Source organism: Roseomonas sp. KE0001 (assembly GCF_016107285.1).
In the GTDB taxonomy this organism is placed as follows: Bacteria; Pseudomonadota; Alphaproteobacteria; order Acetobacterales; family Acetobacteraceae; genus Pseudoroseomonas.
This window is the reverse complement of sequence record NZ_RCVQ01000007.1, coordinates 1-56,365: the sequence shown is the minus strand read 5'-3', so window position 1 is coordinate 56,365 and position 56,365 is coordinate 1. Positions and strand designations below refer to the sequence as shown.

At 71.4% G+C, this 56,365-nt stretch carries 49 protein-coding genes and 1 CRISPR repeat array (1 of these 50 cut by a window edge); of the genes, 27 read left to right on the top strand and 22 right to left on the bottom strand.

Going from position 1 to position 56,365, the window contains the following annotated elements; genetic code table 11:
- From cas5c to D9598_RS14630, 8 genes are all read left to right on the top strand, one after another.
- Nucleotides 1-190 carry the end of a type I-C CRISPR-associated protein Cas5c gene (cas5c, locus tag D9598_RS14665; protein ID WP_198367286.1) on the top strand. The gene continues 488 nt to the left of window position 1, outside the view, so only the last 190 of its 678 coding nucleotides appear in the window; its start codon lies beyond the left edge, outside the window; it ends in the stop codon at nt 188-190.
- The gene (cas8c, locus tag D9598_RS14660; RefSeq protein WP_198367285.1) at nt 187-2,022 is read left to right on the top strand and encodes a type I-C CRISPR-associated protein Cas8c/Csd1; all 1,836 of its coding nucleotides are present in this window, start codon (nt 187-189) and stop codon (nt 2,020-2,022) included. The genes cas5c and cas8c overlap by 4 nt, the downstream gene beginning before the upstream one ends.
- Nucleotides 2,015-2,953, top strand: coding sequence for a type I-C CRISPR-associated protein Cas7/Csd2 (gene cas7c / locus D9598_RS14655; RefSeq protein WP_370592039.1), 939 nt, complete (start codon nt 2,015-2,017; stop codon nt 2,951-2,953). Before cas8c ends, cas7c begins: the two co-directional genes overlap by 8 nt.
- Before the next feature lie 4 nt (nt 2,954-2,957).
- Entirely contained in the window at nt 2,958-3,536 is a 579-nt protein-coding gene (gene cas4, locus D9598_RS14650; protein WP_198367283.1) for a CRISPR-associated protein Cas4, read from the top strand.
- Nucleotides 3,537-3,601: 65 nt separating this feature from the next.
- Nucleotides 3,602-4,642 (top strand): type I-C CRISPR-associated endonuclease Cas1c, encoded by a 1,041-nt coding sequence (cas1c, locus tag D9598_RS14645; RefSeq protein ID WP_198367282.1) that lies wholly within the window; start codon nt 3,602-3,604, stop codon nt 4,640-4,642.
- Nucleotides 4,643-4,652: 10 nt separating this feature from the next.
- Nucleotides 4,653-4,943, top strand: coding sequence for a CRISPR-associated endonuclease Cas2 (cas2, locus tag D9598_RS14640; RefSeq protein WP_198367281.1), 291 nt, complete (start codon nt 4,653-4,655; stop codon nt 4,941-4,943).
- A 229-nt stretch (nt 4,944-5,172) separates the two neighbouring features.
- Nucleotides 5,173-5,668: direct repeats of the CRISPR family, unit length 32 nt; unit sequence GTCGCTCCCCGTGCGGGAGCGTGGATCGAAAC.
- Between the two features lie 114 nt (nt 5,669-5,782).
- Complete coding sequence (locus tag D9598_RS14635; RefSeq protein ID WP_370592038.1) at nt 5,783-8,056, top strand: CRISPR-associated endonuclease Cas3''; 2,274 nt, start codon at nt 5,783-5,785, stop codon at nt 8,054-8,056.
- 340 nt (nt 8,057-8,396) lie between these two features.
- A complete protein-coding gene (locus tag D9598_RS14630; RefSeq protein WP_198367280.1) occupies nt 8,397-8,756 on the top strand; it encodes a DUF4440 domain-containing protein in 360 nt (119 codons plus the stop codon).
- A gap of 210 nt (nt 8,757-8,966) precedes the next feature.
- Here the strand turns inward: D9598_RS14630 and D9598_RS14625 are convergent, their stop codons facing one another.
- Nucleotides 8,967-9,938, bottom strand: a complete 972-nt coding sequence (locus D9598_RS14625) for a LysR family transcriptional regulator (RefSeq protein ID WP_198367279.1) — start codon at nt 9,936-9,938, stop codon at nt 8,967-8,969.
- A gap of 60 nt (nt 9,939-9,998) precedes the next feature.
- Between D9598_RS14625 and D9598_RS14620 the strand changes: the two genes are divergently transcribed.
- Complete coding sequence (locus D9598_RS14620) at nt 9,999-11,645, top strand: thiamine pyrophosphate-binding protein (RefSeq protein WP_198367278.1); 1,647 nt, start codon at nt 9,999-10,001, stop codon at nt 11,643-11,645.
- Between the two features lie 45 nt (nt 11,646-11,690).
- Nucleotides 11,691-12,665 carry a tripartite tricarboxylate transporter substrate binding protein gene (locus D9598_RS14615; RefSeq protein ID WP_198367277.1) on the top strand — a complete coding sequence of 325 codons (975 nt, stop codon included), beginning with the start codon at nt 11,691-11,693 and terminating at the stop codon, nt 12,663-12,665.
- 18 nt (nt 12,666-12,683) lie between these two features.
- Here the strand turns inward: D9598_RS14615 and D9598_RS14610 are convergent, their stop codons facing one another.
- The 8 genes from D9598_RS14610 to D9598_RS14575 form a co-directional block, all read right to left on the bottom strand.
- Nucleotides 12,684-12,875, bottom strand: coding sequence for a hypothetical protein (locus D9598_RS14610; protein ID WP_198367276.1), 192 nt, complete (start codon nt 12,873-12,875; stop codon nt 12,684-12,686).
- A 90-nt stretch (nt 12,876-12,965) separates the two neighbouring features.
- Nucleotides 12,966-13,427: a hypothetical protein gene (locus D9598_RS14605; protein WP_232477261.1), complete on the bottom strand. Its 462-nt coding sequence runs from the start codon at nt 13,425-13,427 to the stop codon at nt 12,966-12,968.
- Between the two features lie 40 nt (nt 13,428-13,467).
- The gene (fabI, locus tag D9598_RS14600; protein WP_198367274.1) at nt 13,468-14,259 is read right to left on the bottom strand and encodes an enoyl-ACP reductase FabI; all 792 of its coding nucleotides are present in this window, start codon (nt 14,257-14,259) and stop codon (nt 13,468-13,470) included.
- Nucleotides 14,256-15,452: an acetate/propionate family kinase gene (locus D9598_RS14595; protein ID WP_198367273.1), complete on the bottom strand. Its 1,197-nt coding sequence runs from the start codon at nt 15,450-15,452 to the stop codon at nt 14,256-14,258. The genes fabI and D9598_RS14595 overlap by 4 nt, the downstream gene beginning before the upstream one ends.
- The gene (locus D9598_RS14590; protein ID WP_370592037.1) at nt 15,449-16,417 is read right to left on the bottom strand and encodes a phosphate acetyltransferase; all 969 of its coding nucleotides are present in this window, start codon (nt 16,415-16,417) and stop codon (nt 15,449-15,451) included. The genes D9598_RS14595 and D9598_RS14590 overlap by 4 nt, the downstream gene beginning before the upstream one ends.
- Nucleotides 16,414-18,639, bottom strand: coding sequence for a DUF3141 domain-containing protein (locus D9598_RS14585; RefSeq protein ID WP_198367272.1), 2,226 nt, complete (start codon nt 18,637-18,639; stop codon nt 16,414-16,416). Before D9598_RS14585 ends, D9598_RS14590 begins: the two co-directional genes overlap by 4 nt.
- Before the next feature lie 197 nt (nt 18,640-18,836).
- Nucleotides 18,837-19,199, bottom strand: a complete 363-nt coding sequence (locus tag D9598_RS14580) for a hypothetical protein (protein WP_198367271.1) — start codon at nt 19,197-19,199, stop codon at nt 18,837-18,839.
- 98 nt (nt 19,200-19,297) lie between these two features.
- Nucleotides 19,298-19,483, bottom strand: a complete 186-nt coding sequence (locus tag D9598_RS14575; protein ID WP_198367270.1) for a hypothetical protein — start codon at nt 19,481-19,483, stop codon at nt 19,298-19,300.
- Nucleotides 19,484-19,680: 197 nt separating this feature from the next.
- Here D9598_RS14575 and D9598_RS14570 point away from each other — a divergent pair, with 197 nt between their 5' ends.
- Nucleotides 19,681-19,818, top strand: a complete 138-nt coding sequence (locus D9598_RS14570; protein ID WP_198367269.1) for a hypothetical protein — start codon at nt 19,681-19,683, stop codon at nt 19,816-19,818.
- Nucleotides 19,819-19,845: 27 nt separating this feature from the next.
- Here D9598_RS14570 and D9598_RS14565 read toward each other — a convergent pair whose 3' ends face one another.
- Both D9598_RS14565 and D9598_RS14560 read right to left on the bottom strand, forming a co-directional pair.
- On the bottom strand, nt 19,846-20,241 hold the full coding sequence (locus D9598_RS14565) for a hypothetical protein (RefSeq protein ID WP_198367268.1): 396 nt from the start codon (nt 20,239-20,241) through the stop codon (nt 19,846-19,848).
- Between the two features lie 119 nt (nt 20,242-20,360).
- Nucleotides 20,361-21,362: a 2-hydroxyacid dehydrogenase gene (locus D9598_RS14560; RefSeq protein ID WP_198367267.1), complete on the bottom strand. Its 1,002-nt coding sequence runs from the start codon at nt 21,360-21,362 to the stop codon at nt 20,361-20,363.
- Nucleotides 21,363-21,478: 116 nt separating this feature from the next.
- On the opposite strand from D9598_RS14560, the gene D9598_RS14555 reads away from it, so the two are divergent.
- Entirely contained in the window at nt 21,479-22,252 is a 774-nt protein-coding gene (locus D9598_RS14555; protein WP_198367266.1) for a helix-turn-helix domain-containing protein, read from the top strand.
- Here the strand turns inward: D9598_RS14555 and cydC are convergent.
- Entirely contained in the window at nt 22,213-23,877 is a 1,665-nt protein-coding gene (gene cydC / locus D9598_RS14550) for a thiol reductant ABC exporter subunit CydC (RefSeq protein WP_198367265.1), read from the bottom strand. The two genes, D9598_RS14555 and cydC, sit on opposite strands and share 40 nt — an antisense overlap.
- The gene (cydD, locus tag D9598_RS14545; RefSeq protein ID WP_198367264.1) at nt 23,874-25,658 is read right to left on the bottom strand and encodes a thiol reductant ABC exporter subunit CydD; all 1,785 of its coding nucleotides are present in this window, start codon (nt 25,656-25,658) and stop codon (nt 23,874-23,876) included. The genes cydC and cydD overlap by 4 nt, the downstream gene beginning before the upstream one ends.
- 142 nt (nt 25,659-25,800) lie before the next feature.
- Here cydD and D9598_RS14540 point away from each other — a divergent pair, with 142 nt between their 5' ends.
- From D9598_RS14540 to D9598_RS14510, 7 genes are all read left to right on the top strand, one after another.
- Entirely contained in the window at nt 25,801-27,384 is a 1,584-nt protein-coding gene (locus D9598_RS14540; protein WP_198367263.1) for a cytochrome ubiquinol oxidase subunit I, read from the top strand.
- 25 nt (nt 27,385-27,409) lie between these two features.
- Nucleotides 27,410-28,558, top strand: coding sequence for a cytochrome d ubiquinol oxidase subunit II (gene cydB, locus D9598_RS14535; RefSeq protein ID WP_198367262.1), 1,149 nt, complete (start codon nt 27,410-27,412; stop codon nt 28,556-28,558).
- Nucleotides 28,559-28,570: 12 nt separating this feature from the next.
- Nucleotides 28,571-28,702 (top strand): cytochrome bd-I oxidase subunit CydX, encoded by a 132-nt coding sequence (cydX, locus tag D9598_RS14530; RefSeq protein WP_198367261.1) that lies wholly within the window; start codon nt 28,571-28,573, stop codon nt 28,700-28,702.
- Nucleotides 28,699-30,036, top strand: a complete 1,338-nt coding sequence (hemN, locus tag D9598_RS14525) for an oxygen-independent coproporphyrinogen III oxidase (protein ID WP_198367260.1) — start codon at nt 28,699-28,701, stop codon at nt 30,034-30,036. The genes cydX and hemN overlap by 4 nt, the downstream gene beginning before the upstream one ends.
- 149 nt (nt 30,037-30,185) lie before the next feature.
- Nucleotides 30,186-30,587 (top strand): hypothetical protein, encoded by a 402-nt coding sequence (locus D9598_RS14520; protein WP_198367259.1) that lies wholly within the window; start codon nt 30,186-30,188, stop codon nt 30,585-30,587.
- Between the two features lie 23 nt (nt 30,588-30,610).
- Complete coding sequence (locus D9598_RS14515; protein ID WP_198367258.1) at nt 30,611-31,561, top strand: 2-dehydro-3-deoxygalactonokinase; 951 nt, start codon at nt 30,611-30,613, stop codon at nt 31,559-31,561.
- 10 nt (nt 31,562-31,571) lie between these two features.
- Nucleotides 31,572-32,186 carry a 2-dehydro-3-deoxy-6-phosphogalactonate aldolase gene (locus tag D9598_RS14510; RefSeq protein ID WP_198367257.1) on the top strand — a complete coding sequence of 205 codons (615 nt, stop codon included), beginning with the start codon at nt 31,572-31,574 and terminating at the stop codon, nt 32,184-32,186.
- Between the two features lie 35 nt (nt 32,187-32,221).
- On the opposite strand, the gene D9598_RS14505 is transcribed toward D9598_RS14510, so the two are convergent.
- The gene (locus D9598_RS14505) at nt 32,222-35,446 is read right to left on the bottom strand and encodes an efflux RND transporter permease subunit (protein ID WP_198367256.1); all 3,225 of its coding nucleotides are present in this window, start codon (nt 35,444-35,446) and stop codon (nt 32,222-32,224) included.
- 3 nt (nt 35,447-35,449) lie between these two features.
- A complete protein-coding gene (locus D9598_RS14500; protein WP_198367255.1) occupies nt 35,450-36,619 on the bottom strand; it encodes an efflux RND transporter periplasmic adaptor subunit in 1,170 nt (389 codons plus the stop codon).
- Between the two features lie 77 nt (nt 36,620-36,696).
- On the opposite strand from D9598_RS14500, the gene D9598_RS14495 reads away from it, so the two are divergent.
- Nucleotides 36,697-37,338, top strand: a complete 642-nt coding sequence (locus tag D9598_RS14495) for a TetR/AcrR family transcriptional regulator (RefSeq protein ID WP_198367254.1) — start codon at nt 36,697-36,699, stop codon at nt 37,336-37,338.
- Between the two features lie 28 nt (nt 37,339-37,366).
- On the opposite strand, the gene D9598_RS14490 is transcribed toward D9598_RS14495, so the two are convergent.
- Entirely contained in the window at nt 37,367-38,140 is a 774-nt protein-coding gene (locus D9598_RS14490) for an SH3 domain-containing protein (RefSeq protein WP_198367253.1), read from the bottom strand.
- A gap of 924 nt (nt 38,141-39,064) precedes the next feature.
- Here D9598_RS14490 and D9598_RS14485 point away from each other — a divergent pair.
- The 3 genes from D9598_RS14485 to D9598_RS14475 all read left to right on the top strand — a co-directional run bounded on the left by D9598_RS14485 (nt 39,065) and on the right by D9598_RS14475 (nt 42,402).
- A complete protein-coding gene (locus D9598_RS14485) occupies nt 39,065-40,645 on the top strand; it encodes a glycosyl hydrolase (protein ID WP_198367252.1) in 1,581 nt (526 codons plus the stop codon).
- Between the two features lie 169 nt (nt 40,646-40,814).
- The gene (locus tag D9598_RS14480; RefSeq protein WP_198367251.1) at nt 40,815-41,477 is read left to right on the top strand and encodes a DedA family protein; all 663 of its coding nucleotides are present in this window, start codon (nt 40,815-40,817) and stop codon (nt 41,475-41,477) included.
- A 124-nt stretch (nt 41,478-41,601) separates the two neighbouring features.
- Entirely contained in the window at nt 41,602-42,402 is an 801-nt protein-coding gene (locus D9598_RS14475; protein WP_232477260.1) for a DUF2272 domain-containing protein, read from the top strand.
- Between the two features lie 18 nt (nt 42,403-42,420).
- On the opposite strand, the gene eutC is transcribed toward D9598_RS14475, so the two are convergent.
- Nucleotides 42,421-43,182, bottom strand: a complete 762-nt coding sequence (gene eutC, locus D9598_RS14470) for an ethanolamine ammonia-lyase subunit EutC (RefSeq protein ID WP_198367249.1) — start codon at nt 43,180-43,182, stop codon at nt 42,421-42,423.
- The gene (locus D9598_RS14465; protein WP_198367248.1) at nt 43,179-44,573 is read right to left on the bottom strand and encodes an ethanolamine ammonia-lyase subunit EutB; all 1,395 of its coding nucleotides are present in this window, start codon (nt 44,571-44,573) and stop codon (nt 43,179-43,181) included. Before D9598_RS14465 ends, eutC begins: the two co-directional genes overlap by 4 nt.
- A gap of 386 nt (nt 44,574-44,959) precedes the next feature.
- Here D9598_RS14465 and D9598_RS21660 point away from each other — a divergent pair, with 386 nt between their 5' ends.
- Nucleotides 44,960-47,290 carry a mechanosensitive ion channel domain-containing protein gene (locus D9598_RS21660; RefSeq protein WP_198367247.1) on the top strand — a complete coding sequence of 777 codons (2,331 nt, stop codon included), beginning with the start codon at nt 44,960-44,962 and terminating at the stop codon, nt 47,288-47,290.
- Between the two features lie 9 nt (nt 47,291-47,299).
- On the opposite strand, the gene D9598_RS14455 is transcribed toward D9598_RS21660, so the two are convergent.
- Nucleotides 47,300-48,544: an NAD(P)/FAD-dependent oxidoreductase gene (locus tag D9598_RS14455; RefSeq protein ID WP_370592036.1), complete on the bottom strand. Its 1,245-nt coding sequence runs from the start codon at nt 48,542-48,544 to the stop codon at nt 47,300-47,302.
- 124 nt (nt 48,545-48,668) lie between these two features.
- On the opposite strand from D9598_RS14455, the gene purU reads away from it, so the two are divergent.
- On the top strand, nt 48,669-49,553 hold the full coding sequence (purU, locus tag D9598_RS14450; RefSeq protein ID WP_198367245.1) for a formyltetrahydrofolate deformylase: 885 nt from the start codon (nt 48,669-48,671) through the stop codon (nt 49,551-49,553).
- A 27-nt stretch (nt 49,554-49,580) separates the two neighbouring features.
- Here the strand turns inward: purU and D9598_RS14445 are convergent, their stop codons facing one another.
- The 3 genes from D9598_RS14445 to D9598_RS14435 all read right to left on the bottom strand — a co-directional run bounded on the left by D9598_RS14445 (nt 49,581) and on the right by D9598_RS14435 (nt 55,372).
- Entirely contained in the window at nt 49,581-50,924 is a 1,344-nt protein-coding gene (locus D9598_RS14445) for an NAD(P)/FAD-dependent oxidoreductase (RefSeq protein ID WP_198367244.1), read from the bottom strand.
- Between the two features lie 125 nt (nt 50,925-51,049).
- Nucleotides 51,050-54,223 (bottom strand): multidrug efflux RND transporter permease subunit, encoded by a 3,174-nt coding sequence (locus tag D9598_RS14440; protein ID WP_198367243.1) that lies wholly within the window; start codon nt 54,221-54,223, stop codon nt 51,050-51,052.
- A 3-nt stretch (nt 54,224-54,226) separates the two neighbouring features.
- Complete coding sequence (locus D9598_RS14435) at nt 54,227-55,372, bottom strand: efflux RND transporter periplasmic adaptor subunit (RefSeq protein WP_198367242.1); 1,146 nt, start codon at nt 55,370-55,372, stop codon at nt 54,227-54,229.
- A 99-nt stretch (nt 55,373-55,471) separates the two neighbouring features.
- Between D9598_RS14435 and D9598_RS14430 the strand changes: the two genes are divergently transcribed.
- Together D9598_RS14430 and D9598_RS14425 are read left to right on the top strand one after the other, a co-directional pair.
- Complete coding sequence (locus D9598_RS14430; RefSeq protein ID WP_198367241.1) at nt 55,472-56,098, top strand: TetR family transcriptional regulator; 627 nt, start codon at nt 55,472-55,474, stop codon at nt 56,096-56,098.
- Between the two features lie 11 nt (nt 56,099-56,109).
- Nucleotides 56,110-56,310 (top strand): hypothetical protein, encoded by a 201-nt coding sequence (locus D9598_RS14425; RefSeq protein ID WP_198367240.1) that lies wholly within the window; start codon nt 56,110-56,112, stop codon nt 56,308-56,310.
- Nucleotides 56,311-56,365: the final 55 nt, after the last annotated feature.

Here is a 56,365-nt window from a genome sequence, read left to right as displayed (position 1 = left end):
CGCCCTGATCCCGGAGGGCGCGCCCTTGCCGGAGAGCAAACTGCTGCCCGGCCAGCGCGACCAGGATCTCGGCTGGATGCTGTACGACATCGACCATGATGCCGGCGCCGCCTCCCGCTTCTTCCGGGCCAGGCTGGAGAATGGGGTGGTGGATGTGCGGGCCTGTCTGGCGCAGGGCAGCACGGCATGACGATCCTGCAGTCGCTGGACCGTTATTACGGGCGGATGGCGGCGCGGGGGGAGGCGGAGGCACCGGGTTTCTCGCGCGAGAAGATCGGCTTCGCCATCGTGCTGTCCCCAGCCGGGGAGCCGGTGGCTGTGCTCGACCTGCGGGTGGCATCGGGCAAGAAGCTTGTGCCGCGGCTGGAGGAAGTGCCGGCGGCGGTCAAGCGCACCGTGGGCATCCTACCCAACCTGCTATGGGACAAATCGGCCTATGCGCTCGGTCGCACGGCGGGTGAGGGCAAACGGACGGCCGCCGAGCACGCCGCCTTCCAGGCCTCGCACACGCAGTTGCTGACCGGCACCGATGACGAGGGCCTCCTGGCGCTTCGGCGCTTCCTGGAGGACTGGAAGCCGGAGCGCTTCGATGCGCCGCCTTTTCTGCCGGACATGCTGGACGCCAATATCGTGTTCCGCCTGGATGGCGAGGCCGGCTTCATCCATCAGCGCGCGGCGGCGCGGGCTCTGGTGGAACAGCGGGCTGGCGGCGATGCGCCCACGATACTCTGCCTGGTAACCGGCCAGCCGGGCCCGGCACGGCGCCTGCACCCGGTCATCAAGGGTGTGGAGGGTGCGCAATCCTCCGGCGCCGCGCTGGTGTCCTTCAACCTTGATGCCTTCACCTCCTATGGCAAGGCGCAGGGCGACAACGCGCCGACCTCGGAGGCCGCCGCCTTCCGCTACGGCGCCGCGCTGAACCGGCTGCTGGATCGCGGCAGCGCCAACCGCCTGCGCCGCCCGCTGGGCGACGCCACCGTGGTGTTCTGGGCCGATGCGCGTGATGCCAGCCCGGCCGCGGAGGCGGCGGCGCGGGCGGCCGAGGACATCTTCGCCCTGCTGGGCGACCCGCCGGCCCCTGCCGTCGCTGGCGCCGAGGCCGGGCTGGACAAGGATGCCGCCGCCACACGCCGCGTACAGGAGGTGCTGGCCGCGCTGTCGGAGGGCAGGCCGCTGCGGGAGATGGACCCGCGGCTGGATGAGGACGTGCGCTTCCATGTGCTGGGCCTCTCGCCCAATGCCGCGCGGCTGTCGGTGCGCTTCTGGCTGAGCGATTCCTTCGGGGCCTTCGCGCGCTGCCTGGCGCGGCACTACCAGGACCTCGCGATCGAGCCTCTGCCCTGGCGCGCGCCGCCCTCCGTCAACTGGCTGCTGATGCGCACCACCGCGCTGCAGGGCAAGTTCGAGAACATCCCACCCCTGCTGGCGGGCGAGGTGACGCGCGCTGTTCTCTCCGGCGCCCCCTATCCACGCACCCTGCTCTCGGCCGCGATCCTGCGGCTGCGGGCGGGGGACGATCCCGCCACCGGCTGGCACGCCGCCGCCATCCGCGCCGTTCTGGCCCGCGAGCATCGCCTCAGGCGCCGCCAAGAAGATCGAAAGGAGGACCCGCCCGTGAGCCTCGACCGCGAGGAACCGAATGCCGCCTACCAGCTGGGCCGCATGTTCGCCATGGCGGAGATCGCCCAGCGCATGGCGCTCGGCACGGTGAACGCGACCATCCGCGATCGCTATTTCGGCGCGGCCTCCGCCACGCCGGCCAGTGTCTTCCCGCTGCTGCTGCGCGGGATGCAGAACCATCTCTCCAAGCTGCGCAAGGACCGCAAGGGCGGCTTCGTGGAGCGCGAGATGGACCAGATCGCGGCCATGCTGCCACCGGCCCTACCGCGCGCCCTGCGGCTGGAGGAGCAGGGCCGCTTCGTGATCGGCTACTACCACCAGCGGCAGGCAAGGGTCGCCGGCAAGGCGATCGTGCAGATCGCGGACGAGGAAGCACCCGAGGGGGATGACGCCAGTGAGTGAGACCGCCGCGCTGACGCGCCGCCACGATTTCGTGCTGTTCTTCGACGTCACCAATGGCAACCCGAACGGCGACCCGGATGCCGGCAACCTGCCACGGCTGGACCCGGAGACCAATCACGGCCTCGTCTCCGACGTCGCCATCAAGCGCAAGATCCGCAACTACGTCGCGCTGGCGCGCCCGGAGGCACCGGGGCACGAGATCTACATGCGCGATGGCGCCACGCTGAATCTCGAGCACAAGCGCGCCTGGACGGCGGTGCTGCCGGAGGTGACGAAGGACGAGGACCGCAAGCGCCTGCCGAGGGACGCTGAAAAGTCCCGTGAGCTGACGCGCTGGATGTGCGCCAATTTCTGGGACATCCGGGCCTTCGGCGCGGTGATGACCACGGGCGTCAATGCAGGGCAGGTGCGCGGGCCGGTGCAGATCACCTTCGCGACCTCGGTTGAGCCGGTGCTGCCGCTGGAAGTCTCCATCACCCGCCTCGCCGCGACCACGGAAAAGGACGCGGAGGAGAAGGGCGGTCGCACCATGGGCCGCAAGCATATCGTGCCCTACGGTCTGTACCGTACCCATGGCTTCGTCTCGGCGCCGCTGGCCAGCCACCCGGCCAAGGGCACCGGCTTCTCCGAGGCGGATCTGGAACTGCTCTTCGAGGCGCTGGGCAGCATGTTCGAGCACGACCGCTCCGCCGCCCGTGGCGAGATGGCAACCCGCAAGCTGGTGGTGTTCCGCCATGCCGGCGCGCTGGGCAATGCTCAGGCCCATACGCTGTTCGACCGCGTGACGGCGCGCCGGCACCACCAGGGAGAGACGCATCCGATCGGCGACCCCCGCACCGACAACTGGCCTGCCGCCCGTCGCTTCCAGGACTACGCCATCGCTGTGGATCGGGGCGGATTGCCGGATGGTGTCGAGGTGATCGAGCGCTGAGCCGATGCCGCCGGCGCCCCCGGACACGGCGGCCGAGGACGAGCTGATCCCGATTTCCGCTCTCCAGCACCATCTGTTCTGCCCGCGCCAGTCCGCCCTGATCCATGTGGAAGGACTCTGGGCGGAGGATGGCGCGACCGCCGAGGGGCGGCTGCTGCATGAGCGGGTGGATGCGGGCCGCCCGGAAACGCGGCCCGGGGTGCGGGTCGCGCGCGGCATCGCGCTGCGTTCCCTCACGCTCGGCGTTGCAGGCAAGGCGGATGCGGTGGAGTTTCGCGGCCGCCCACCGCAGCCCTTTCCCGTGGAGTACAAGCGCGGCAAGCCCAAGGCGCACCGGGCCGACGAGGTACAGCTCTGCGCCCAGGCGATCTGCCTGGAGGAGGCCTTCGGTGTGCCGGTGCCGCAAGGGGCGCTGTTCTACGGCACCACGCGCCGCCGCCTGCCCGTGCTGTTTGACGAGACGCTCCGCGCGCTGACGGTGCGAACCGCGGAGGAGGCGCGGGGCAACATCCTGGCCCGGCACACGCCGCCGCCAAGACTGTTCCCGGGCTGCCGCGCCTGCTCCCTGCACGACCTTTGCTAGCCGGAGCGGTTGCAGGCGCCACCTTCGGTCACGGGCTGGCTGGCCGAGCAGTTGCGGGGCTGATCATGCGGCGGATGCTCAACACCATCTACGTCACCAGCGAAGGTGCCTGGCTCCGCAAGGATGGCGCCAACCTCGTGGTGGAGGTGGAGGGGTCCGAGGTCGGCCGCGTGCCGTTGCACATGCTGGAAGGAGTGGTGGGGTTTGGCCGCCCCGGCTGTTCCCCAGCCCTGATGGCCGCCTGTGCCCAGGCGGGAATCGCCCTGTCCCTGTTGGAGCCGAACGGCCGCTTCCTGGCGCGGGTGGAGGGCGCGCGCAGCGGCAACGTGCTGCTGCGACGTATCCAGCACCGGGTGGCGGATGACGAGGCGCGGCATGGTCCGATCGTGCGCGGCGTCGTGGCCGGCAAGGCGGCGAACCAGCGCCAGGTTCTGCTGCGGGCCCTGCGCGACCACGGCGCGGCGATGGAGCCCGCGACTCGCTTGGCCCTCGAGGAGGTGGAACGGCGGATCGGCCATGCGGCGCGGCGAACGCTTACGGTCTCGGATGTGGCGGGGCTGCGCGGAATAGAAGGGGAGATCGCCGCCCTGTACTTCGGCGTCTTTGATAGCCTGATCCGCCGCCCGGACCCGGCATTGCGCTTTGGCGGACGATCCCGCCGCCCGCCGCTGGACCGGGTGAACGCGCTGCTGTCCTTTCTCTACGCCATGCTGGGCCATGACTGCCGCGCGGCGCTGGAGGCGCACGGGCTCGATCCGCAAGTCGGATTCCTCCACGCCGACCGTCCCGGTCGCGCCGGTCTCGCACTCGATCTGATGGAAGAGCTACGTCCCGTCCTGGCCGATCGTCTCGCGCTGAGCCTGCTCAACCGTGGACAGCTCGGTGCCGATGACTTCATCGTCGAGGAGGCCGGTGGCGTGCGACTGACCGACGAGGCCCGCCGCAGCGTGCTGGTGGCGTGGCAGGAACGCAAGCGGGACGAACTGCGCCATCCCTTCCTGGGCGAGGCCATGCCGCTTGGCTTGGTGGCCTATATACAGGCCCAGTTGCTGGCCCGGCACCTGCGTGGCGAACTGGACGGGTACCCACCCTTCATATGGCGATAAGGCAACGTCGATGCTGGTCCTGGTGACCTATGATGTTAATGTCGAAACAGCAGAGGGACGCCGCCGCCTGCGGCGCGTTGCTCGCGCCTGCCTGGACTGGGGCCAGCGCGTCCAGAACTCAGTCTTCGAATGCGAGGTCGACCCGGCGCAGTGGACGCAGTTGCGGGCGAGGCTGATTGAGGAAGTTGACCCTCTAACCGACAGCTTGCGTTTCTACCGACTGGGCGCAGACGGGCGGCGCAAGGTCGAACATGTGGGCGCGAAGCCTGCATTGGATCTGGACAAGCCGCTGGTGTTCTAACGACTGTCGACCGTCTCATCAGGTCCGGTTCTTTCTGTTATCGTCAGCACTGCGCGACCCTGAAGCACTCATCGCAACCGGGCAAGGTTCGCGCGTCAGCAATTGGCTATGATTTCAGGGACTTGGGGACTATGCCTCTGCACGGCCTCCACATACGGAGGCTGGTTCCAGAATGTTCGCGATCACAGCCTACTTCAGAGCGCTCCTTTCGTGAGTTAGACCATAAGGCGTCGCTCCCCGTGCGGGAGCGTGGATCGAAACAGGGAGACCGGGCTCTCCTGGGACAGGATGTGGCGGTCGCTCCCCGTGCGGGAACGTGGATCGAAACTCGTTGAACTCACCCTTGACGTAGACGCCGACATGTCGCTCCCCGTGCGGGAGCGTGGATCGAAACATATGGCGAATCTCCACTATATCGAGAGGCGCTCGTCGCTCCCCGTGCGGGAGCGTGGATCGAAACGGAAACGACACGTCCCAGCCGCGCCGGCTGAATTGTCGCTCCCCGTGCGGGAGCGTGGATCGAAACGAGCAGCAGATGCAGGCCATCGCTGCAACCTTCGGTCGCTCCCCGTGCGGGAGCGTGGATCGAAACCGCGATGTGCCCAGGGACACCGCCAGCATCCCTGGTCGCTCCCCGTGCGGGAGCGTGGATCGAAACCAGCTCGGTGCGCGCCAGATGCTGGCGCTCGCGCAGTCGCTCCCCGTGCGGGAGCGTGGATCGAAACCCCACGGGTTGGCTAACAGCGCTCCCGGATGCAAGGTCGCTCCCCGTGCGGGAGCGTGGCATGTCTGCCATCCGTCTTGTCGCCGCCATTCTCTTCTGGATCAATGCATTCTGAATGTATTCAATGCAGACCATGCCAGTCTTCGCGCATTCGCTGCCTTCGAAGCCCCCTGCCAACTGGGAGCTTTTGACGGATCACTTGGTGGCTGTCGGTCAGCGCGCGGCAGAGTTTGCCGCATGGTTCGGCTGGGCCGAGGCTGCACGTGCTCTGGGCCGTCTGCACGACATTGGCAAGGTGTCCGTTCCCTTCCAGACCTACATCGCCACGCCGCGCGGTGAAGGTGCCGCCAAGGGGCCGGACCATTCCACCGCCGGGGCCCGCATGGCCTACCGCCTGTCCCCAGGACCCTTTGGCTTGCTCCTCGCCAACATCGTGGCCGGGCACCATGGCGGATTGTCTGATGCGGAGGACCTGGAACGACGGCTCTCGCCGGAACACCACCCGATCTTCCCCTATGATGGTTGGGAAGCCCATGCCGGGCCTTTGCCGCAGACGCGCGGCCTTCTGCCGTCTCCGCCCTGGCCGGGCGGCGCTCCGCCATCCGGCTTCGGCAAGGCCTTTCTCGGCCGCATGCTGTTCTCTTGCCTGGTCGACGCGGATTTCCTGGAGACCGAGGCGTTCCATCGTCGCGCCGAAGGGCAGCCTGAAACGCGGGGCGGTCACAGCACGATCCCGGACCTGCGCGATCGGCTGCGCGTGCATATGGCCGGGATCGACGGACGCAGCGACAGCACCGTCTCCCATGCCCGCTCCCAGGTGCTGGCGGCGGCACGGGATAAGGCGGCGATGCCGCCCGGCCTGTTCACGCTGACCGTGCCGACGGGCGGCGGCAAGACCCTGGCCTCCCTGTCCTTCGCGTTGGAGCATGCGGCGCGGCACGGCCTGCGTCGTGTGATCCATGTCGCACCCTTCAGCGCCATCATCGAGCAAACCGCCGCCGTGTTCCGTACCGCGCTGGAAACGCAGGAGGATGTGCTGGAGCACCACGCCCAGGCCGCCTGGCGCGAGACCGACGACGAGGAAGGACCAGGGGGCGAGCGTAAGTTGCGGCAGGCCGCGGAGAACTGGGATGTGCCGGTGGTGGTGACCACCGCCGTGCAGTTCTTCGAAAGCCTCTTCGCCAACCGTCCGTCCCGCTGCCGCAAGCTGCACAACCTGGCGCGCTCCGTGATCGTGCTGGACGAGGCGCAGGCCCTGCCGGTGGGGCTGCTGCGCCCCTGCCTGGCGGCAGTGGCCGAGCTGGCGCGGGCCTATGGTGCCACGGTGGTGCTCTGCACCGCCACGCAGCCGGCGATCCGTGTGCAGGACGGGCTGGATGGCGGGCTCGACATTCCGCCGGAACGCGAGATCGCGCCCGACCCGCCGGCCCTCTACGCCGCCCTGCGGCGGGTGCGGGTGGAGGTGAGGCCGGACAAGGTGACGGATGCCGAGGTGGCGGCACGCTTCGCCGAGGTGCCGCGCATGTTGTGCATCGTCAACAGCCGTGCTCATGCGCGGGATCTCCATGGCGCCATCCGGGAGCAGGAAGGTGCCGTGCATCTCAGCACGCTGATGGTGCCGCGCCACCGCCGCCGGGTGTTGGAAGAGGTCCGCCGCCGGGTGAAGGCCGGGGAGCCGGTGCGCGTGGTCAGCACGTCCCTGATCGAAGCCGGTGTGGATCTGGATCTGCCGGAAGTGTGGCGCGCGGTGTCCGGGGTTGATTCCATTGCCCAGGCAGCGGGGCGCTGCAACCGCAATGGTCTCCTGCCCATGGGGCGCACGGTGGTGTTCGAGCCGGCGGAGGCGTCGGTGCCGCGCTTCGCGCGGGAGTTCCATCAGGCCACACGGGAAGTGCTGCGGCGGCATGACGACCTGCTGGGGCTGGAGGCCGTGCGGGACTACTTCCGCACCCTGTACTGGCAGAAAGGGCAGGGCGCGCTGGATGCCCTTGCGCTGGAGGGCTTCAGGCCAGGCGCGCTGCCGGCGCTGGAGACGCATAAGGATGACAGCCGCTTTCCCTTCCGCAGCCTGGCCGACGCCTTCCGCCTGATCGACGAGACGATGGAGCCGGTGGTCGTGCCGTGGGACGACGCGGCGCGGGCGGCGCTGCAACTCGTGGCACGGGTCGACAAGCCTTCAGGGCGGATGCTGCGGGCATTGCAGCCTTATACCATCAGCATTCCGGCCCAGGCGCGGCGGGACTGGCTGGGGCGAGGGGCGCTGCGGCCGGTAAGCCGGGCACTGGGCGACGCGCTGCTCGCCTTCGAGAATACCGAGCACTATGACGCGGAGACGGGGCTGGATCTGGCCAGGCCGGAGTACCGGCAGGTGGAGAGCAACCTGTTCTGAGAGCCCGCTTCACAACGGGTGAGACTGCGCAGGCGACCGAGGTTCTGCGCGTTTCGGGAGTGTCCAAAGCTTCCGAGGCCGCCTATGTGGACCCCCGCCGCCCACGCGTGGCGAGCCGCGTGACGTGGGGAGCCGGTATGGGCAGGGAGGGGCGTACCGGCGCGCACGGGGCTGCGGGAGGCCTTGGTCGAGGCGTCGCGGCGGTGGGATCCGGATCGCGCGCTTCGGTTCGGCGGAGCAGACCGGAGCCATCGCCTTCTGCGCGTGCCAATGCCGAAAACGTCATCCTAGGCAGCCGCCCAGGCCGCACCACCTGATCTCGGCAACCAGGGAGGCACCGATGGAAGACAATCGCGTCTGGGCGTTCGAGGAAAGCCTGTGGACCGGAGACGCCGAGCACTACCGATCCTCGATCGATGATGCGTGCCTGATGGTGCTGCCGCAGCCGCCCTTCGTGATGAGCGGCCAGGACGCCATTGCCGCCGTCGCGGACACGCCGCGCTGGACGAAAGTGGAGATCTCCGAGCGGCAGATCGCCCGGCCGCAGGAGGGGCTGATCGTGGTCGCCTACCATGCCCGCGCGGAGCGGGATGGCACGGCGCCCTACGAGGCGCACTGTACCTCGACCTATCGCCGCCTGGCGCACGAGGAGTGGCGCGTGGTGCAGCACCAGCAGACGCCGCCGCTGGTGAAGAGCTGACAGGGCGGCGGTGGAGGGTCTGGAGCGGTCACGCAAGGCCGGTCACACGCCTTCATCCCGCCGAGGCGGTCACGACCGTCACGGCAGAGTGGCGGCGATCCTTCCAGCCGCCTCGCTCATCCTCCCGGCTCACCTCGGCAATGGAGATGTCCGCCGGCATAGGACAGGCCTGCTGGCCGAGAGTGGGACGCCGGTTGCCCAGGGCGGCGATCAGGGTGCCTTCTGCGTGGCGGACCCGTGGGCGGATGAGGCCGGACCTCGGCCGTCGACTGGCAGGGGGGACATGATCCCGCTCTGCTGAAGCCTGGCGACCGTCGCGTGGAGATGAGCCAGCACCGCCCGCAGGGCCGGGGTCGCGGGGCGCGTCGGGCTCATCGCCACCATCAGGCGCGCGCGGAGTGGCGGATCGGCGATGCCCCTCAGGATGTATCGGCGGTCCAGCGCCTCGCGCGTCAGAGCCGCGCGGGGCAGCACGCTCCAGCCGATGTCCAGTTCGACCAGCCTGCGGATGGCCGCCAGACTGTCCACCTCCAGCAGGCGGGCCGGATCGGGATGCGCCCCGGCGCGGTGCAGGGCGCGCCGCAAGCCGTGCTGCGGATCGGGCAGGACCAGATCGAGCCGCGACAGGCATGATACCGGAACGGGACCCTCGCCGGGCAGGTCCCGGGCGCGGCGGCGGCGCGCGAAGAGCAGCAGCTCCTCCTGGGCCAGCAGCTCCGCGGCGATGGCCCGGCTGCGCCGGCTGTCATAGAGGATGGCGATGTCGAGGCGCCCCTCGGTCAGCCACTGGTTCACGAAGCCGCTGAAGCCGTCGACCAGCCGGATCCGCAGGAAGGGGTGGCGCTGGCGCAGCTCGCCGAACAGCGAGGCCGCCAGATGCGCCGACATGAAGGTCGGCACGCCCAGCACCACCTGGCCGCGCGGAACCGGGTCATCCAGGCTGGCCGGGAGGTTGTCGAGCGCGGCGAGCAGGGGCCGGGCGGCCTCGACCAGGCGCCGGCCGTCCTCGGTGAGGCGCGCGCCGCGGCCATGGCGGTAGAGGAGGGGGCGCCCGACCTCCTGCTCCAGCAGCGCGATCTGCCGGGACAGGCTGGGCTGCGCCAGGCCCAGGACCGAGGCCGCGCGGCTGAAGGCGCCTTGCTCGGCGATCGCCACGAGGGAGCGCAGCCGCGTCGGATCCATAGCCTGCGACTATAGCTGCTAATGGGAGGCGGGACATGCCCGGCGGGCTATGGGGCGGAGATGGAAAACGCCAAGACCGCCGCCGAGACCCTCCTCGCCGCCCTGGCCGCGCGCGGCACCGACCGGGCCTTCTGCGTCCCGGGCGAATCCTACATCGCCCTGCTCGATGCCCTGCACGCGCATCCCTCCATCGATCTGGTCACCTGCCGCCAAGAGGGCGGCGCCGGCTTCATGGCGGTGGCCGACGCGAAGCTGACCGGCCGGCCGGGCGTGGTCCTGGTCTCGCGCGGCCCGGGCGCCTGCAACGCCGCCATCGCGCTGCACACCGCCGAGCAGGACGCCGTGCCGCTGATCCTGCTGATCGGCCAGGTCGAGCAGAGGGATCTGCGCCGCCGCGCCTTCCAGGAGATCGACTACGCCGCCATGTTCGGCGGCATCGCCAAATGGGTCGGCGAGGCGACCCATCCGGACCAGGTGCCCGAGCTAATCGCCCGGGCCTGGAGCATGGCGGTGCAGGGGGTGCCGGGGCCGGTCGTGCTCTCCCTGCCGGAGGATGTGCTGGCGGCGCCCTGCGCGGCTTCCGCCCCGGCCATCACGGCCGCGGTGCCGGCCGCGCTGGCGGCGCCGGAGGCGGAGCGCCTGGCGGAGATGCTCCGCCGCGCCGAGCGCCCGATCCTGCTGGCCGGGCACGGGCTGGACGTTCCGGGCGGGCGCGAGGCCCTGCTGGCCTTCGCGGAGGACTGGCGGCTCCCCGTCGCGGTGTCCTTCCGCCGCCAGGACCTGTTCCCGAACCGGCATCCGCTCTATGCGGGCGACCTCGGCCTGCGCAATCCGGACGCGCAGCGCCAGGCCTTCGCCGAGGCGGATCTGGTCCTCGCCCTGGGGACGCGGCTCACCGACATCACCACCCAGGGCTACAGCTGGCCGGCGCCGGGGCAGACGTTGGTGCATGTCTGCGCCGACCCGCGCTTCCTGGGCTGGCAGTTCCCGGCCGGGATGGCCATTGCCGCCGATGCGCTGGCCGTGCTGGGTGCGATGCCACGCCAGGGCAGGGCGGTGCCGGAGGGACGGGCGGCGTGGAACCGGCGCCTGCGCCGGCTGCAGGAGGCGGACAGCCAGCCCGTGACGTCCGATGCCGCGGATGGCCTCGCCTTCGCCAGGGTGGCGCAGCTGGTCGGCGAGGTCGCGCCGGCCGATGCGATCGTGACGCTCGATGCCGGCACCTTCGCCGCCCCCTTCTACCGCAAGCTTCCCTGGACGCTGCCGCAGCGCCTGCTGGCGCCGATCTCGGGCGCCATGGGCTTCGGCGTGCCGGCCGCCGTCGCCGCCGCCCTGCGGCACCCGGAGCGAAGCGTGATCTGCGCCGTGGGGGATGGCGGTGCCCTGATGACCGGCAATGAACTGGCCGTGGGCATGGCGCGCGGCCTGCCCATCAAGCTCCTGCTGTCCGACAATGGCAGCTACGCCTCCATCCGCATCCATCAGGAGCAGCGGCATCCCGGCCGGGTCTCGGGCACGGATCTCGTCAATCCCGATCTCGGCCTCTGGTGCGCCTCCTTCGGCGCGCCGCTGCTCCGGGTGAGGGAGGAGGCCGATCTGCCCGCCCTGGCGGCGGCGCTGCGCGCCCCCGGGCCCATGGTCGCCGTGGTCCGCACCTCGCTTCAGGCGGTCCTGCCCGTGCACGCCACGGTGCCGGAGGCGGGCTGAGCCCCTCAGGGGGCGCCAAGAACCCATCAGGGAAGGGAACGTCCGATGCTGAAGATTCCGCGCCGCCTGGCGGCGCCCGCCGTGGTGGGCCTCGCCGCGCGGCCGCTCCGGGCCGAGACCGGCTGGCCGAACCGCCCGATCACGCTGGTCGTGCCCAATCCGCCGGGCGGCGGCACGGACTTCGCGGCGCGGCTGTTCCAGGACCCGCTGAGCCGGGCGCTGGGGCAGCAGGTCGTGATCGAGAACCGTTCCGGCGGCAACGGCAATGTCGGCATCCTGGCGGTGACCCGCGCCGAGGCGAACGGCTATACGCTGCTGCTGCAGTATTCCGGCTATCATGGCGCTAATCCGGCGCTGACGCCGGATCTCGGCTGGGATCCGAACCGGGATCTCGCCGCCGTGGGCATGGCCACCATCGCGCCGCATGTCATCTTCAGCGGTCCCGCCGTGAGGGCCGCAACGCTGGCCGAGCTGGTGGCGCACATCCGGGAGAATCCCGGCCGCGTCACCTACGCCTCGGCCGGGACCGGCTCGATCCAGAACATCGCCGGGCTGCAACTCGCGCGGCGGGTCGGGGCGCCGATGCTGCACGTGCCCTATCGCGGCGCCGCGCCGGCACTGCAGGACGTGGTCGGCGGCCGGGTGGACATCTTCATCACCACCCCGTCCTCCGCCCTGTCGCTCTTGCAGGGCGGTGGGCTCAGGGCCCTCGCCGTTGCCAGCGACACGCGCCTGCCGGCGCTGCCGGAGGTGCCGACCACGGCCGAGGCCGGCCTGCCGGGCTACATGGTGGATGCCTGGTTCGCCGTCTTCGCGCCGTCGGGCGTGCCGCTGGCCATCCGGGAGAGGATCAATGCCGCCCTGCGCGAGGCGGCCGCGATGCCCCGGCTGCGGGACGTCGCCGCCGCCTCGGGGGTCGTGCTGAAGCCGCTCACGGTGGCGGAGATGGAGGCCCTGGCGCGGCGGGATGTCGAGGAACTGGGCCGTGTGGTGCGCGAGGCGGGGCTGCGGATCGAGTAGGCGGGCCGCCGCCCGGGCTCAGCCCTCCAGGCCCAGCAGCTCGGACAGCGCCATGGCCGCCTCGATCTGCTCGAAGGTCTGGCGGATCTGGCCCAGGATGACCACACGCTGGTCGTCGTCCGCCTCCGCATGCTCGCGCATCAGCGCGATCAGCCTCTCATGGGCCAGGGCGAGGAACTCGGGAAGCCTGCGGATGGCACAGTCCTGCATGGCGGAAACCTCCGTTACGCTTCCCGGATACGGCAGAAGCGGGGCGGTTTCTGTGACCGAAGTCACACAGGCGACGGGAAGGGGGCGTCCTCAGCCCGCCCCCGCCTCCTTCCAGCTCAGGAAAATACCGACATCTCCCGGCATTCCGTCGGTGTAGTCCAGGATCGCCACGCGCAGGTCGAAGCCGCGCGGCTCCAGCTCCCGCCGGTAGAAGGCATGGGCCTTGGCGGCGAAGCCATCGAGATACAGCGCCCAGTCATCCTGGCCGCTGGTGATGGAGCGGCCACTGTCCTTCATCCAGGCGGAGGGAAAGTGCAGCACCATCACCTCGTTCTCGCCATCAGCGGCGGCGCGGCGCACCATGAGCATCAGGCGCTCCAGCGCATCGGGCGGGATGTCGCGGTCCTGGAAGGCGCGGCGCAGCGCCTCGCGCTCGTCCCGCTGGCGCTCCCGCTCCCGCCCCTCCTCGTCCAGCTTGGCCTCACGTTGGCGCTGCATCCAGGCGCGAATCTCAGGCGCGCTGAAGCGGCTGAGGAATCCCTGCTCCGCCATGGCGATCTCGCTCCTCTTTCCGGCCGCCGGCTGCGGCGCCTCAGTCGACGATATGATAGCCGCCGTCGATGTAAAGCGTCTGGCCGGTGATCAAACGGGCGGCATCCGTGGCCAGATAGGCGGTGGCCATGCCGACATCCTCGATGCTCACCAGGCTGCGGGCCGGGGCCTTGGACTGGGCGCGGGCCAGCAAGGCGTCGAAGTCCGGCAGACCGGAGGCGGCGCGGGTCTTCAGCGGCCCGGGCGAGATGGCGTGCACGCGGATGCCCTGCGGCCCGAGTTCCGTCGCGAGGTAGCGCGTGGCGCTCTCCAGCGCCGCCTTGACCGGCCCCATCATGTTGTAGTGCTCGACCACCATGCTGGCGCCGTAATAGCTCATGCAGAACAGCGCGCCGCCGGGATGCTCGCCTTTGGCCAGCAGCGGCTCGGCCAGCTTGGCCATGCGGATGAAGGACCAGCAGGAGATGTCCATCGCCTGCAGGAAGCCCTCGCGCGAGCAGTCGGTGACGCGGCCCTGGAGATCCTCGCGCGGGGCGAAGGCGATGGAATGCAGCAGGAAGTCGAGTTGCCCCCATTCCGCGGCGATGCGCTCGAAGACAGCCTCCAGCTCACCCTCGTTCCGCAGGTCGAGCGGCATCAGGATGGGCGCCTGCACCGCCTCGGCCAGCGGCCGCACATGCGGCAGGGCCTTCTCGTTCAGGTAGGTCACGGCCAGCTCGGCGCCGAGGTCGCGGAAGGCGCGGGCGCAGCCCCAGGCGATCGACTGGTCGTTGGCGATGCCCGTCACCAGGCCGCGGCGGCCCTGCAGGCTGGGGAGGGGACGGGGGCTCACCAGACCGTCCTGTAGCCGCGCAGCAGGTCGAGGGTATGGCGCGCGATCATGCGTTCCTCGTTGGTCGGCAGGACATGGGCGGCGATGCGGCTGCCATCGGCGGAGATGCGCGGGCCATGGGCGGCGTTGCACGCGGCGTCCATGACGAGGCCGAGCCAGGCGCAGCGGGCGCCGATCGCCGCCCGCACCGGCGCCGCGTTCTCGCCGACGCCGGCGGTGAAGACGATGGCGTCGAGCCCGCCCATCTTGCTGGCCAGCGCGGCGATGGCGCCGGCGGCGTGATAGGCGAGGTGGTCCAGCGCCAGCCGCGCCGAGGGGCTGTCGCTGGCGAGCAGGTCGCGCACGTCGCCGCTGAGGCCGGACAGGCCCTTCAGCCCGCATTCATGGTAGAGCAGATGCTCGATGGCGGCGGGCGTCATGCCCTGCTCCTGGAGGTAGAGCACCACGCCGGGGTCGAGCTGGCCCGGCCGCGTGCTCATGGGCAGGCCGTCCAGCGCGGTGAAGCCCATGGTGCTGTCGATGCTGCGGCCCGCCCGGAGGGCGCAGGCCGACATGCCGGAGCCCAGGTGCAGCGCCACCACGCGCCGCTCCGGCAGCAGGGGATCGAGATCCTTCAGGTGGCCGGCGATGTATTCGTAGGACAGGCCATGGAAGCCGTAGCGGCGGACGCCCTGGCGGTAGAGAGCCTCGGGGATGGCGAAGCGCTCGGCGAGGGGGCCATGGCCGCGATGGAAGGCGGTGTCGAAGCAGGCGACCTGCGGCAGCTCCGGCCGGCGCGCGCGAATCGAGCGGATCGGCGCCAGGTTGTTGGGCTGGTGCAGCGGCGCCAGGGGCACCAGCGCGTCCAGCCGCGCCAGCACCTCGTCATCGATCAGCACCGGCTCCGCGAAGTCCGGTCCGCCATGCACGACGCGGTGGCCGACCGCCAGCGGCGGCGTGCCGATATGCCCGAGGAACCAGGCACCCAGCACCTCCTGCGCGGCGGCGACATCCTGCATCCGCGCGGGCTCGGGGCGCTCGTCGGCGATCACGGCATCGCCCGCGTCCCAGACCTGCAGCCGGGCGTGGGCGGTGCCGATGCCGCCCAGCAGGCCCTTGAAGCGCCGGGTCAGGCTGTCATCCCCGCCCACGGCATAGAGCTGGAACTTGATGCTGGAACTGCCGGCGTTGAGGACCAGGATGCCTTCGCTCATGCGGACACCGGCCTCCGCTCGGCCAGGTAGCGCGCGTAGAGCGCGGCGACGGCGCAGGAGGCGAGGCGGGTACGGGTGCTGTCGGCGCGGCTGGTCAGCACGATCGGCACCCGCGCGCCGAGCACGATGCCGGCGGCGTCGGCGCCCGACAGGAAGGTCAGGTTCTTCGCCAGCATGTTGCCCGCCTCGAGATCCGGCACCACGAGGATCTGCGCGCGGCCCGCCACCTCGGAGCGGATGCCCTTGATGCGCGCCGCCTCCGGGCTCACCGCGTTGTCGAGCGCCAGCGGTCCGTCGAGGATGCCGCCCTGGATCTGCCCGCGCTCGGCCATCTTGCACAGCGCCGCCGCCTCGATGGTGCCGGGCAGCTTCGGGCTCACCGTCTCCATCGCGGAGAGGATGGCGACGCGCGGGATGCCCAGGCCGAGGCCGTGATGCAGGTCGATGGCGTTGCTGATGATATCGGCCTTGGCGGCGAGATCGGGCGCGATGTTGATGGCGGCGTCGGTGATGAAAAGCGGGCGGATGTAGTTGGGCACGTCCATGATGAAGACGTGGCTGATGCGCCGCTCAGTGCGCAGCCCGCCCTCGCGCGCCACCACGGCCGACATCAGCTCGTCGGTGTGCAGGCTGCCCTTCATCAGCAGCTCTGCGCGGTTCTCGTGCACCAGCGCGACGGCGCGTTTGGCGGCGGCGTGGCTGTGCGGTGCGTCGATGACCTCGATCCCCGCGAGATCGAGCCCCGCCGCCGCGGCGGCGGTTGCGATCTTCCGCGCGGGACCCACCAGGATGGGCGCAATGATGCCATGGCGCATGGCATCGGCGATGCCCTCCATCGCCGATGCGTCGCAGGGATGCGCGACGGCGCAGGGCACCGCCGCCATCCCGGCCGTGCGCTCGATCAGCGCATCGTAGTGCGGATGGCGCGGCGCGGCAGGCGGCGCGCCGAGGCTGTCGGCCGTCACCGGCCGGATCCCTTGCGGTCGCGCGCCCGGAGCCGGGCATGGCGGCGCGGTGGCGCTGCCGGCTCGCCGCGCGCCGGCTGCGCCTCCGCGGGGGGTTCGGGCTCCCCGGCGCGCGGTGCGCCGGCCAGGACCTGCTGGAGTATCGCCTCGATCTCGGCGTGGCGCTGCCGAGCGGCCTCACTCAGCGGCGCGGCCTCCTCGACACGATGGATCTCGGCGATGAGCGCCTCGATCTCCGCCGCCGTCGAGGTCCGCAGCAGTCGGGGCAGGGCGGCCAGCGCCGCCGCCTGGTCCAGGCGCAGCATGAAGAACTGCTCGCGCAGCGCCGCCTTGAACGCAGCGAGGCTCATCTCCTGCCCCTCCTCCCGCCGCAGGTTGCGCAGCATGGCGAAGCTGCGCGCATCGGCGACGCGGTCGGCCAGGCCGATATAGATCAGCGCCCTCAGGCAGGCCTCGTAGGCGCCCCCCTCGGCGATGCCGGCGCGCAGCTCCGCCATGCGCCGCTCGAGGAAATCGCGCAGCTCCGGCTCGGCGCCCGGCTGGCGGCGCGGCGGCATGTCGCGCGCCATCAGCCCGGCCAGGGATTGCAGCAGCGGATGGCTGTAGAGCGCCAGGAAGGCGGCTTCGTAGCCGGCGTCGCGCCAGTCGCCGTAGCGGTCCAGCGCGGCGACGATCTGTGCCGAGGCCAGGTGTTCCAGGCGACGGAAGAGATTGTCCTCGGCGGCGGGGCGGCGCTCCTGCCGCACCGGCCCGGCGAGCGCCGTGATGGGCGCCAGCCAGGGATTGCGGCTGGAGAAGCTGTTGTACTGCAGGCGCAGCGGCTGCAGGCCGCGGATCGTCTCGGCCAGCTGCGGCGTGACCAGGGCCCGCACCAGCGGCTGCAGGAGGTGGCGGTAGAGGCCGAGATTGGCTTCCGACAGCCAGGCGACGGTGGCGAAGCGGCGGTCGTCCTCCGGGCGGGGCTGCACGATGGCGCGGATATCGTCGAGCGACCGGCCGGCGAAGCGCAGCACGTACTCGCCGCCCTCGGCGCCCTCCGCGTCCAGGATCTCCGCCTCGTAGAGGCCCGGAGGCAGCACGTCGATGAAGTCGATGTTGGAGGCGAACTCCTCGTGCTCCCTCCGCGCCACCTTGCCGGAGACGAAGATGCCGAGATGGCCGATGCTCTCGTGCACGGTGTAGACGATGGTCTGGCCGTGCGCGCGGATGTCGTCGACGCTGTCGTAGAGGTCGAGGATCCAGCCCAGGGCCTGCGGCGGCGGGGTGATGTTGTCGCCGCGCGAGCAGAAGACGACGATCGGGGACCGGATCTCGCGAAGATCGATGCGGATCTTGTCCGAGGTGGTCAGCTCGGCGGTCGAGAGCTTGTTGCCGACGAAGAGATTGTCGGTGATGTACTGCATCTCGCCGGCATTGGTCAGGATATGGCCGTTCCACCACTTCTCGAAGGCGAGGTAGCGTGGCGGCTCGGTGTCGATGCGGTCGTAGACGGTGTACTGCTTGGTCCACCAGGTGTTGGCGAGGTCCAGGTTCTCGAAGTTCTGCACCAGCCAGGCGCCGTCGAAGAGCCCGTCGCCCAGATCGCCCGCCAGGGCCGTCATCCAGGTGCCGCCGAGCAGGCCGCCGGTGTAGCGCATCGGGTTCATCCCGCGCCATCCCGCCCAGTAGGAGAGCGGCGCGCCGGCGACGATCAGCGGGCCGAAGACCTCGGGCCGGGTCGCCGCGCCCATCATCACCTGCCAGCCCGCCTGGCAATTGCCGATCACCACCGGCTTGCCTTCCGCCTCCGGATGCGCCGCGGCGGCATGGGCGACGAAGGCCTGCTCGGCCCGCATCACGTCCTCCACCGTCTGGTCCGGCTCCGGCCGGGGCAGGAAGCCGACGAAGTAGCAGGGATGGCCGGCCCGCAACGCCACGCCGATCTCGCTGTCGGCCTTGAAGCCGGCGATGCCGGGGCCGTGCCCCGCCCGCGGATCGACGATGACGAAGGGGCGCTTGCGGGGATTGGTCTCCAGCCCCTCGGGCGGGCGGATGCGGATCAGCCGGTAGTTGACCGGTCGCGGCAGGTCACGCCCGCTGAGCACCACATCGCCCTCGAAGCTGAGGACATTGGGCGCCGCCAGCCGCTGCTGCTCGTGGTACTGGTCGCCACGCTGCCGCAGCACGTCCAGGAAGAGGATGCCGCGCTGCCAGCTGTCGAGCGCGTAATCCGCAGCCTCCATGCAGAGCGTGGCCCATGGGGATGACCACGGAGACAACCAGGGAGAGGCCCGAAGCCAGGGCGAGGCACCCGGAAGGCCGGTGGTCCATGACATTGGGCAATCCCTCCAGTCAGGTCCGTCAACGATATGCTGCGCTGCAACCTAGGCCGGATGGCCACCATGCTCAATCCACGGCGACGCGCCCCACGGAAGCCTGATCAGCCGACGGTCCGGGCCACGGCCGGGCTGGCGGCGGCCGGGCGGGGCCGCGGCGCCGGCCAGGCCTCGCCGCGCACCGGATGGACGCGCCGCCTGCCCTCCGCGCGGCCGACGAAGGCCAGGCGGGCCGATGTCTCACCGCAGTGGCTGCAGCGGAGCCGTCGGGCCACCTCGCGAACGGTCAGGCCGCCATGCCGGGGCAGCAGCTCGGCCACGGGGCGCAGGCTGTGGGACGCGCAATCCGGATTGCCGCACCGCACGCGCAGCCGCCATTCGCGCCAGAAGGACAGCGGGCTGTCGAGTGTCCGGTTGGCCGTGGGGCCGTTGAACGGAAGGGAGGTGTTCAGGATACGGGCGGGCATGGCGCGCACTCCTGGCGGGATCCCGCGAGGGGGTGCGGGCGTCAGGAACATAAGAAGAACGTTGGAGATCTTCAAGAGAATGGCGGCAGGCGCCCGCATCAGCGGAGGGGAAGGGGCCGGCAACCGGCGAGGCGCAGCAGCGCGAGACCCTGGGCCAGCCGGGCCGGGTCCGCCGCGCGGACGCTGAGCGTATCGAGGCTCAGATAACGCAGGGCGACGTCCGGCACCTCCAGCATCGCCGCGTCGAAGTCCCCCCGGGGCACGCGCACCATCGCCTCAGGCATCACCGTCCTCCCCCTTGTCAGGTCGCCGGGACGACCCTGACCTGCCGTGGTGCCTCAACGGCCCCGGCCCCCTTTCCGTTGCCCCAATGATACGTCAGGGCAGCCATCCTCAGTTTGGAGGATGACGGCCCGCGCCATCGGGCATAGAGCGTTCTTCCAGGAGAACGAACCTGAGCACGTCCCGTCTGATCCTGCTGATGCTGGTGACCTTCGGCCTCCTCCTCGCCGCCTTTCACCAGGAATGCCTGTACTTTTCGGGCCAGGCTGGCCCGCGCGCCCCCTTCCATCCGGCGGAGGACTGGCGAGAGGCGAAAAAGGGCTTCGATGGGCTCTAGGGGCGGCAGGCAGGCCGCATCTGCCCCTCAGCCGGCGCGGAAGCTGGCCGGATCGTCGATGCCGAGCTCGCGGCCCCGGGCATCGAAGGCCTGTTCGTAGATCACCGCCAGCCGGGACTTCGGCGAGCCATCGGCATAGGCGGCCTCGCTCTCGGCCACCGCCGCTTCCGGCCCCATCGCCAGGAGATGCGTGGCCTGCGCCGCCAACCCGGCGGCGTGCATGGCCTCCACGGCCCAGCGCCCCTGCGCCTCCGCGATTTCCTGCCGCAGCGCATCGGCCTGCTGGCGCTGCGCCACGCGCTCGGCCTGCAGGGCGGAGAGCCGGAGGGAGAGCCGCTCCGCCAGGGCCTCGAGCTGCTCCAGCCGGCTCTCCAGCGCGGAGGGCTCGGAGGCGGGGTGAGGGATCTCGGTCTGTTCAGCCATCCGCGTCTCGCAGTCCAGGGGAGTTGCCGCCATCCGCCGGCCTTAGCAGATCAGCCCCCCGCGTCCCAGGCCCCCCTCCCGGGCCCCCCTCCCGGGGCCCTAAGCGACCAGCGCCCGGCTCAGGCGAGCTTCTCGACCGAGAGGGCGTCCGGTGCCACGCCATGACGGGCGAACTCCGTGATGTTGCGCAGCGTCGTCTCCGCGATGGCCGACATCGCCTCGACGGTGAAGAAGGCCTGGTGGCCGGTGACCAGCACGTTCGGAAATGTCAGGAGCCGGGCGAAGACATCGTCGCGGATGACGGTGGAGGAGAGGTCGCGGAAGAAGAGATCGCCCTCCTCCTCGTAGACATCGAGCGCGAGGCTGCCGATGGCGCCGGACTTCAGCCCCTCGATGGCGGCGCGCGTGTCGATCACCGCGCCGCGGCTGGTGTTCACCAGCATCGCGCCCCGCTTCAGGGCGGCGATGGCTCCGGCATCGATGAAATGATGCGTCTCCGGCGTCAGCGGGCAATGCAGCGTGACGATGTCGGACCCGGCCAGCAGCGTCGCCTTGTCCACGTAGCGCCCGCCCAGGGCGGTGATGTCGGCATGCGGATAAGGGTCGAGGGCGAGGATGCGGCAGCCGAAGCCGGCCAGCAGGCGCGCCGTGCAGCGGCCGATCTGGCCGGTGCCGATGACGCCCGCCGTGCGGCCCTGCAGGTTGAAGCCGAGCAGGCCGTCGAGCGCGAAGTTCCCCTCGCGCACGCGGTTGTAGGCGCGGTGGATCTTGCGGTTCAGCGCCAGGATCAGCGCCAGGGCGTGCTCGGCCACCGCCTCGGGCGAATAGGCGGGGACGCGGCTGACGGTGAGGCCGAGGCGCCGCGCCGCCTCCAGGTCGACGCGGTTGAAGCCGGCGCAGCGCAGCGCGACGAGGCGGATGCCGGCCTGCCGCAGCAGTTCCAGCACCGCTGCGCCGAGATCGTCGTTGACGAAGGCGCAGACGGCATCGGCGCCGGCCGCGAGCGGCGCGGTGGCGGGCGTCAGGCCCGGCTCCAGGAACAACAGCTCGTGTCGCCCCGCATTGGCGGCATCCAGGAACCGCCGGTCATAGGGTTTGGTCGAGAAGACGGCGACACGCATCGGCGGTTCCCGCTGGCTGCGGCCCTGGTATCGGGCCGTTGGTTTGGAAAGCGGATGGCTCTCGGCTAGGATCCGTGGGACATCCCTTGTGACACAACAGGGCAGGCCTGCCGATCATGTCCAGAAGTGCCACCGTGGTCGCCATTCGTCCGCATCGCAAGGCCTGCGGCGCCTGCGCCGACTGCGAGGTGCGCCGCACCGCGGTCTGTGCCGCTCTCGAGGATGACGAGGTCGTGGCGCTGGAGCGCATCATGGGCTCCGTCCGGCTCGAGGCCAATGCCATGCTGGTGGAGGAGGGCGCGCCACGGCGCCGCGTCTTCAGCCTCACCTCCGGCATGTTGCGGCTGCTCACGGCCCTGCCGGACGGCCGCCGGCAGATCACCGGCTTCCTGCTGCCGGGCGACTATCTCGGGCTGCTGGACGAGGCGACGCATACCCTGACCGCCGAGGCCGTGGTGCCCTCCGTGCTCTGCGGCTTCCCCGTGCCGCAGATGCAGGACCTGATGGAGCGCTATCCCCGCCTGAGGGACCGTCTGCACCAGATGACCAAGGCGGCCCTGCGCCAGGCCTGGGACAACCAGCTCGTGCTGGGCCGCCTCGCCCCGGTCGAGAAGGTGTCGAGCTTTCTGCTGGTGCTCTCGGCCCGGCAGGCCTCCGGCAGGCCGGTCTCGGACACCGTGCCCCTGGCCATGACGCGCGCCGACATCGCGGATTACCTCGGATTGACGGTGGAGACCGTGAGCCGCAGCTTCACCAAGCTGCGGCAGCAGGGGCTGATCCGCCTGCCCGACGCTCACCGCGTCGAGATCGTCGACCGCGGCGCGCTGGCCGCCGTCGCCGGGATGGAGCCTCAGTCCAGCGGCTCCAGCACGCCTTCCACCAGGCGGTAGCGGCGGTCCACCGCGCCGGGCGGCAGCATGGCATGGGTGGCGATGACGATGCTGCGCCCGCGCGCCGCCCGCGACAGATCGGCCAGGAAGGCATGCTCGGTCTCGGGATCCAGGCCGCTGGTGGGCTCATCCAGCACCAGGATGGCGGCCCGGCTGAGCAGGGCGCGGGCCAGGCAGAGGCGCCGCGCCTGTCCGGCCGAGAGGCTGCGGCCCGCTTCGCCCAGCGGGGTTTCCAACCCCTGCGGCAGGCTGCGCGCGAAATCGGCCAGCCGCGCCTCCTCCAGCGCCTGCCAGAGGTCGGCGTCGGTGGCGTCGGGACGGCCGATCAACAGGTTCTGACGCAGCGTGTCGAGGAAGACCGGCGCGTCCTGGGACAGCAGGGCGATGCGGGCGTGCAGCTCGGCCAGGGGCACGGCACGCAGGTCGGTCCCCGCCAGCCGGACCACGCCGCGCTGGGGGTCGGCCAGGCGCAGCAGCAGGGCCAGCAGGGTGGACTTGCCGCTGCCGCTCGGTCCCAGGATGGCGATGCGCGTGCCGGCGGGCACCACGAGGTCGAGGCCGCGCAGCACCGGCCGGGCCGGGTCGTGGCCATAGGTCACGCCGTCCAGCCGCAGCTCCGCGCCGGGGGGAAGCGGGATGGGGCGTGCCGGTTCCGCCACGGCGGGGGGCGCGGTGCCGATGGCGCGCAACCGGCCCGCCGCCGCCGTGGCGGAGCCCAGCCGCGCCACGTTGCGCAGCAGGGCGGCATGCGCCTCGAAGCTGCCGAGGGTCGCCAGCAGCAGGCCGGCCAGCAGCGGGCCGCCGATCTCGCCGGCCTGTAGCGCCCGCAGCCCGAACCAGAGCACGGACAGCAGGGCCAGCCCGCCGCAGAGCTGGGCGCCGGCGGCGGCGATGGCGGCATGGCGCGCCAGCCGGCGCCGCGCCGCCGCCAGCCGCCGCGCCGCGCCCGCCAGGGCCGCCTCGGCGCGGCCAGTGGCGCTGAAGGCGATCAGCTCCGCATGGCCCTCGATGCCATCGAGCACCGCGCTGCGCAGAACTCCGGAGGCCTCGACCACCACGCCGCCCTCGCGGCGCGAGCGCAGGGCCAGGGCGGCCGGCAGCAGCCCCGCCGAGAGCAGCAGGGCGGCGCCATAGGCGGGCGCGGCGGCGGGCAGCAGCCAGCCCAGCAGGGCCGCGGTGGCGCCACCCAGGGCCCAGGCGCCCGCCAGGGGGATCACCGCGGTCAGGAAGGCGGTGTCCAGGGCTTCGACATCGGCGGTGAGGCGGCTGACCAGCTCGCCCCGCCGCGGCGCGCCCGCACCGGCGAAGGGGATGCGTGGGAACAGGCTGGCGAAGAGCCATGCCCGGATCTCGGCCAGCAGCCGCAGCGTCGCGTCGTGGCCGACCAGCCGCTCGGCGTAGCGCGAGAGGATGCGGGCGAGGGAGAGGCCGCGCACCAGGGAGGAGGGGCCGAAGAGGTTGAACCCGGCTGCGGCCGTGGTCAGGAAGGCCGCGGTCAGGAACCAGCCCGAGACGCCGAGCAGCAGCGCGCCGAAGGCGAGGGTGGCAATGGCCAGCAGCAGCGCCAGGCCGAGACGGCCGGCCTGGCGGCGGAACAGCGGCGCGAAGAACAGCAGGTTGCTCATGCGGCGGACCCCGGGGCGAAGCGCCGGACCGGATGGGGTGCCGGCAGCAGGTCGCCGCCGGCCAGGCGCAGGACGCGCTCCAGCCGGGCGGCGACGGCGGTGGAATGGGTGGCGACGATCAGGGTGCGCCCGGCGGAGAAGCGCAGGATGCCATCCAGCACCCGGGCCTCGGTCACCGCGTCGAGGTGCGCGGTGGGCTCGTCCAGCAGCAGGATGTCGGGGTTGCGCAGGAAGATCCGCGCCAGGGCGACGCGCTGCGCCTCGCCGCCCGAGAGGCCCAGCCCGCCGTCGCCGACCGGCGTGTCCAGCCCCTGCGGCAGCGCGTCGGCGAAGCCGAGCACATCGGCCAGGCCCGCGGCGAGGCGGAGCTCGGCCATCGAGGCGCCGGGCCGGGCCAGGCGGAGATTGTCGGCGATGCTGCCCTGGAAGATGCGGGGCCGCTGGCCGAGGATCGCGACCCGGGCGCGCAGCTTCGCCTCGTCCAGCGCCTCGAGCGGAACGCCACCCAGCAGGATGCGGCCCTCCGCCGCCCGCAGCCCGGCCAGGGCTTCGAGCAGGCTCGACTTGCCGATGCCGCTGGCGCCGAGGATGGCCAGGCTGCCCCCGGCGGCCAGACGCAGCCCCGCATGGTCGAGCAGGCGGCGGCCGCCATCCGGCGTGTCCAGCACGAGGTCCTCGATGGCGACGGCGATGGCGCTGCGGGGCGGCGGCGCCACTGGCCGGGTGGGCGGCGCGGCGACGGTGGCCGGGCGCGACGCGACCGGCAGCCCGCCCAGCACGGCCTCGATCTCCGCGGCGCCGGCGCGGGCATTGGCGCGGTCGTGGTAGTGCGCCGCCAGCAGGCGGAGCGGCTGGTACACCTCGGGTGCCATCAGCAGGCAGAACAGGCCGGTCTGCAGGGTCAGCGCGGTGCCGGGCAGATGGATCAGGCCGAGATAGCTCAGCCCGACATAGAGCGCGATGCCGGCGACGCCGAGGGCGGCGAAGAGCTCCAGCACGGCGGAGGAGAGGAAGGCGATGCGGAGCACCGCCAGGCTGCGCTGCCGCAGGGCCTCGGCGGCGTCGCGCACCGCCGCGGTCTCGGCCTCCGCCCGGCCGAAGAGCCGCAGCGTGACCAGGCCGCGCAGGCGGTCGGCGAAGTAGCCGGACAGGCGGGCGAAAGCCTGGGCCTGGCGGCGGCTGGCCGCCTCGGCCCCCCAGCCGACCAGGGCCATGAACAGCGGCACCAGCGGCGCCGTCAGCAGGAAGAGCAGTCCCGCCACCCAGTCCACCGGCAGGATGACGACGGCGAAGGCGAGGGGCAGCAGGGCGGCCTGCACCATGGCGGGCAGGAAGCGGGAGAAGAAGCCGTCCAGCGCCTCCACCTGCTCCACCAGGGCGGCCGCCAGCGCGCCGGAAGAGCGGGCGGCGGTCCAGTCGGGGCGGCGGGCCAGCAGATCGGCGAAGAGGCGGCGGCGCAGCGCCAGCTTGATCCGCTCGGCCGCGCGGGCGCCCGCCGCCTCGCCGATGCCGCTGAGCAGGGCCCGCGCCGCGATCAGCGCGCCGATCGAGAGCAGGCCGGGCAGCAGCGCCTCCGCCGCCGCGCCGCCCGCGATGGCGTGGTCCAGCACGGTGGCGAGCAGCCAGGCCTGCAGCACCAGCAGGCCGCCGCCCAGCAGGGGTGCCAGCACCGCCAGCGGCAGGGCCGCGCCGGCCTGGCGCCGCAGCCCCGTCAGCCAGCGCCCGATGGCGCGGTCGGTCGCGGGTTTCAGGGCCGCGGCGGAGGTCTCGGTCTCGGGCATGCGGTCCTCCTGCCATGACGGGTGTCCCGGCATAGCCCGCCCGCCTGGCCGCCGCCTTGATCAGGATCAAGGCGGCGGGCGGGGCGGGGGCGTAGGGTCCGACCATGCCGGCACCCCGCCGGAGACCGACAAGGTGCCTGCCATGATCGACATGACCGTCGTGGATCTCTCACGGCTGCAGTTCGCGGCGACCGCGATGTATCACTTCCTCTTCGTACCCCTGACGCTCGGCCTCTCCTTCCTGATGGCCATCATGGAAAGCGTCTACGTCATGACGGGCCGGGAGATCTGGCGCCGGATGACGCTGTTCTGGGGCACGCTCTTCGGCATCAACTTCGCCATGGGCGTCGCCACCGGCATCGTGATGGAGTTCCAGTTCGGCATGAACTGGAGCTACTACAGCCACTATGTCGGCGACATCTTCGGCGCGCCGCTGGCCATCGAAGGGCTGATGGCCTTCTTCCTCGAGGCCACCTTCATCGGCCTGTTCTTCTTCGGCTGGGACCGCCTCTCGCGCGTCGGCCATCTCTGCGTGACATGGCTGGTGGCCCTCGGCGCCAACTTCTCGGCGCTGTGGATCCTCATCGCCAATGGCTGGATGCAGAACCCCGTCGGCGCCGTCTTCAACCCCGACACGATGCGGATGGAGATCACCGACTTCATGGCGGTGATCTTCAATCCGGTGGCGCAGGCCAAGTTCGTGCACACCGTCAGCGCCGGCTACGTGACCGGGGCGATGTTCGTCATGGCGGTCAGCGCCTGGTTCCTGCTGACCCGGCGCCATGTCGCGCTGGCGCGGCGCTCGATGGCGGTGGCGGCGAGCTTCGGCCTAGCCTCGGCCCTGTCGGTCGTCGTGCTGGGCGACGAGAGCGGCTATGCGGCGACCGAGCATCAGAAGATGAAGCTCGCCGCCATCGAGGCGATGTGGCACACCGAGCCGGCCCCTGCGGGCTTCAGCCTCTTCGCCATCCCGGGCGACCAGGAGAACAGCTTCGAGGTCAAGGTCCCCTATGCGCTGGGCCTGATCGCGACGCGCTCGATCAGCGGCGAGATCCCAGGCATCCTGGAGCTGGTGCAGCGCGCGGGCGAGCGTATCCGCAACGGCCAGATCGCCTATGAGGCGCTCGAGAGGATCCGCGCCGACGGCACCGATCAGACCGCGCGCGCGACCTTCGAGGCGCATTGGAGGGATCTCGGCTACGCGCTGCTGCTGAAGCGCTACCGCCAGGACATCGGCAACGCCACCGGCGAGGAGATCACCCAGGCCGCCTTCGACACGGTGCCGGGCGTGGCGCCGCTGTTCTGGAGCTTCCGCATCATGGTGGCCTGCGGGTTCTACTTCATCCTCTACTTCGCCATCGCCTTCTGGCTCTCCTGCCGCCACCAGCTGGGCGACAGCCGCACCTTCAACTGGATCGCGCTGTTCAGCCTGCCGCTGCCCTGGGTGGCGATCGAGGCCGGCTGGTTCATCGCCGAATACGGCCGTCAGCCCTGGGCGGTCGAGGGCGTGCTGCCGACCTTCTACGCCGCCTCCGGCCTGACGCTGGTCGACCTGGCCATCAGCCTGACCTTCTTCCTCGTCGTCTACACCGCGCTCGCCGTCGTCATGGTGCTGCTGATGCTGAAGGTCATCAAGGCCGGCCCGTCCGCGCAAATCGCGCTGGAAGGCGCGCCGGGCGGCAACGGACGCATCCCCGCGGGCGCCGCCGCCCATCCCGACCACTGAGCCGCCCATCGCGGAGCAAGCCATCATGCATGCCATCCCCCTCGACTATGAAACCCTGCGGCTGATCTGGTGGGCGCTGCTCGGCGTCCTGCTCATCGGCTTCGCCATCATGGGCGGCCAGGATCTGGGCGTCGGCGCGCTGCTGCCCGCCGTCGCCCGGACCGATGCCGAGCGGCGCGTGCTGCTGAACCTCGTGGGCCCGACCTGGGAGGGCAACCAGGTCTGGCTGGTGCTCGGCGGCGGCGCCATCTTCGCCGCTTGGCCGGCGCTCTACGCCGCCTCCTTCTCCGGCTTCTACCTGGCGATGATCGCCATTCTGCTGGCGCTGATCCTGCGGCCCGTGGGCTTCAAGTTCCGCGGCAAGGTGGCCGATCCGCGCTGGCGCGCCACCTGGGACTGGGCGCTGTTCATCGGCGGTTTCGTGCCGGCGCTGATCTTCGGCGTCGCCGTCGGGAATATCCTGCTCGGCGTGCCCTTCGGCCTCGATGCCACCCTGCGGCCCTCCTACGCCGGCAACTTCTTCGGCCTGCTGCGGCCCTTCCCGCTGCTCGCCGGGCTGGTGAGCCTCGGCATGATGGTGACGCTTGGCGCCGCCGTCATCGCCGCCCGGACGGAGGGCGACCTCGCTGACCGCGCCCGCGGCCTCGGCGCCATCGCCGGCCTGGCCACCGCGGTGATCTTCGCCCTGGGCGGCGTCTGGGTCGCCTACGGCATCGATGGCTACGTGATCGCCTCGCTGCCCTCGACCGTCGGCCCCTCCAATCCGCTGGGCAAGACCGTCGTCACCGAGGCCGGCGCCTGGATGAACAACTACGCCGCGCATCCCTGGATGTGGACGGCGCCGGCGCTGGGCCTCGCCATGCCGCTGCTGGCGGCGGTGGCGCTGCTGGGGCGCGCCCGCGTCGCGGCCATCCTGGCGGCGGCTCTCGGCATCTTCGGCATCGTCTCCACCGCCGGCCTGTCGCTGTTTCCCTTCCTGATGCCGAGCAACATCGACCCCGATGTGAGCCTGACGGTGTGGGACGCCTCGTCGAGCCATCTGACGCTGTTCATCATGCTCGGCGCCACGCTCGTCTTCATGCCGATCATCCTGGCCTACACCGCCTGGGTCTACCGCGTGATGCGCGGCACGGTGAATGCCGAGAGCATCGGCCGCAACCCGAACGCCTACTGAGGAGCGCGCGACATGTGGTATTTCTCCTGGATCCTCGGCGTCGGCCTGGCCTGCGCCTTCGCCATCCTCAACGCCATGTGGTTCGAGATGCGCGAGGATCGGCGCCAGAGCGTGCCGCTCGCCAGCGAGGACGGGGCATCATGATCGGCCAGGAGCAGATCCGGCGCCTCGCCGCGATCGCGGTGCCGCGCTACACCTCCTATCCCACGGCGGCCGACTTCGTCGCCGTGGCGCCCGAGGATCATCTCCGCTGGCTGCGCCGCCTCGACTGCGAGGACAGCGTCTCCCTCTACCTGCACGTGCCCTACTGCCGGCAGATCTGCCATTACTGCGGCTGCCACACCAAGCTCGTCCGGCGCGACGAGGTCATCACGGGCTACCGCGAGGCGCTGGAGGAGGAGATCGCGCTGGTGGCGCGGCACCTGCCCGGGCGCCTGCGGGTGGCGCGCATCGCCTGGGGCGGCGGCACGCCCTCGATCCTCGGCGGCGAGGGGCTGGGTTCCGTGCTGGCCTGCCTGCACCGCCACTTCGATCCGCTGCCGGAGATGGAACACGCCATCGAGCTGGACCCCCGGCATGTCGATGCCGAGCTGGCGGCGCAGCTCGCGGCGCTCGGGGTGAACCGTGTCAGCCTCGGCGTGCAGGATCTCGACCCCGAGGTGCAGAAGGCGATCGGCCGCGTTCAGCCGGAGGAGACGGTGCGCGCGGCGGTCGCGGCGCTGCGCGGCGCCGGCCTCGCCCGCATCAACTTCGACCTGATCTACGGCCTTCCGCGGCAGACGACGGAGACCCTGCGCCGCAGCTGCGAGGCGGTGATCGCGCTCGATCCCGCGCGGATCGCCTGCTACGGCTACGCGCACCTGCCGGGACGCCGCGCCAACCAGAAGCTCATCGACGCCAGCATCCTGCCCGACAGCGGCCAGCGCTTCGAGCAGGCGAGGCTGATCGCCGACCTCATGGTCATGGGCGGCTACGTGCCGATCGGCATCGACCATTTCGCCCGGCCGGAGGACCCGCTGGCCGCCGCCGCCCGGGCGGGGCGGCTTCACCGCAACTTCCAGGGCTATACCGATGACGACCGGCCGATCCTGATCGGCTTCGGCGCCTCCAGCGTCTCCCGCCTGGCGGATGGCTACGCGCAGAACGTCGCCGATGTCCCCGACTATGTCCGGCGGGTGCGGGCCGGCCGGCTGGCGACGCAGCGCGGCTGCCCCCTGGATGCCGATGCGCAGCAGCGCGCGACGATCATCGAGCACCTGATGTGCAACTTCCGGGTGGATCTGGACAGCGTCGCGCCGCGCGCCGGCTTCGCCGACGAGCTGGCGCTGCTGCGCCCCTATGTCGCCGCGGGGCTGCTGACACTGCGTGGCCGCCGCCTCGCGATGACAGCCGCCGGGCGGCCCTTCGTGCGGCTGGTGGCCTCGGTCTTCGATGCCTTCCGCCAGGGCGGCGGGGGCGGCTTCAGCCTCGCCGTGTGACCGGCATCACCCTTCTCACCCGTGCGCGGAACGTCCTATAGAACAGCGAGGGCCGGCATAGGCCGGCCTCAGCCCTCCTGGCCTGGATCGACCGACATGCCCCGCACTGTCCCTTCATCCCGGTTCCGCGAACGCCGGATGCGGGCTGAATGATGCTGCGGCGGGCCCGCTTCCTGGCCCTCCTGGCACTGCTGTCCGCCTGCGCCGCGCCGCCGGAGCCGCCGCCGCCCGCGCCCGCGCCCGCGCCCCGTCTGTCCCGGGTCACCGTGGCGCCGGAGGAGATCCGGCGCTACCAGAAGGCCGTCGCGGCGCGACTGCCCGGGACCGTCCGTTTCCGGCATCTGAGGGTGGTGGAGGACCGGGACGGGAATCGCGCCCTGTGCGGCCAGCTCGAGGCCGGCGCCGGACGGTCCGGCCGTGCTGGCTTCCAGGGCTTCCACGCCCCCCTGACCATCAGCGGCGCCGGCCTCCGCGCCGAGCCGGCCCTGGCGCGCGATCACGGCCTGCTCTACGTCTTCGAGCGTTGCAAGACGGAGCCGTCCCGCCCTTGAGGCGGGCGCAGGGGAGGGGCGCCATGGCTGGAACCGAGGCCCGGGCCGGGGCGGCGTTGATCGGCCTCGACTGGGGCACCACCGCGTTGCGCGCCTGGCTGCTCGATGCCGGGGGCGGGGTGCTGGCCACGCGCGCCGCGCCGCACGGCATCATGCAGTTGCCGGAGGGCGGCTTCCCGGCGGCCTTCGCGGCGATCGCGGGCGACTGGCGGGCCGACCATCCGGAGCTTCCCGCCCTCGCCGCCGGCATGGTGGGCAGCGCCCAGGGCTGGCGCGAGGCGCCCTATCGCGAATGCCCCGCGGGGCCGGAGGATCTGGCAGGCGCCCTGACCCGCGTGCCGCTGGCCGGAGGCGGCGCGCTGCATGTGATCCCCGGCGTCGCCCGCTTCGACGCCCTGCCGGACGTCATGCGCGGGGAGGAGACCCAGGTGGCGGGGGCGCTGGCGCTGCATCCCGAGATGGCCGCCTCCGCCCTGCTGGTCCTGCCCGGCACGCACAGCAAGTGGGTGAGGGTGGAGGACGGGCGCATCCGCTCCTTCCGCACCTTCATGACCGGCGAGCTGTTCTCGGTGCTGCGGGGCCATTCCATCCTGGGCCGCCCGGCCCAGGGCGCCGCGGCGGCGGCGCCCGAGGAGGCCGCCCGCGCCTTCGACCGTGGCGTGGCCGCGGTGCGGGAGGGGGGCGAGGGGCTGGCGCCGCTGCTCTTCTCGGCCCGTGCGCTGGTCCTGGCGGAACGCCTCGGCGCCGCCGAAAGCCTGGACTATCTCTCCGGCCTGCTGATCGGCGAGGAGCTGCGTTGCGGCCTCGCCGGCGGCGCACTGCCCCGGATCACGTTGATCGGCGAGGATGCGCTCTGCGCGCGCTACCGGCGCGCGCTCGCCCTGTTCGGGTCGGCGGAGCCACGCTGGCTGGAGGGTGCCACCATCGCCGGCCTGCTGCGCGTCGCCCGCGCCGCCGGCCTGCTGACCCGCTGAGGAGGGAGCCATGTTCCGCAGTCATCTCGAACGCCTGCCCCTGATCGCCATCCTGCGCGGCCTGCGGCCGGAGGAGGCGGTCCCGGTCGGCGAGGCGTTGGTGCGGGCGGGATTCGCCATCATCGAGGTGCCGCTGAACTCGCCCCGGCCGCTGGAGAGCATCCGCCGGCTGCAGGAGGCCTTCGGCGACCGGGCCCTGATCGGGGCCGGCACGGTGACCAGTCCCACCGCCGTGGCCGAGGTCGCCGCGGCGGGCGGGCGGCTGATCGTCATGCCGCACGGCGATCCCGCCGTGGTGCGCGCGGCGAAGCAGGCCGGCCTGTTCTGCGCCCCCGGCGTCGCGACCCCGACCGAGGGCTTCGCCGCCCTGGCGAACGGTGCCGACGCGCTGAAGCTGTTCCCCGCCGAGGCGCTGGGCCCCGCCGTGCTCAAGGCCTGGCGCAGCGTCTTCCCGGCCAGGACCGCCTTCCTGCCCGTGGGCGGCATCACGCCGGAAGGGATGGCGCCCTTCCTGGAGGCGGGCGCCGCCGGCTTCGGGCTCGGCTCGGCGCTCTACAGGCCGGGCGACGCGCCGGAGCAGGTGGCGGCGCGGGCCGTGGCCTTCGTGGCGGCGCTGCGGGGCTGAGCGGCGCCGGCCTCCTCCCATCCGGGAGAGAGGCGTCAGGCCTCCGGGGCGGCCCCGGGCGGCGCGGCGCCGCGCCCGGCCTGCGCGCGTTCCGCCAGCAGGCCGCGCCCCAGCCATCCGGCGAGCCGCCGCTCCAGCCCGTCCATGTAGGAATAGGCCACCGGCACGAAGACCAGGCTCAGCAGGGTCGAGGTGAGCAGCCCGCCGATCACCACCAGCGCCATCGGCGCGCGGAACTCGTTGTCGGCGCCGATGCCGCTGGCGATATGCGCCATGCCGGCGCACATGGCGATGGTGGTCATGACGATCGGCCGTGCCCGCTTGCGCGCCGCCTCGACGATCGCCGCGTCACGCCCGAGGCCGCGCTCCCGCCGCGCCAGGACGGCGTATTCCACCAGCAGGATGGAGTTCTTGGCGACGATGCCCATCAGCATCAGCACGCCGATCACCGCCGAGACGCCGAGCGACTTCTGCGCCAGGAGCAGGGCGAGCAGCGCGCCACCGAGGGAGAGCGGCAGGGCCGACATGATCGTCGCCGGCTGCAGGAAGCCGCCGAAGAGCAGCACCAGCACCAGATAGACCATCAGCACGCCGGCGCCGAGGGCATAGGCGAAGCCCTCGAACAGCTCGCGCATCACCTCGCTGTCGCCCACCGCCTGGCGACGCACGCCGGGCGGCAGGTCCCGCATCACCGGCAGCGCATCGACCAGCGCGTTGGCGGCGCCGAGCGGCAGGCCGCCGAGCTCCGCCTCCACCGTGACCTTGCGCACGCGGTCGAGGCGGTCGATCTGGGCCGGCCCCGCCCCGTGGCGGATCTCGGCCACGGCGCCGAGCGGCACGGTCATGCCGCCGCGCCCTTCGACCCGCAGCGCGCGCAGCCGCTCCAGCTCGCCGCGCGCCGGCTCGTCCAGCATGACGCGGATCGGGATCTGCCGCTCGGGCAGGTTGAAGCGCGCCAGGTTCTGGTCGATGTCTCCGGTCGTCGCGATGCGCGCCGTGGCGGCCAGGGCCGCGACCGAGACGCCGGCATCGGCGAGCCGCCCCTCGATCGGCAGGATCTGCAGTTCCGGCCGCGCCAGGCTGGCGGTGGAGCGCGCGCCGGAGAGCTGCGGCAGGCCGCGCATCTCGGCCTCCAGCCGCCGTGCCGTGGCGTCCAGCGCCGCCGCATCCTCGCCGACCAGCGTGACCTGCAGGCGCGAGCCGCTCTGCCCGTCGGCGCCGAAGCGGACCCGCGCGCCCGGCAGGCCCTCCAGCAGGGGGCGCATCGCGGTCTCGAACTGCTGCTGCGTCAGGCGGCGCTGCCCGGGCGGCACCAGCCCGACGGTGAGGTTGGCCTGGCGGGGGTCGCCGGCATGGGTGCTGGTGCCGATGACGCCCTCGCCGCTGCTGACGGTGCCGAGCGAGGCGAAGACCGTGCGGACTTCCGGCCGCGCCCGTAGCAGCGCGGTCGCCTCCCGCACGACCGCGTCGGTCTCGGCCAGCGTCGCGCCGGGCGGCAGCTCGATGGCGATGGAGGAGCGGCTGCGATCGGCACCGGGCACGAAGTCCTGCGGGATGAGGGGCAGCAGGGCCAGCGAGACGGCGAGGAAGCCGATGCCGGCCAGCACCGTCACCAGCCGATGCCGCAGGCACCAGAGCAGCAGCGCCATGTAGCGCCGGCCGAACGGGCCCTGGGCATCCCCTCGGGCATCCCCATGGGCATCCCCTTGGGCATCTCCCTGGGCATCCTCGGCCTGGGCCTGGCCGGAGGGCCGCTCGCTCAGGAAGTAGGCGCCGAGCAGCGGCGTGAGCAGCCGCGCCACCACCAGGGAGAAGGCGACGGCGGCGGCGACGGTGAGGCCGAACTCGCGGAAGAACTGCCCCGGGATGCCGGGCATGAAGGCCACCGGCACGAAGACCGCCAGGATGGTGGCGGTGGTGGCGATGACGGCGAGGCCGATCTCGTCCGAGGCGTCGAAGGCCGCGCGCATCACGCCGCGCCCGGGATGCGCGCGCAGATGGCGCACGATGTTCTCGATCTCGACGATGGCGTCATCCACCAGCACGCCGACCACCAGCGTCAGGCCGAGCAGGGTGACGTTGTTGAGCGAGAAGCCCGCCGCCCACATCACCGCGAAGGTCGGGATCAGCGAGAGCGGCATGGCGATGGCGGCGATCCAGGTGGCGCGCCAGTCGCGCAGGAAGACCCAGACCACCAGCATGGCGAGCAGCGCGCCCACCGCCAGCGCCTCCAGCGCCGCGTGATAGCCGGCCAGGACGAACTCGACCGTGGAGGCGACGCGTGTCATGGCGACGCCGGGATGGGCGGCCTCCAGCTCCGCCACCCGCGCCGCCACCTGCTCGGCCACCGCGACCTCCGAGGAGCCGCGCGTGCGCACCACCTCGAAGGCGATCACCGGCCGGCCGTCGAGGCGGGCGGCCGTGCGCACCTCGGCGGTGCCGTCACTGACCACCGCCAGCTCCTCCAGCCGGGCGGCGCGGCCGTTCGGCAGCACGATGCTGCGCGCCCGCAGGGCCTCGACGCTCTGCGCCGCGCCGAGCGTGCGGATCGTCTGTTCCTCGCCGCCCAGCGTGCCGCGCCCGCCGGGCAGGTCGAGGTTGAGCGCGCGCAGCTGCTCGTTCACCTGCGCCGCCGTGATGCCGAGCGCCAGCATGCGGTCCGGCCGCAGCGCGACGCGGATCTCGCGCTCGACGCCGCCGACGCGGTTGATCTCGGCCACGCCGCGCACCGAGAGCAGCGACTTCGCGACGACGTCCTCGACGAACCAGCTCAGCGCCGCCGGCGACATCTGCGGCGCGGCGACCGTGTAGGTCAGGATGGCGCCGCCGGTCGCTTCCAGGCGCGAGATGACGGGATCGCGGATCTCCGCCGGCAGGTCGGCGCGGATGCGGGCGATGCGGTCGCGCACGTCGTTGGTGGCGCGGTCGATGTTCTTGCCGAGGGCGAATTCCACGGCGGTCGTGGAGGCGCCGTCGACGACGGTGGAGATGATGTGCCGCACATCGCCGAGGCCGGCGATGGCGTCCTCCACCCGGCGCGTCACCTGGGTCTCCAGCTCGCTGGGCGCCGCGCCCGGCTGCGCGACGGTGACGATCACCACCGGCAGGTCGAGATCGGGCGTGTTGTTGATCCGCAGCAGCGGATAGCTGGCGAGCCCGGCGATGGTGAGCAGCAGGAAGAGAACGGCCGTGGCCACCGGATTGCGGATCGCCCAGGCCGAGATGTTGCGGTGGCCGGGGTCCTGCGGGGAGCGGGGCATGGCTCAGTCCGTCCCGGCGCTGCGCACGCGGTCGCCATCGGCGAGGAAGCCGGCGCCGCGCACGACGACGCGCTCGCCCGCGGCCAGGCCGCTTTCCACGGCGATCCATCCCCCGTCCCGCGGGCCGGTGGCGAGGCGGCGCAGCCGGACCTGCTCGCCTTCCAGCACGAAGGCGACCGGCCCGCCATCGCGGAACACCACGGCCTCGTGCGGCACCGCCGGCCAGTCCCGCGCCCCCGCCCGGATCTCGGCGCGGGCGAACATGCCCGGCCGCAGCCCCGCATCCGGGCCCAGGGCGACATGCACGGTGCCGAGCCGGCTCTCCGGCGCGACGCCGGGCGCCACGGTCCGGACCCTGCCCTCGACGAGGCGCTCGCCATGGCGGATACGGACGGCCTGGCCGGGACGGACCTGCGAGAGATCCAGCTCCGGCACCCGCGCGTCCAGCTCCAGCCGGCCCTCGCGCAGCAGGCGGAACATCTCCTGGCCGGCGGTGAGCACGGTGCCCGGCAGCACGGCGCGGCGCAGGACGATGCCATCGGCCGGGGCGAGGAGGCGTGCCTGCGCCAGCCGCGCCGCCAGCTCCTCCCGGCTCGCCCGGGCGGCGGCGAGGCGGGCCTCGGCCTGGCGGGCGGCCGCCCGGCGCTGGTCCAGCACCTGGCGCGGCGTGTTCTGGCTGCGCGCCAGCTCCTCGGCACGGCGCAGGTCGGCCCGCGCGATGTCGAGCGCCGCCTCGGCCTCGGCGACGCCGGCCTCGGCCTGACCGAGCTGGGCGGCCGGCAGCCGGTCGTCCATGCGTGCCAGCACCTGGCCGGCGCGGACCGCATCGCCTTCCTCCACCAGCACGGCCTCGACCCGGAGGCCGCCGGCCTCCGCCCCCAGCACCAGCTCCTGCCAGGGGACGACGGAGCCATCGCCGACGACCAGGCGCTCCATCGGCCGGAGGGTCACCGGGGCCGTCGCCACGGTCAGCACGGGGGGCGGCGCGGCGGTGAGCGGGGGCGAGGCGAGGGGAGGAGCAGGGGGAGGGCCGGCGGCGGGCCGCAGCAGGTACCAGCCCGCCGCGGCGGCGGCGAGCAGCAGGAGCAGTCCGGGCAGCCACCTGCGGCGCCATCGCACGGGGGCCGGCGGGCCGGCACGGCGCGTCGTGGCGGCGGGAGAAGTTTCGAGCATGCTCAACCTGCGAGAGGGTCCGCGGGCCGCATCATCCCGGCTATTGACCGATTGGTCAATAGTGCTATCAGCCCATCATGCCCCCGCCCGCCGAGCGCCCCGCCCGCAGCCGCCTGCCCGTCGAGGAACGGCAGGCCCAGATCCTCGCCGCGGCCGTGGAGGAATTCGCCGAGCGCGGCTATGCCGGCGCGCGGATGGCGGCGGTGGCGCGCCGCGCCGCGGTGACCAAGGGCCTGCTCTACCACTATCATCCCGGCGGAAAGGCGGACCTCTTCCGGGCCGCCATCGGCTCCTGCGCCCGCTCCACCCTCGAGGAGTTGGCACGGCTGCGCCTGACCTTCTCCGGCTCGTGCCGCGCGCAGCTCGTCGAGATGTTTCGCTTCGCCTACGAGGACAGGCTGCGCGACGACCGGCGCGACCGCATCCTGCTGAAGCTGATGGTGGGCGAATCCGGCGCCTTTCCCGAGCTCGCGGCCTCCTACCGCGCCGAGATCCTCGATCCCGCCATCAGCCTGCTTCAGGCGGTGTTGCGGGAAGGCGAGGCGGCGGGCGAGTTCCGCGCCGGCGTGGCGACGGATTCCGGCCTGGCGCATGTGCTGCTGGCGCCGCTGTTCCTGGGGGGGATCTGGGACATGATCCTCGGCCGCCCCGCCGAGGCCGAGGTCAGGGCGCAGCGCGCGTCGCATATCGCGGCGGTGCTGCGGCTCCTGGAGCCCTGAGCCCGCCGGAAGGGCCGCCGCGCCGGCTTTACTGAACCTGCAGCATGCTGCCGTGGACCCAGCCCTCGGGCTGCCCCGTGCCGACCTGGTACCATCCGCCCGGCGCGCGTCCGAAAATCGTCAGGCCGGTGCCGCGCGGCACTACGCGCAGCACCTCGCCCCCGCCCAGGGGGCTGGCGCGGAGATTGGCGTTCTGCCGCGCCAAGGCGCTGCCCTCCGCCGGGGTGGCCGCGGCAGGGCCGGGCGCGGGAGGGGCGGATGCTGACGGGGGCGTCGATTGGGGCGCCAGTGGGGTGGGCGGGGCTGGGGTGTGGCTCGGAAAGCTTCCGGGCACGGGGGGCAGGGGCTGCGCGCCGGGACGGCCGCCCGGCGATGGGCCACCGTTCTCGCGGCAGCGATCGAGCATCTCGATATAGGTCCGGGTGGCTTCCACCGTGCTGGCGGCCAGGAACTGCTCGATCTGAGGCGTCGCGCCCGCCTCGGCCGCCGGCGTAACGACAGAGACGAAAGGAATGAAGGCCTCCTCGGTGGCGCCGGTCAGGTTCATCTGGCCGCAGACGGCGACCGCGCCGGAGCTGGCCTGCGGATAGACCTGCACGGCGCGGAAGCTGGCCCCGGGCCCCTTTGCCCGGGCGCGCAGCCGCTCCTCAGACAGCGCGCGGGCCTCGGAGGCGAAGCCCTGCTGCTGGGTCGGCTTGGGATCGTCGCAGGCGGCGAGAAGGACGAACGGGAGCAGAAGGGCGCCTGCCCGCAGGGCCCGTCGCAGCGCCGCCTGCCGCGGCCTCGAGAATGGGTGCCGCATGGGAAGACCTCTCCTTGTCACCGATCAGCACCATTCCGCGCTCAAGGTTTCCGGCGGGGCGCCCGGAGCCTGATGAAGTTCTTCTAACGCCGCCAGTGAGGTAGCGGAACACCACAGCGATCTTGGCCACGCCATCGCGCCACGGTCGTCGGGACATGATGGTGATGAGAGGGGAGTCACAACCGGCGCCACGTGGTCGTGGCGGGAATGATGAGCAGCAAACGAAGAAATTGAAGTCTGCACCAGCATTCTTCGGGAGGCGGCGAAGGGCCTCCTGCAACGCGAGAGTTGCGTATCGCGGAATCCCGCGACGGCGGCAGCATCTTCTCCGCTTTCATATCGCAACCTGGGTCTCGACAAATTTCAGGTTGCAATACGTTACGAGGGTGCTTACACAAACATTCGAAGATCGCTCAATCGTGAGTGAACTCTGTCACAGGGAGCACGGCAAAGGCCAGAAGGGCCGGCATATTTTCTCGAGCTGCTGCTGAGGAGAAGATCGCGCCGCGCCGGCGGGTGGTCGTCATCCGGATCAGTCCTGGCGGAAGGCATTCTGCGGAAGAGACATTCAGATCCCCCTCGGCGCCGCATGCCAAATCAATAGTTACTATATCGTAACTAAATGCCTGGTGAAGGCCATCCCTTCTGGGAGGGTGACGCCAAGCATGCCGTGAGCGCAGAGGACACTGCCGCGCCATCGCGCGCCCAGCCCTGGCGCACACCTTCGGTTCAGGCCATGGCCTGGCGAGAGGCGCGACGCTCCCGATACGCCGGGACGCATCGGCCCGTGCCTGGCCGTGACCGAGCGGCGCGGGGCTGTTCCGGCCCGGCGTCATCCCTCTGGACACTCCGCGCGACGACCGGCCTTTCCGTGAACACAGGGAAGCTTCCGGGATCGGACCGCTCAGCCCAAAGGATGCCCCCATGGCACTTCTCGGCGTGTATGTCGGCAATGACAGAAACCAGGTCTCCAACTTCGAGAAATGGCTGGGACACGAGGTGGACGGCATCCATGCCGTCGTCGGCTTCGCCAACTGGAACGACTTCGTCAGCAGCGCCAAGTGGATGGTCAACGACCTCTGGAAGCCGACGGGGCGCGACCTCTTCTGGTCGGTGCCGCTGATCACGCGGGACGCCAACCTCTATTCCGCCGCGAATGGCGACTACAACCAGTACTACCGCACGGTGGCGCAGACGCTGGTGAACGGCACGCCCGGTAGCGACGACATCTATGTCCGCACCGGCTGGGAATTCAACGGAAACTGGTTCTACTGGAATGCCATCGGCAAGGAGCAGGCCTTCATCGGCGCCTTCCGCGAGTTCGTCGAGGCCTTCCGCTCGGTCTCCGACCGCTTCAAGTTCGAGTGGAACGTCAATGAGGCGTCCGGCGGGATCGACCCGGCCAAGGCCTATCCGGGTGACGACTATGTCGACATCATCGGCATGGATTTCTACTGGAAGCCCGAATACACCGGCAACGATCCGGTCAAGGCCTTCGAGACGGTGCGCGACCTGAAGTACGGGCTGAAGTGGCTCGAGAACTTCGCCGACGCGCATGGCAAGCCCACCGCCTATTCGGAATGGGGCGTCAAGACCGACACCGCCGCGCCCTACATCAAGCTGGTGCAGGACTGGTTCGAGAGCCACGACGTCGTCTACCAGACCTACTGGGATTCCAACGACGCCTTCCCGGGCAAGATCTCCGACGGCACCGAGCCCCGGACCGGCGCCGCCTACAAGGCCGCCTTCGGTGGCGGCGGCTCGGGCGCGCCGGAGGTCGGCGGATCGACCGGCGGTTCCTCGGGCAATGGTTCCTCGGGCAATGGTTCCTCTGGCAATGGTTCTTCTGGCGGGAATTCCGGCGGATCGCCGGTGGTAACGCCGCCGACCACGCCGTCGCAGCCCGCCGTGACCACCGCGGAGGCCTCCGATGCGCCCAGCAAGGTGGTCTGGGGCAATCATGCCGGGGTCAGCCTCTGGGGCAGCGACGCCAACGAGCAGTTCTCGGCCCGCAGCAACGCCACCATGTATGGCGGCAAGGGCGATGACACCTTCATCGTCAACACAGCCAGCGACCGCGTCGTCGAATATGCCGGGCAGGGCACCGATACGGTGAAGACCTGGCTGCACAGCTACACCCTGCCGGACCAGGTGGAGAACCTCACCTTCACCGGCTACGGCAACTCCAAGGGCTATGGCAACGGCCTGGCCAATATCATCATCGGCAACGACGGCAGCAACGTCCTGGACGGGCGTGGCGGCAACGATGTGCTCACCGGCGGGCGGGGGGCGGATATCTTCGTCATCGCCAAGGGCGCCGGCCACGACACCATCACGGATTTCGCGCGCGGCACCGACAAGCTGCAGCTCAGCGGCTTCTCCGGCGACGCCAGGCTGTCCTTCTCCGGTGGGGTGGCGACGATCTCCGATGGCAACGGATGGGAATCCCATGTCACGCTGAAGGGCGTCACCGGCCTGTCCGCCTCGGACTACTTCTTCGGCTGAGCCACGACCTCGCGGTCCGGCGCTTCCATGGGGCGCCGGCCGCAGCCCTGGACTTGGCTGATTTTCCGCCACGCGGCGCGATTTTTTTTACTGCCGGTCGCCGATACCTATTCCCTTTCAGGCTCGTTCTCCCTCATCGTCTCTCATTGCCGTGACTGGGGAGGACTGCGTGGCAGAGTTCTGGGCCGATTGGGGCTTGCTGGCCTATCTGGCCGCGGCGGCATGGGCGTTTTTCGAGGGCGAGACCTTCGTCCTGCTCGCCGCCGCCGCCGGTCAGGCGACCGGACTGATCAACCCCTGGTTCCTCATGATCTCGGTCTGGATCGGCTCCTTCCTGGGCGATCAGCTCTGGTTCACCCTGGGTCAACGCTATGGCGTGCGGGCCCTGCGCAAGCTGCCCGCGGCGGAGCGCAAGGTCGCCAAGGCCCTGCGCTTCCTGGAACGCTACGGCACGCTGTTCGTCCTGACCTTCCGCTTCGTCTATGGCGTGCGCAACGTGGCCTCGGCCGCCTGTGGCATCGCCGGCATGAAGCACAGCCGATTCGCCATCCTGAACTTCATCGCCGCCGGCCTCTGGGCCGGCTCCTTCGTCGCCGCCGGCTGGTATGCCGTGGCCTGGCTGGGCGAGGAGTACACCAGCTACGCGCTGATGGGCATCGGTGCCCTCGTCGTCTGCTTCCTGGCCTACAAGGTCGTCCGCCTGTGGCGTCGCCCGTCGGCGCCTGTCCAGGCCCCCGAGCTGCCGCCGGTCGTGCGGGCGCAGGAGTTCAGCAGGCCGCCGTCCGAGCAGGGCGTGACCAAGGGTGCGACCCTGAAGCGCGTCGCCATCTGACCGGCGCCTGCCCGGCTGACGCTTGCATATCCTGACGTGACCTTGGACGCTTCACGGCGTTTCCTGCCCGCAACCGCGTTCGGGAACGACAGGAATGCCTCAAGGCCGCCGGTGCGTAACCGGCTTGATCGCCCTTCTCCTCCTGGCCTGCGCCGCCTGCTCGGCTCCCGTTCGCCCGCTCCCGGAGCCGGAGGCGACGGAAGCCCTGTCACCCTGGCGAGGGCGCCTCGTCCGGGCTGCCCTCACCGAATGGCGGGCCTGGGGCGAGCTCGTCGTGGATGGCTGGCCGGAGGCGCTGCCGCAGCCGGCCGATCCCGACAACTACACGCGCATCCTCGATTACTGGTCGTCCACGCCCGAGGGGCCGGCGGTCGCCAGCCGGCTGCGCAATACGCATGATTCGATGATGCTGGCGCTGCTGGAGGCGACGCCGCCGGGCGCTCCGCCGCCGCAGCCCTCCATCTCCCTCTGGGCCTATCCCGCCTGGTCGGCGGCCTTCGTCAGCGCGGTCCTGCAGCGGGCCGGCGTGCCGCCCTCGGTCTTCCCGGCGGCCGCGGCCCATGCCTGGTACATCGACCGGCTGCTGTCGGAGGCCGCCTGGAACCCCTCCGGGGCGGCCTTCCTGCCGCACGACCCGGCCGGCTACGCCCCCGCGCCCGGCGATCTCCTCTGCGCCGACCGGTCGCGCCTGCCGCTGCTGCACTGGCAGGACCGGCTGGCCGAGGCCGGGCAGTTCCGCCCCCTGCATTGCGACATCGTGGTGGCCGCCGGCGGCGGGCTGGTGCAGGCGGTCGGCGGCAATGTGCTGGATGCCACGGTGCTGCGGCGCTTCCCGGCCGATTCGCGGGGCCATGTCCTGCCACCGCCTTTCGACAAGCCTCCCTTCTTCCTGGTCTTCGAGAACCGGCTCGACCGGATGCCCTGATTCAGCCGGGCGGGGGATTCAGCCGGGCGGAGATAGCGTGGCGGAGACGTCGGGCAGGGCGGGCTGCATGTCCTCCTTCAACGCCACGCCGGTCAGGCCCAGCGTCAGCGCCTGCCGCGCCAGCCAGGCGATCCTGTCGGCGGCGCCGGCGTGGCTCAGCCCGCCGGCGCCGTGGATGTTCGAGACACAGTTCCGCTCCGAATCGGCCCGTCCCGGACGGGGGCCGAAGGTGAGATAGGCGCCGAGGCTGTCGGCCACGCTGAGGCCGGGACGCTCGCCGATCAGCATGACGGCGAGCCGCGCCCCGAGCCGGGCGCCGATCTCGTCGCCCAGCGCCACCCGCGCCTGCAGGGCGATCACTGGCGGCGCCAGGCGCAGGCCGTGCAGGCGCCGCCGCGCCGCTTGGAGGACCGGCGCGGCATGCCGCTGCACCGCCGTGGCGGAAAGCCCGTCCCCGATGATGAAGGCGATGTCCCACTCACCCCGGGGAATGGCCGCGGCGCTCTCCGCCGCCAGCCTGCGGCCGAGATCCGGCCGGCGCAGATAGGTGCCGCGGTCCGGCGCGGCGCTGTGCAGGAGGAGGGGCACGCCGGGCCCGGGGTCGTCGGACAGCGCCTCGGACAGGGCGCCGGGGTCGAGGGCCGCGTGCACGGCGTCGCGCGCCTGGGCGTGGGCCATCTGGAAGGCCAGGACGTCGCGGATGGCCACCGCCTCGCCACTGCGGCCGAGGCCGATCCGGGCGCGGGTGGCGCGGCGCAGGCGCTCCCACCCGTCGCTCACGCGCCGGCCTCGGCGGCCAGGCGAGCCAGGGGGGCGGTGTCGGGCGCCAGGGCGCGCAGCCGGCCTTCGGGCGTCAGCATGCCCATCCGCTCCAGCCAGGCCTCGAATTCCGGGGCGGGACGGAGGCCGAGCAGATCGCGCAGCGCCAGCACGTCATGGAAGGCGAGGCTCTGGTAGTTCAGCATGATGTCGTCGGCGCCGGGCACGGCGATGAGGAAGTTCACGCCGGCCACGCCGAGCAGCGTCATCAGCTGGTCCATGTCGTCCTGGTCGGCCTCGGCGTGGTTGGTGTAGCAGGCGTCCACCCCCATCGGCAGGCCGAGCAGCTTGCCGCAGAAGTGGTCCTCGAGCCCGGCGCGGATGATCTGCTTGCCGTCATAGAGATATTCCGGGCCGATGAAGCCGACCACGGTGTTGACGAGCAGGGGGCGGAACTCCCGCGCCACGGCATAGGCGCGCGCCTCCGCGGTCTGCTGGTCGAGGCCGTGATGCGCTCCGGCCGAAAGGGCGGCGCCCTGGCCGGTCTCGAAATACATGACGTTGTCGCCCAGCGTGCCGCGCCCCAGCGCCAGCGCCGCCTCATGCGCCTCCCGCAGCACGGCGAGATTGACGCCGAAGCCGGCATTCGCCGCCTCGGTCCCGGCGACCGACTGAAAGACCAGATCCACCGGCGCGCCCCGCCGCATGATCTCGATGGCGCTGGTCACATGGGTCAGCACGCAGCTCTGGGTCGGGATCGCGTGGCGCTGGCGCAGTTCATCGAGCATGTCCAGCAGGCGCATGCAGTTGGGCAGGTTGTCGGTGGCCGGGTTGATGCCGATCACCGCGTCGCCGCTGCCGAGCAGCAGCCCGTCCAGCACGGCCGCCGCGATGCCGCGCGGGTCGTCGGTCGGGTGGTTCGGCTGCAGCCGGCTGGCTAGCCGTCCGGGCAGGCCGAGGGTGGTGCGGAAGGCGCTGACCACGCGGCATTTCCGCGCCACCGCCATCAGATCCTGGTTGCGCATCAGCTTGCTGGCGGCGGCCACCATCTCGGGCGTCAGCCCCGGCGCCAGGGCGGCCAGGGCGGCGCCATCGGCAGCGTGCGAGAGCAGCCAGTCGCGGAAGCCGCCGACCGTCATGGCGCGGACCGGGGCGAAGGCCGCGGCATCGTGCCGGTCGAGGATCAGCCGGGTCACCTCATCGGCCTCGTAAGGCACCAGGGCCTCTTTGAGGAAGACGGCGAGCGGGAGGTCGGCCAGCGCCATGCGGGCTGCGACGCGGCGGGCATCGCTGTCCGCCGCCAGCCCGGCCAGCTCGTCCCCGGAGCGGCGCGGCGAGGCGGCGGCAAGCAGGGCCCTGAGATCCTCGAAGCGGTGGCGCTCGCCACCGGCCAGGCTGGTGCGGCTGGTCATGCCGGCAGCCTGCCACGACCGACGCGCGCGGTCAGTTCCTTTGGCGGCCTCCGGACGGGGTTTCCCGCTCCGGCGGGGTGACGGGATCCGGCGGCGGCTGCGGTTCGGCCGAGGCTGTCGCCTGGCCGAGGAACGGGGTTCCCCCTGATGCCGCGCATCGGCATGCCTTCTGATGGCGCGCCCTGATGGCGCGCCCTGATGGCGTATCGGGGCGGCCGGGCTCCCGCTTGCCATCGTCCGGTACTTCCCCGACATTCCGCCCACCGGCGGGCGGCTCGTCCGCCGGGTGAGTGGCCCGCCGCCCCGGCGGGCAACCCGGATGCCGGATCGGGCGTCCTTATCCTTCCGGCTGCCACTGGCCGCCGCTCTTCGCCGAAGGACCGACAGTGCCTCGCATCATCCGCCTCTCCCTTCTGCTGGCCCTTCTGCTGGCCCTGCTTCCGCCGACGCTGCTTCCACCGGCCGCCCTGGCTCAGGGCGCGGCGCCGGCTGCCCCGCAAAGCCCGGCGGAGACGCCGGCGGACCCAGTGGCGGACCCGGTGGCGGACCCGGTGGCGGCGCTGGACGGCATCCTGGCCACGCTGCGCAGCGATCAGGAGCGCGCCGCCTTCGTCCGCCAGCTCGAGGAGCTGCGGACCAGCCTGGCCGCCCGTTCGGCCGCGCCGTCGGCGGGCGACGCGCCGGGGGCAGCGCCGGGGGGCGAGCCCGCCGCTCCCGCCGCCGAAGCAGGTTCGCCGCCGCCGGATTCGGGCCTGCTCGGCGCCGTGGCGGTGGGGCTGAACAATGTCGGGGACACGGTGCGGGACCAGCTGAACAGCGGCAGCCTGATCTTCCGGCTGAACGCCGCCGGCAGCCAGATCCGCAGCCGCTTCCAGGATGCCTGGGAGGACGGCGACCTCTGGGCCTTCCTGGCCTGGGCGGGGCTCGGCTGGGGTGTCGCCGCCGCTCTTCTCTACGGCATCTCCGCCTTGCCCTGGCTGCGTCCCCGCCCGGATGCCGAACGCTTCCGCGCCTCCGGCCGCGCGGCGCTCTGGCGCACGGCCGGGCTGGAGGCGGCGCGGCGGCTGCTGCCCCTGCTGCCGGCGACACTGCTGATCTTCGCCTGGCCAGTGCTCTGGCCGCGCGGCTGGGAGGAGACGCGCCTGTTCCTCACCATCGCCATGCCCTTCCTGGTGGGCGCGCTGACGTGGCGCCTGGGCTTCCCGCTGCTCTACCTGCTGGGCCCGATCCGGGGCTGGAGCACGGTGCGCTATGCCCGCCGCCGCATCCTGCCCTGGCTGGTGGCGCTGTCCGCCCTGGCGGTGGCGAGCACCTCCCTCCAAGAGGCGGAGCTGCGCTGGATCATCGGGCCGGATGTGGCCATGCTGGCGGGCGGAGCGGTGGATCTGGCGCTGGCCGTCGTGGCCTTCCTCTTCATCCTGCGCCGGCGTGGTGGCGTGCGCCGCCTGCTGGCGGGACGGCATACCGGGTCGGAGGAGCCACGCAGCGCGTTGCGCTCCGTCGGCGGGCAACTGGCCAGCAACTGGCACCTGCTCGGCTTCGCCCTGATCCTCGGCCATGTGTTCTCCCGTTTCCTCGGCCTCGGCCATGGCTTCTTCCTGGGGCGCGCCCTCCTGACCATCGGGGTGATCGTGCTGATCCTGGTGGTCACCTTCACCATGAACGGGTTGCTGAAGCGGTTCCTGGAAGGGCGCCAGCAGGCGAGCGGCAGCCTGGCGCGGCAGTTGCAGTGGCGCTACCTGGGCCTGATCCGCCAGGCGCTGCGCTTCGTCGCCGCCATCGCCATCCTGGTGTTCTGCCTGCGGCTGTGGGACTTCGACATCGTCGCCTGGGCCAGCGCCGGCATCGGCCTGGCCATCCTGCGGCCCATCGCCTCCATCCTGGTCGCCGTCGCCATCGGCTGGGTCGTCTGGGTGGCGGTGGACACGGCGGTGGAGCACGCGCTGGCGCCCAAGGAGGGCAGCCGCGGCTGGGATCACAGCACGCGGGCCCGCACCCTGTTGCCGATGATGCGCAACTTCGCCTTCGTCGTGCTCTGCGTGCTGACCGTGATCGCGGTGATGAGCAATCTCGGCATCAATGTCGCGCCGCTGCTGGCCGGTGCCGGCGTCATCGGCCTCGCCATCTCCTTCGGCTCGCAACAGCTGGTGCAGGACGTGATCACGGGCCTGTTCATGCTGATCGAGGACACCATCGCCATCGGCGACACCATCGATACCGGCGACCGCGCCGGCACGGTGGAGAGCGTCACCATCCGCACCGTCCGCATCCGCGATGGCGACGGCGCCCTGCACACCATTCCCTTCAGCCAGATCAAGGCGCTGAAGAACCGCTCGCGCGGCTTCGGCGTCTACACGGTGAAGGTGGTGGTCGGCTACGACTCCGACCTGAACAAGGTGATGGAGATCATGAACGAGGTCGGCGAGGAGATGCGGCAGGATCCCGACTTCCGCGACAACATGATGACCGGCCTGCAGATCTGGGGCGTCGATCAGTTCACGCCCGAGGGCGTCACCATCATGGGCGGGCTGCGGACGCGGGCGCTGCAGCAATGGGGTGTCGGCCGTGCCTTCAACCTGCGGCTCAAGCAGCGCTTCGACGAGGCGGGCATCGCGCTCACCCCGCCGCGCCCGACCGTGATGCTGCCGGCGCGTGGCCTCTGGCCCGAGCCGGAGGTGGGGAACGAGGCGGGGGAGGGCGCCCACCAGCCGGGGTGAGCGATCGCCTCAGTCGATCACGCGCGGGCCGCCGGGCGGGGGCGCGGTGTCGCGCAGCCAGGAGACCGCCCCCTCCGCCGCAGCCCGGCCGGTGGAGAAGCAGGCCTGGAGCAGGTAGCCGCCCGTCGGCGCCTCCCAGTCCAGCATCTCGCCGGCGGCGAAGACGCCGGGGTGGCGCCGCAGCATGAAGCGCTCGTCGAGGGCCTCGAGGCGCAGGCCGCCGGCCGTCGAGATCGCCCGCTCCAGTCCCTGCGGCGCGACCAGGCGCAGGGGCAGGGCCTTGACCAGCTCCGGCAGCCGCTCCGCGGGCATGCCGCCGCGCAGGGCCTCCTGCACCAGGCCGATGGCCACCGGCGGCAGGGCCAGGCTCTTGCGCAGGAAGGTGGAGAGCGACTGGGCGCGCCGCGGCTGCGACAGCCTGCGTCCCACCTCCGCGGCGGGGAGGTCGGGGCGGAGGTCGAGACAGGGCATCGCCACCCCCCGTTCGGCGATCGCCTCGCGCAGGGCGGCGGAGAGGGCGTAGACGGCACCCCCCTCGATCCCCTCCCGCGTGATCATGGCCTCGCCGCGGATCGTGCGGCCCTCGAAGGCGAGGGCGATGCGCTTCAGCGGCGTGCCGGCGAAGCGCTCCGCGAAGTGGGGCGACCAGACCAGGCGGAAGCCGCAATTGGCCGGCCGCAGCGGCGCCACCCCATCGCCCGGGAAGAGGCCGGTCCAGCCCCCGTCGCTGCCCAGCCGGGGCCAGGAGGCGCCGCCCAGCGCAAGGATCGTCGCGGCCGGGCGCAGCAGGCTCTCCCCGTCCGGCCCCTCGACCCGCAGGCCGCCCTCCGGCGCGAAGCCCAGCCAGCGATGCCGGGTGCGGATCTCCACGCCCTGGGAGGCCAGGCGGGCGAGCCAGGCGCGCAGCAGCGGCGAGGCCTTCAGGGCGCGGGGAAAGACGCGGCCGGAGCTGCCGGTGAAGACCTCCTGGCCCAGCGTGGCGGACCAGGCCGCCAGCGCGGCGGGGGGAAAGGCCTCGATGGCCGGCGCCAGGCGGGCCGTGGCGGCACCATAGCGGCCGAGGAGATCGGCCAGGGGCTCCGAATGGGTCATGTTCAGGCCGCCCCGGCCGGCCATCAGGAACTTCCGCGCCACGGAGGGCATGCGCTCCAGCACCAGGACGGGCAGGCCCGCGGCGGCGACGGTCTCGGCGGCCATCAGGCCGGCCGGGCCGGCGCCGATGACAGCGATCGGGGAGGGGGGCTTGGTCTGCACGGCAGCGTTATGCCCGCAACCGCGCCATCCGCCTATCGCATGCGATAGGCCATTGGCAGGGCGGGCGGGGCGGCATAACCCCTGGCCCCGAGATGCCGCCCCCGCCGCCAGGACCGAGCCGACCATGACCCTTGCCCCAACCCAGACCAGCCTTCCCGCCGGCCATGTGCTGACCCTGGCCTGCGCCAACCGCCCCGGCATCGTCGCCGCGGTGGCGGGAGCGCTCTACGAGGCCGGCGGCGACATCCGCGAGGCGCAGCAGTTCGACGACACGGCCACCGGCCGCTTCTTCATGCGCGTCGTCTTCAACGGCATCCCGCCCGAGGGCGAGGCGGCGCTGCGCGAGACGATCGCGGGCGTGGCGGCGCGCTTCGGCATGCAGTGGACACTGCGCGACCGTTCGGAGAAGCGCCGCGTCATGCTGCTGGTCAGCCGCTTCGACCACTGCCTGGCCGATCTGCTCTACCGCTGGCGCATCGGCGAGCTGCCGATGGAGCTGACCGGCATCATCTCCAACCACCCGCGGGAGACCTACGCGCATCTCGACTTCACCGGCGTGCCCTTCCACCACCTGCCGGTGACGCGGGCGACCAAGATGGAGCAGGAGGCGGAGATCTGGCGCCTGTTCCAGGAGACGCGCTCGGACCTGATGGTGCTGGCGCGCTACATGCAGGTGCTGTCGGACGGGCTCTCGGCCAAGCTGCCGGGGCGCTGCATCAACATCCACCATTCCTTCCTGCCCGGCTTCAAGGGTGCCCGCCCCTATCACCAGGCGCATGCGCGCGGCGTGAAGCTGATCGGGGCCACGGCGCATTTCGTCACCGCCGATCTCGATGAGGGGCCGATCATCGAGCAGGATGTCGAGCGCATCAGCCACAACGACACGGCCGAGGACCTGGTGCGGAAGGGCCGCGACATCGAGCGCCGCGTGCTCGCCCGCGCCATCACCTTCTTCCTGGAGGACCGGGTGATCCTGACCGGCAACAAGACCGTCGTCTTCAGCGGCTGAGGCGCCTGGCGGGGTGCCGGCGCCGCCTCACTCCATGCGCACGCCGGGGGCGCTGGCCTTGCGGAGCAGATCGGCCGCCCAGTAGAGCAGCGAACGCCAGAATCCGTGCAGGCCGAGCTGGTGGCGCCGGTAGAGCGAGGCGTAGCTGAACTGCGCGAACCTGCCCTCGATGAAGAGGCCGCCGCCGAGCAGCCCCCGCCGGCCGAGGCTGCCGAAGGCGTTGTACCGCCCGAGCGCCACCAGCGCGCCCTTGTGCTGATAGGCGAAGGGCGTCAGGGGACGGCCGGCGAGATGGTCGGGGAGGGCGCGGGCGAGATGCTCCGCCTGCTGCTGCGCCACCTGGGCGGTGGCGGGCAGCGGCCGCTCGGCCCCCTCGGGCTTGAGAAAGGCGCAGTCGCCCATGGCGAAGACCGCGTCGTCGCGCGTTGTCTGCAGGGTCGGGCGCACCACGAGCTGGCCGCTGCGCGCGCTCTCCAGCCCGTCGAGCCCGTTCAGGAAGGCCGGCGCCTTGATCCCGGCCGCCCAGACGCGGAGCGTGGCGGGGATGCTGCGGCCATCCTTGAGGCGGATGCCGTGGTCATCCACCGCGACCACCTCGGCGCCGGTCAACACGGTCACGCCCTGCCTCTCCAGCTCCGCCCGCGCCGCCTCGGCCACCTTTTCCGGAAGCGCGCCCAGGATGCGGGGCGCGGTCTCGATCAGCGTCAGCCGCAACTGGCGACGCAGCCCGGGGAAGCCATAGCCGCCGGCCAGGTCGAGCGCGGTGGCGATCTCGGCCGAGAGCTCGACGCCCGTCGCCCCCGCGCCGACGATGGCGATATCGAGGGTGGCGTCCGGCGGCCCGGCGATGCAGCGCAGCACGGCGGCCCGCAGCGCCTCGTTGAAGTCCTCGGCCTGCTCGCGGCTGTCGATGAAGGCGCAGTGCTCGCGGACGCCGGGGATGCCGAAATCATTGGCCTGGCTGCCCACCGCGATCACCAGCGTGTCGTAGGCGAGGTCGCGCGCGCCGAGGATCTCAGCGCCGTCCCGGTCCCGGAGCGGGGCCAGGCGGACCCGCTTCGCCGCGCGGTCCAGCCCCTCCATCGCACCGGGCCAGTAGCGGAAGCCATGTCGCCGGGCATGGGCGACGAAGCCGATCTGCTCCGCCCCCGTGTCGAGCGTGCCGGCCGCCACCTCGTGCAGCAGCGGCTTCCAGATATGCGCGGTGTCACGATCCACCAGCAGGATCTCCGCCCGCCCCTCGCGGCCGAGGCGGCGGCCGAGACGCGTCGCCAGATGGATGCCGCCGGCCCCGCCGCCGACGATCAGGATCCTGTGGGGCCCCCGGCGGCCTTTCTCCTGGCCATCCCTGGGCACCGGGGTCTGGGCCATGCCTGCCATGTCTCGTCTCCCTCTGCTGACGGAAAGGGGCGCTCCCCGGCCGGGGGGCGCCCCTTCTCACGCCGTCGTCGTGATGCAGGCCAACCGCCGGCCCGGGCCGGGGTTGCCCGGGTGCCTCAATGCGCCGCCTTGCCGCCCTCCCGCCCCGCGGCGGCTTCGGCATGGCGGCCGCGGCCGAAGCGGCGATGGGTGGCCTCGCGCATCCCCTGGAACACCACGTAGAGCATGGGGATCAGGAAGATGCCGATGGTCGAGGCCGCGATCATGCCGGCGAAGACCGGGGTCGAGACGGCGCGCCGCGCCAGCATCGAGGCACCCGAGGCCCAGACCAGGGGCACCAGGCCCAGGATGAAGGCGATCGAGGTCATCATCACGGCGCGGAACCGCATCTTGGCGCCCTGGGCCGCCGCCTCGACGATGCCGAGCCCGGCCTCGCGCTGTTCCTTGGCGAACTCCACGATCAGGATGCCGTTCTTCGCCGCCAGCGCGATCAGCACGATCAGGCCGATCTGCGCGTAGAGGTCGAGCGGCAGTCCGGCGAGGAGAATCGCCGAGACGGCGGCGAGGATGCCCACCGTGACGGACAGCAGAACCGGGATCGGGATCACCCAGCTCTCATACAGCGCCACCAGGAAGAGGAAGGCGAAGAGCACGGCGAGTGCCAGGATGATGCCGGTCTGCCCCGCCGCCTGCTGCTCCTGATAGGCGGTGCCGGTCCATTCGAAGGTATAGCCGGCCGGCAGGGTGTCGCGGCTGATCTCCTCCATGGCATCCATGGCCGCGCCGGAGGAGACGCCGGGCGCCGGATTGCCGTTGATGGTGATCGACCGATAGTTGTTGTAGCGCGTGATGGTCTGCGGGCCGACCACTGTCCTCACCGTGGCGATGGAGCGCAGCGGCACCATCACGCCACGGCTGTTGCGGATCTCGATCCGCCACAGCGCGCTCGGGTCTCGGCGATCGGCCGCCTCGCCCTGCACCAGCACCTGCCAGGTGCGGCCATAGAGGTTGAAGTTGTTGACGAAGGCACTGCCCAGCGTGGTTTGCAGCGCCGAGAAGACGTCGCTCATCTGTAGGCCGAGGGCCTGCGCCTTGTCCCGGTCGATGTCGAGATAAAGCGAAGGCGAGCGGGAGCTGAAGGTCGAGAAGACCTGGCTCAGGCGCGGATCCTGATTGGCCGCGGCCAGCAGCCCCTGCATGACGTTGCCGATCTCGGCGGGCGACGCGCCCTCCAGCGATTCCAGCTGATACTCGAAGCCGCCGCCTGTCGAAAGGCCGATGACCGGCGGCAGGTTGATCGGGATGATCTGGGCTTCGCGGATCTGCTGGCTCTGCACGAAGATCTGGCCGATCAGCGCGTTGACGTTGTCGCCCGGCCCTCCGCGCTCGGAGAAGGGCTTGAGCTGCACGAACATCGTCGCCGCCGAGGCGCTGGCGCCGCCGTCGAGCAGGGAGAAGCCGATGATCGAGATGGAATCCCGGACCTGCGGCATCTCCTTCAGCTGCGCCTCCATCTGCGCGACGACGCGGCTGGTGCGCGCGACCGAGGCGCCGTCCGGAAGCTGGAAGGCGATGATGAAGGCGCCCTGGTCCTCCTGCGGCAGGAAGCCCGCCGGCGTGCGGTTGGCGACCGTGTAGGCGCCGAAGGCGAAGACGCCGACCAGCACCACGGACAGGATGGACAGGCGCAGCAGCCGCGTGACGATGGAGGCATAGCCGTCGCGCACATTGTCGATGCGGCGGAGCACCCAGCCCATGATCCCCTTCTTCGGCCCCTCATGCCGCAGAAAGACGGCGCAGAGGGCGGGAGAGAGGGTAAGGGCGTTGATCGCCGAGAAGACCATCGCGACCGAGATGGTCACCGCGAACTGGCGGAACAGCTCGCCCGAGAGGCCGGGGATGAAGCCGATCGGCACGAAGACCGAGAGCAGCACCAGGGTGATGGCGATGATCGGGGCGGTGATCTGCGCCATCGCCTTCTTGGTCGCCTCGGCCGGGGTGATGTCCGGCTCCTCCTCCAGCACGCGCTCGACATTCTCCACCACCACGATGGCGTCATCGACGACGATGCCGATGGCCAGCACCATGGCCAGCAGCGAGACGGTGTTGGCGGAGTAGCCCAGGGCCAGCAGCACCGCGAAGGTGGTGATCAGGCTGACCGGGACGGCGACGATCGGGATGACGGTGGCGCGGACGTTGCCGAGGAAGAGGAAGACCACGAGCGCGACCAGGACGAAGGCCTCGATCAGGGTCTTGATCACCTCGTAGATGGTGTCGTTGACGAAGATGGTGGTGTCGAAGACCGGCCGGACGTTCATGCCCTCGGGCATGCGCGAACGCACCCGCTCCAGCGTCGCCTCGACGGCGGCCGCCGTCTGCACCGCATTGGCGCCGGGCGACAGGTAGACGGCCAGTCCGACGCCGTCGCCGCCGTTGAGGCGGGTCATGGCGTCCTCGTTCTGGGCGCCCATCTCGACCCGCGCCACATCGCGCACGCGCAGCACCGAGCCATCCGGATTGGCCCGCAGCACGATATTGCCGAACTGCTCGGGCGTCTCCAGGCGGCCCTGGGTGAGGACGTTCATCTGAATCTGCTGGTCGTCCGGCACCGGCGGGGCGCCGATGCGCCCGGCCGGCGCCTGCAGGTTCTGCGCCCGGATGGCGCTCACGATATCCGACGGGTTAAGGCCGAGGCTCACCAGGCGCCGCGTGTCGAACCAGATCCGCATGGCGTAGTTCTGGCGGCTGAACAGCGTCGCCGAGCCGACACCATCGGTGCGCGACAATTCGTCGATCAGGTTCAGGGTGGCGTAGTTGGTGAGGAAGAGGGGATCGTAGCCCCGTTCGGGGTCCTCGGAGTAGATGAACAGCACCTGCAGGATCGAGGAGGAGCGTTTCTCCACCCTGATGCCCTGCGCCTGCACCTCCTCGGGCATCAGCGCCATCGCCGCCTGGACACGGTTGTTCACGTTCACCGTGTTCATGTCCGGGTCGGTGCCGAGCTCGAAGCTGACGGTCAGCGAGTAGCTGCCATCGCTGCCGCTGTTGCTCTTCATGTAGATCGAGCCGTCGACACCGACGACCTGCGCCTCGAGCGGCTGGGCGACGGCGCTCTCCACCACGTCGGCGGAGGCACCCGGATAGGTGGCCGAGACCTGGACCTGTGGCGGCACGATGTCGGGCAGCTGCGAGACCGGGATGCGCAGCAGCGACAGCGCACCGGCGATGCTCATGACGATCGCGATGACGATCGCCAGGCGGGGCCGGTCGACGAAAACGGCTGACAGCACGGATCAGCCTCCCTGCGGCGCGGCGTTGGCGGCCGGCGCGGCATTGACCGGGTTGCCCGGACGGACGCGCTGGAGGCCCTGGACCACGACGCGCTCGCCCTCCCGCACGCCATCGTCGATCACCGCCAGCTCGGGGGTGGACTGGCTGCTCATGCGGATGGCCCGGCGCTCGGCCACGTTGTTCTCACCGACGACATAGACGAAGTCGCCGCGGGCGTCGCTGAGCACCGCCGCGCGCGGCACGGTCAGCATCTGCACCGGCTGGATCGCCTCCACGACGACATTGACGAACTGGTTGGCCGTCAGCGTGCGGTAGCCGGCGGGGCGGGGGGGGTTGGGGATGCGCCCGCGCAGCAGCACGCTGTCGGTATCCCGGCCGATCTCGTTATCGGTGAAGTCGATGCTGCCGGGCTGGTCGTAGAGCTCGCCGTTCGGCATGCGCAGCCGGATCTGCACGGCGCTCAGCCCGCCGCGATCGGCGTAGCGCACCCGCAGGTCGACCAGCGTCCGCACCGGGACGGTGAAGCTCACATACATCGGATCCTGGCTGACGATGGTGGTCAGGGCGCCGGAATTCGGCCCGACCACATTGCCCACCGTCACCGCCGTGCGGCCGATCCGGCCGTCGATCGGGGAGCGGATCTCGGTGTAGTCGAGATTGATCTGCGCCTGGCGCTGCTGCGCCTGGGCGGAGAGCACCTGGGCCTGGGCGGTGCGCTGGGCCGCCAAGGCATTGTCCACATTGGAGCGCTGACCGGCGACCGTGTTCAGCAGCGCCTGGGCGCGGCTGAGGGTGATGTTGGCGTTGGTGAGCTGTGCCTCGGCCTCGGCCACGGCGGCCTTGGACACGTCGAGCTGCGCCTCGAAGGGCCCTCGCTCGAGGCGGTAGAGCAGGTCGCCGGCCTTGACCTCGGCGCCTTCCTCGAAGGCGCGCTGCTCCAGGAAGGCCGTCACGCGCGCGACGATCTCGACCCGGTTCGGCGCCTCGATCCGGCCGATGAACTCATTGCTTTCGGTGACGGCGCGCTTGGCCGCCGGCATGACGCCGACGGCCGGTGGGCCACCCGGCCCCGGTTGGGCAAGGGCCGGCACGGCAGCCAGCAGGAACAGGCCCACAAGGGCCGATCCGCGACGGAACAGGAGCTGCATGGATCCTCCAGAGAAGCCCGGCGCGTCGCGACCGGCAGCTTGTAAAGATACCTTCCTGTATGTATATAAAAGGGCAGATCGCTAGTCGCAAGGTCAGAGATGGCGCGCCGCACCAAACAGGAAGCCGACGAGACACGCGAGGCATTGCTGGACGCGGCCGAGCAGGTCTTCCTGGAGCGTGGCGTGGCCAGGGCTTCGCTGGACGAGATCGCGAGGGCCGCGGGTTGTACCCGTGGTGCGGTGCATTGGCATTTCCGTGACAAGCTGGGTCTGTTTCTGGCCTTGGACGAGCGGCTGGTCCTTCTGCAGGACGAGTTGCGCGAGCGCCTCTGCTGCGATCCGAATCGCCCCCCGCTGGAGCATATGGCCTATGCCATCTCGGCGGCCATGGACGATCTCGAGAGGGATCCGCGACGCAAGCGGCTGCTCACGATCATGTTGCAGCGCTGCGAGTATGTCGAGGAAATGGCGCCGGCCCTGGAACGCCGGCGCGCGGCCGATCTGGCGTTCCGGACAACTTTGCGCGAACACTTCGAGCGCGCCGAGCTGCGCGGCGAGCTGGCGCCGAACTGGAAGCCTGAACGCGCGGCCTTCTTCTTCTATGCTCTGATTTCAGGGTTCCTGAACGAATGGCTCCGCGGAAACGCGGGCTTCGAGCTCGCCGCCGAGGTGGGCCCTGCGGTTTGCACTTTTCTGGCCTGCGTGGCTCAACAACCCGCTTCCTGAGGAGTCGTAGCATGCGGCGAACCTTGCTCATCGCGACCGCATTCCTGCCGATGGGACTGGCCGCCTGCGGCCATGCCCCGCCGGCGCCGCCGGAGGTTGGCGGTCCCACGGTCAACGCCATCCGCGGGGTGGATCCCGGCTTCGCGCCCCTGCGCCCGGAGAGCGGCAATATCTGGGCCGACGGGCTGCAGGAGCCGCGACGAGCGCCATGACCTTTTCTATCGACAAAGGATATCTCCGCATGCCGCGATTCCGGTTCTGGACCAC

Excerpts from the sequence above, each read along its gene's own strand:
- hemN (WP_198367260.1), top strand. The coding sequence starts at position 28,699 with ATGATCGGCCAGGAGCAGATCCGGCGCCTCGCCGCGATCGCGGTGCCG.
- D9598_RS14445 (WP_198367244.1), bottom strand. The coding sequence starts at position 50,924 with ATGGCCCAGACCCCGGTGCCCAGGGATGGCCAGGAGAAAGGCCGCCGG.
- D9598_RS14520 (WP_198367259.1), top strand. The coding sequence starts at position 30,186 with ATGATGCTGCGGCGGGCCCGCTTCCTGGCCCTCCTGGCACTGCTGTCC.
- D9598_RS14515 (WP_198367258.1), top strand. The coding sequence starts at position 30,611 with ATGGCTGGAACCGAGGCCCGGGCCGGGGCGGCGTTGATCGGCCTCGAC.
- D9598_RS14635 (WP_370592038.1), top strand. The coding sequence starts at position 5,783 with ATGTATTCAATGCAGACCATGCCAGTCTTCGCGCATTCGCTGCCTTCG.
- D9598_RS14595 (WP_198367273.1), bottom strand. The coding sequence starts at position 15,452 with ATGAGCGAAGGCATCCTGGTCCTCAACGCCGGCAGTTCCAGCATCAAG.
- D9598_RS14625 (WP_198367279.1), bottom strand. The coding sequence starts at position 9,938 with ATGGATCCGACGCGGCTGCGCTCCCTCGTGGCGATCGCCGAGCAAGGC.
- D9598_RS14575 (WP_198367270.1), bottom strand. The coding sequence starts at position 19,483 with ATGCCTGAGGCGATGGTGCGCGTGCCCCGGGGGGACTTCGACGCGGCG.
- cas4 (WP_198367283.1), top strand. The coding sequence starts at position 2,958 with ATGCCGCCGGCGCCCCCGGACACGGCGGCCGAGGACGAGCTGATCCCG.
- cas8c (WP_198367285.1), top strand. The coding sequence starts at position 187 with ATGACGATCCTGCAGTCGCTGGACCGTTATTACGGGCGGATGGCGGCG.
- D9598_RS14580 (WP_198367271.1), bottom strand. The coding sequence starts at position 19,199 with ATGCCCGCCCGTATCCTGAACACCTCCCTTCCGTTCAACGGCCCCACG.
- D9598_RS14565 (WP_198367268.1), bottom strand. The coding sequence starts at position 20,241 with ATGGCTGAACAGACCGAGATCCCTCACCCCGCCTCCGAGCCCTCCGCG.
- D9598_RS14620 (WP_198367278.1), top strand. The coding sequence starts at position 9,999 with ATGGAAAACGCCAAGACCGCCGCCGAGACCCTCCTCGCCGCCCTGGCC.
- D9598_RS14430 (WP_198367241.1), top strand. The coding sequence starts at position 55,472 with ATGGCGCGCCGCACCAAACAGGAAGCCGACGAGACACGCGAGGCATTG.
- D9598_RS14425 (WP_198367240.1), top strand. The coding sequence starts at position 56,110 with ATGCGGCGAACCTTGCTCATCGCGACCGCATTCCTGCCGATGGGACTG.
- D9598_RS14485 (WP_198367252.1), top strand. The coding sequence starts at position 39,065 with ATGGCACTTCTCGGCGTGTATGTCGGCAATGACAGAAACCAGGTCTCC.
- D9598_RS14585 (WP_198367272.1), bottom strand. The coding sequence starts at position 18,639 with ATGGAGGCTGCGGATTACGCGCTCGACAGCTGGCAGCGCGGCATCCTC.
- D9598_RS14500 (WP_198367255.1), bottom strand. The coding sequence starts at position 36,619 with ATGCTCGAAACTTCTCCCGCCGCCACGACGCGCCGTGCCGGCCCGCCG.
- D9598_RS14540 (WP_198367263.1), top strand. The coding sequence starts at position 25,801 with ATGATCGACATGACCGTCGTGGATCTCTCACGGCTGCAGTTCGCGGCG.
- D9598_RS14605 (WP_232477261.1), bottom strand. The coding sequence starts at position 13,427 with ATGGCGGAGCAGGGATTCCTCAGCCGCTTCAGCGCGCCTGAGATTCGC.
- D9598_RS14465 (WP_198367248.1), bottom strand. The coding sequence starts at position 44,573 with ATGACCAGCCGCACCAGCCTGGCCGGTGGCGAGCGCCACCGCTTCGAG.
- cydD (WP_198367264.1), bottom strand. The coding sequence starts at position 25,658 with ATGCCCGAGACCGAGACCTCCGCCGCGGCCCTGAAACCCGCGACCGAC.
- D9598_RS14490 (WP_198367253.1), bottom strand. The coding sequence starts at position 38,140 with ATGCGGCACCCATTCTCGAGGCCGCGGCAGGCGGCGCTGCGACGGGCC.
- D9598_RS14560 (WP_198367267.1), bottom strand. The coding sequence starts at position 21,362 with ATGCGTGTCGCCGTCTTCTCGACCAAACCCTATGACCGGCGGTTCCTG.
- cas2 (WP_198367281.1), top strand. The coding sequence starts at position 4,653 with ATGCTGGTCCTGGTGACCTATGATGTTAATGTCGAAACAGCAGAGGGA.
- D9598_RS14435 (WP_198367242.1), bottom strand. The coding sequence starts at position 55,372 with ATGCAGCTCCTGTTCCGTCGCGGATCGGCCCTTGTGGGCCTGTTCCTG.
- D9598_RS14495 (WP_198367254.1), top strand. The coding sequence starts at position 36,697 with ATGCCCCCGCCCGCCGAGCGCCCCGCCCGCAGCCGCCTGCCCGTCGAG.
- D9598_RS14555 (WP_198367266.1), top strand. The coding sequence starts at position 21,479 with ATGTCCAGAAGTGCCACCGTGGTCGCCATTCGTCCGCATCGCAAGGCC.
- cydC (WP_198367265.1), bottom strand. The coding sequence starts at position 23,877 with ATGAGCAACCTGCTGTTCTTCGCGCCGCTGTTCCGCCGCCAGGCCGGC.
- D9598_RS14570 (WP_198367269.1), top strand. The coding sequence starts at position 19,681 with ATGCTGGTGACCTTCGGCCTCCTCCTCGCCGCCTTTCACCAGGAATGC.
- D9598_RS14610 (WP_198367276.1), bottom strand. The coding sequence starts at position 12,875 with ATGCAGGACTGTGCCATCCGCAGGCTTCCCGAGTTCCTCGCCCTGGCC.
- D9598_RS14630 (WP_198367280.1), top strand. The coding sequence starts at position 8,397 with ATGGAAGACAATCGCGTCTGGGCGTTCGAGGAAAGCCTGTGGACCGGA.
- D9598_RS14615 (WP_198367277.1), top strand. The coding sequence starts at position 11,691 with ATGCTGAAGATTCCGCGCCGCCTGGCGGCGCCCGCCGTGGTGGGCCTC.
- cydX (WP_198367261.1), top strand. The coding sequence starts at position 28,571 with ATGTGGTATTTCTCCTGGATCCTCGGCGTCGGCCTGGCCTGCGCCTTC.
- cas1c (WP_198367282.1), top strand. The coding sequence starts at position 3,602 with ATGCGGCGGATGCTCAACACCATCTACGTCACCAGCGAAGGTGCCTGG.
- D9598_RS14510 (WP_198367257.1), top strand. The coding sequence starts at position 31,572 with ATGTTCCGCAGTCATCTCGAACGCCTGCCCCTGATCGCCATCCTGCGC.
- cydB (WP_198367262.1), top strand. The coding sequence starts at position 27,410 with ATGCATGCCATCCCCCTCGACTATGAAACCCTGCGGCTGATCTGGTGG.
- D9598_RS14505 (WP_198367256.1), bottom strand. The coding sequence starts at position 35,446 with ATGCCCCGCTCCCCGCAGGACCCCGGCCACCGCAACATCTCGGCCTGG.
- purU (WP_198367245.1), top strand. The coding sequence starts at position 48,669 with ATGACCCTTGCCCCAACCCAGACCAGCCTTCCCGCCGGCCATGTGCTG.